This window comes from Panacagrimonas perspica (assembly GCF_004364935.1).
In the GTDB taxonomy this organism is placed as follows: Bacteria; Pseudomonadota; Gammaproteobacteria; order Nevskiales; family Nevskiaceae; genus Panacagrimonas; species Panacagrimonas perspica.
Window position 1 is genome coordinate 115343 of sequence record NZ_SOBT01000013.1, and the last position, 57448, is coordinate 172790.

The window sequence follows — 57448 nt, forward strand, 5'->3', positions numbered from 1 at the left end:
CGACCCAACTGGGGGGTCGTAAGCTCATGGTCGTAATGTTGTTGGGGGAGAGCTAACCCCTTGGCGCGCTTCACAAATCAGGCGCTCAGACGGGATTCGGCCCCTTGTCTGAAGCGCCTTTTTTGTGCCCCAAAATCAGTGGGCTTAGCTCATATTCATCGCTCCTCCCTCGCTGAAGGTGTGTCAGAACCGGGGCTGATCGGTACCGGCCAACGGAATCGGCCCGGGGGTGAGTGCTATAGAGTAATCACACGTCAATATTACGCAAGTAGCTGATATCGTTGCGAATTGGCAAAAAGCACAATAGGGCGCAGGCTGGCGCTGCGGCTGGACACGTGGTGAGGCGGGGCGCGTGGTCCGTATGAACTTTCGATGTGCGATGCCTAGAACCTTCGTGAAGTCACCAGAGGTGGATCGATGTGAAGCGGGCGGACCTTGAGGAGAGCGTATTGACGAAGGCTTTCGAGGTCTTCGAGAGCAGCGAGATCGCTCAAGGCTGGATGACGGCTCCTTGCCGTGCGCTCGGCGGTGCCACCCCGCGGTCGCTTTTGCTAGACGACAGGGGGTTTCAACTCGTCATGCGAGAGCTTCACGCGATAGAGCATGGTCTTCCCATCTAGAAACAGCGGCTGAATAGCCCACTCTGCGGAGCAATATGCGATCTACGCCCGGTCGTGGAACGTTCAGACAAGCGGGCGCCGGTTCCTCTCCACTCTGTGGATCGCAGCACCGCGGCGAGGTGCGGCAAGAGGCTCGCTTGAGGTGGTCCCCGCAATGACTTCGAATCCCCGACTGGATCTCGCCCGTGGTACATGCGAGCGGGCGTTTAAGCTGTCGTCTAAGTCGCTTGGAACGCACGCATGAGCCAGGCTGGTGCCGTGGACGCTTCGGTCGAAGATGTCGCCAATGAAATCGCAGAGTTCTTCCGGAATGCGAAGAGCCCCGTCCTGTTTACCGGCGCGGGTGTATCCGTACGAGCAGGGTTGCCTACCTGGAAGGACCTTGTAGAGAAGCTATCAGAGGGCATTCGCTCAAAGGACCAACTCACTGCCCAACAGATGCGCAACTGCGTCAATGAGGGCCGCTACACGTTGGCTGTGGAATACTTCCTCATGTCACCGTCGGTTCTGGAAGGGGAAAAGCGAACGCTTATCCAGCTGCTTCTTTCGGACTATGACGCGACGAAGATTGAGCCCATAGCCGCACTTCCTTTCTCCGCGTGCATTACGACCAATTTCGACCGCAGCATCCATGATGCGATAGCGGCGGTGAGAAAGAAGGCTCCGAAAGACTTTCGTTACGGTGATGCTTCTTTCAAAGAAGCAATCTGGGTACAAGATCTGTTTGTCGCGCGGATTCACGGTGCAGTCGAGGCACCTGGCTCAATCGTTCTGTCGCAATCAGCATTCGCGGAGCTCAAGAAAAACGAGACGTATGAGGATCTGCTCCGAGGCTGCTTTACACAAAGAAACGTTCTCTTTGTCGGATTCTCATTCTACGATCCTGCGATCAAAGAGGTCTTCGAGGAAATCGACGCGAGATTTGGACCGGCTTCGCCTGGAAGGCACGTGGCCCTGCTGCCTGACGATGCTTCGTCGGATTTCATTTCTAAGGCGAACCGCCTCAACATTAAGATTGTTAAGTACAGCAGCAAGGATCGTCACAGCGAGCTGTGGGCGTCGATTGCCAGAGTCCCGAAGCTCATGGTCCCTACAAACTTGCAGTCTGTTACGGTTCGCGTGCCTGCACCATTTGATGCTGCGAAGCGCTACTTGGCGGCTTGCTATGCCAGGGTTCAGACCAGTGATACGACGATTGCCCTAAGAACAACCGTAACGGAAGGGGTTGTATCGGCCCTTCTGCAGGAGGCGGCGCCCAAAGCATTAACACGACCGGAAATCCTTGAAGGCATTCGTCGCGTTCTTGGCATTAAAGGTCGCCCGGCGGAGACGCTGGTAGACGGAGCCCTACAGGCGCTCAGGGACGATGGACTTTGCCGACGTCACAAAGGTGAGGCCCAAGCAGGCAGTAAATTCGCCTGGATTGAGGCGCCCAGCTCATCCTCTATGGCAGACGCGCTTGGCCTCCTCACGCAGAGCGCATTAAACCGGGCCTACCTACAGGAAGGCTGGACCATCCCGAATCCCATCGCGGAGAAGGTCTCCGCTCTATTTAGCTATCTCGTTGTGCGTCGCGGTTGGGATCTGGGTGCCGCATTCGCAGCGGGAAAGCCTCCGGAGAATGTTGCAATCGAGCCTTTGATACTCGATTCGGGGATAGCGTTCGCTGCCTACGACCTTGAGCGCTTAGACAGGATTCTGACGGCCATGTTTCAACGTCCGACAGAAGAGGAAGCTCGGATTTTAGGAGAATTGGGGCGAGTGAGTTTTGCCGTAGAGCTCGCATTTCAATCTCCGGGATCTGCTCTCCTTCACAAAGCTGTCTTACCCACCCGCATTTATTTTGATGCCAGCGTCCTCATGCCGGCGATCGTGGATGGACATCCCTTCCACAGCGTTTACTCAGACTCATTGAAGCGTCTCAAGCAAGCGTCAGCGTCGGCGGCCACCCAGTTACATCTCAAGGTGAGCAAGGTATATCTCAATGAGATTATCAGTCATCGAAACATCGCAGAAGCATATTGTCGCCAGGTCGGCGATGAGTTCCTTCAAACAGCGCAGTTCGACGCAATGTACAACGGCGCGACGAACGTAAACGTGTTTGTGGGCGGTTACGCAAATTGGGCGCACATCAACGGCGACCTGTCGTTCGACAAGTACCTCGCTCGGGTAGCGCCCTACAAAACTGAGATTGCTCTGCGAAAGTGGTTAGAGAAGAATGGCTACGAGGTGGTCGAACCAGTACGGGGCGCTCGTTACGCCCAGATATACGGTTTGCTCGAGCGCGATAACGCCTCTCGATTGGTGAGGGGAAAAGATCCGATTCTTCTCCAACACGACGCGTTACAGCTCTCCCTTTTGGACGCAGACATGACGAGCCTCGAGAGGTCGATCTTTGTGACGGCAGATCGGCATTTGCGCGACGTCATTGCGGGGTCCAACAGTACCGCTCATCTCACCGAGGTTATGGTTAGCCATGTGGGTCTGGTGCAGATGATCGAGTTGCTTCTCGGCGGCGTCCGAGATGACGCTGGACTCGCTGAATTGTTGTGGAGCACGAGAATATCTAGTCAGGCAATGGCAATGCACTCATTCCTTGTCGCCCGCGGGCTGCAGCAATACGACGATGGAATAGCTATGACTCTTTCCGGGGTGGTGGAAAAATTCGCAGACCGCGCTGACAGGGAATTGAAACGCGACGGCCTCGATCTTGGCGCGGAAGAGCCGACGAAGCGCGCGAACGCGTTCAAGAAGCTCGGAGCCCTGGAAAAAAATTACATGCGCGGGATGCGGGAGGCCGTCGAGAAACTCAAGAAGCAGCAGGCTCGATAGATTGCGGAGGTGCCTTTCTACCTGCGTGCTCACGCGAGCCGCTGGGCCAGCGCCTGGATTTGGTTGGCTCTGGTGGCGACCGACCAAGCGCTTGCGGCAGACGGGCGGATGGAGCTCGGTGTTCATGACCTTAGCGCAGAGGCGAGTACGTGAGGTCATCCGAGTTCACGACTATCCTGCCGTGACTGCATCGAGAAAGTGTTTATAAATCAAAGAGCGGAGTTCACGACTTTAATTGCTCGGAACACCGTACCTCCTGACTCTTGATCAGCTGCAAAATACCGCCCCGCGGAGCGTCAAATTCTCGCCCCGATCGCTACGTAAATCACCGCTGGCGAGTTCCGCTGCACGCGCCTGGCGTCGTGGCGCGATGGCCGTGCGAAGGTCGTTGCGATTCGGGGTGGCGAGCAATAGAGTCTGACCATCAAGCGTCTGGTTGGGAGCCGCGGTCTGACGTCCGCGGATGCCGGACGTCACCGGGGGCACCGAATGAAATCTGATGTGAGCCTTTGCGCTCCAGCGTCCGTGCGGCGCTCCTTCGCCTTTGCGGCGGCCCTGCTGCTGACGGCCTGCGGAGGGCATGGCGGCGACAACGACTCGACGCCGACCAACGTCTCTCCCGCGCCGCAGGTGGCGACATCGCCGCTGCATCGGCTCGAGCTGGATGCGACTCCGCCCGATACCGCGCAGCAAGGGCGTTCATCCAAATACACGATCACCCTCGAGGGCTACGCGCCATGAAGAAGCCGCTGCGTTCGGTGCACACGGACAGCACGTTCCGCCGGTCCGCCAAGGGCATGCTGCAGGCGCTGGTCGGCATCAGCTTCGGTCTCGGCGCCGCATCGGCCGTGGCCGCAGTGCCGCTGACGGTCCAGGAGACCGGCAGGCTGTTCGATTCGCGGAACAAGCCGCTGGAAGGCCAGCACACGCTGACGTTCAAGCTCTACGGGGACGCCGCGGCGGGGACGGCGCTGCTCACCGAGACTTACGCGCTCACGTTCGCCGACGGCTATTTCTCGGTACAGCTGGGCAGCCAGTCGCCGAACCTCGTCAGCGTCCTGCGCGACAACGCGCAGGTGTTCCTCGGCGTGACGGTCGACAGCGACGTCGAGCTGGCGCCGCGCTTCCGCGTGAACTCGGTCCCGTACGCGATCCTCGCCTCGGACGTGGTGGGGACGATCCATCCGACGTCGGTGAGCGTCAACGGTTCTACCGTGATCGACGCGCAAGGACGCTGGGTCGGCAGTTCGGTCGGACTGATCGGACCGACGGGCGCCGCGGGCGCGGCCGGTGCCACCGGCGCCACAGGCCCTCAAGGGCCGGCCGGCGCAGCCGGGCCGCAGGGCGTCGCGGGCCCCATGGGCCTGCAAGGTGCCCAGGGTGCCCAGGGTCCTCAGGGGCTCCGGGGCGCCACCGGGCCTGTCGGTCCCACTGGCGCCACCGGCGCGATCGGACCCACCGGCACAGCGGGGACGCTTGGAGGCACCGGCGCGACGGGTGCGACCGGCGCCACCGGCGCGACCGGGCCTATCGGCGCGACGGGCCCCACCGGTCCGACGGGGGCGACGGGCAGCACGGGCGCGACCGGCGCTTCGGGTCTCAATTTCCAGGGTGCATATAACAACGCCGCGTCCTATGACGTCGGCGATGTGGTGGCGTTCGACAACGCTGCTTTCGTCAACATCTTCGCCAGCACCGCCATGTCGCCGGTGAACATGACGTTCTGGTCCGTGCTGGTCCCGGCCGGCGCGACGGGTGCAACGGGTGCCACCGGTGCCACGGGCCCTGCCGGTGCCAGTGGACCGACCGGGCCCACCGGACCCGCGGGTGAGATCGGTCCGACCGGTCCGACCGGGGCTACCGGTGGCGATGGTCCCATCGGTCCCAGCGGCGCTCCGGGTGCTATCGGTGGACCGGGCCCTGCGGGCGTCGCCGGGCCCGTCGGCCCGACGGGTCCAACGGGTGCAACCGGCGCGGCGGGCCTCAGCGCCATCATCCCGTTTGCGTCGGGTACGCCGATCACGACGACGACCTTGCTCGGGGGCCTGGTTGGGCAAGTCGGCCTGGTCGGCTTCGGCAGCAACGCCAGCACCACCCTCGGCCCCGGCGGAACCGTCGATCTGACGGGATCTGGCGGCACCGCGCTGAACTATGCCTTCACGGTTCCCCGTGCCGCCACGATTACCGGGATCTCCGCCTATTTCAGCACCTCGGCTGCGCAAAACCTGATCGGTTCGACGATAAGCGTGAGCGCCCAGCTCTACAGCTCCACGACGCCGGACAACACGTTCACTCCGGTACCCGGCACGCAGGTGAATCTGGGTCCTGCGCTGACCGGCATCGTTTCGATCGGAAGCGTCTCGTATGGCAACGTCACAGGCCTTTCGGTCCCCGTGACGGCGCAAACCCGTCTGCTGCTGGTCTTCAGCAGTACGGCGGCGGGCGTGACGCTGCTCAACACCGTCCCCGGATACGCCAGCGCGGGCGTGTCGCTCAACTGATGTCACGGCACAGCGGAAACACGACGGGGCGGCTCATCGCATCGCCCCGTCCACACGATCCCCTCGAGGGTTACACGCCATGAGCAGGAATCCACGGTCGATGCAATCGGGCACCAGGTTCCGCCGTTCGAGTGCGGGCGTGTTCCGGGCGTTCGTCGGAATCGCCTTCGGCCTGGGCGCCATCTCGGTCGCCGATGCCGGCGTGCCCCTCGTGATCGACGAGCGCGGCCGTGTCGTCGACGATTCGACGGGCAAGCCCCTGAGCGGCGCCCACACGCTGACGTTCAAGCTGTACGCGACGCCCACTGCCGGCACGGCGCTGCTCACGGAAGCCTATCCGCTCACGTTTCAGGATGGATCGTTCGCGGTGCCCCTTGGCAGCCAGTCGCAGAATCTGGTCGACATCCTGCGCGGCAATGCGCAGGTGTGGCTGGGGGTGGCGGTCGACGCCGATGCGGAGGTCGAACCTCGCTTCCTGCTGGGCTCCGTGCCTTACGCGATCCTCGCGTCCGACGTGCAGGGGGCGATTCATCCCGGTTCGATCGTCGTTGGCGGCACGACGATCATCGACGCGACCGGAAAATGGGTCGGTCTGCCCACCACGCTGACGGGGCCCACCGGTGCAGCGGGAAGTGCGGGCGCCACCGGCGCGATGGGTCCGCCCGGCGTTGCGGGTCCGATCGGACCCCCGGGCAACGGCGGCGAACCGGGTCCCCCGGGCGACATCGCCGGCGTGCAAGGCCCGATGGGGCTCGTCGGTGCGCAGGGCCCTGCGGGCGCGACGGGCGTTCGTGGCCCGACCGGTCCTGCGGGCGCTTCCGGCATCGGGGGCACCGTGGGTGCGACCGGCGCCACGGGTGCAACGGGAGTGACGGGTGCCACCGGCGCCACCGGCGCAACGGGCTCCCTGGGCCCCACCGGTCCCTCGGGGGCAACCGGGGTCGCCGGCCTGGCGTTCCGCGGTCCCTGGAGCGGGTCGGAAAACTACTCGTTCGGCGACGTGGTCACGTTCAACGGCGCGAGCTACATCCACAGCGTTTTTTTCCTTGTTGGCCCCACCCTGCAGCCTGATGTGGACCTTCTCTGGTCGATGCTCTCTGGCGTCGGGGCGACCGGAGCCACAGGGGCGACCGGTGCGGAGGGGGCAACCGGAATCGCGGGCGCGACGGGCCCGACCGGCGACCCGGGTCCCTCGGGTTCCGCCGGCCCGAACGGTGCAATGGGTTTGCCCGGGTCGCCGGGTCCCGCCGGCACCGCTGGCGCGGCCGGCGTGGCAGGCCCCGCCGGGCCTCCAGGGGCCGCGGGGGCACAGGGTCCCACGGGCGTCGCCGCACCGAGCGGTCCCGGTGCCCTGATTCCCTTCTCATCGGGCCAGCCGGTCGTCATGACCACCAACGCCAGTGGGCAGCAGGGCACCGTCAGTTCGATCGGGTTCGGCTCTAACGCAACGGGTCTTGTCCCGACGGCTGGGACGATCGATCTCACCGGAGCGTCGGGAAGCCAGATCAACGAGGCGTTCTCGGTGCCGGTGGCCGCGACGATCACGTCGATCTCGGCTTACTTCTCGACCACGGAGGCGCTGGCGCTGATCGGCAGCACGATCACCGTGACGGCGCAGGTCTGGACGTCGACGGCTCCCAATAACCTCTTCACGCCGGTTCCCGGCGCCGTGGTGACCTTGGCGCCTGGACTCACCGGCCTTGTTTCGCTCGGCAGTATCAGCAGCGGCATCACGACCGGTCTGTCGATCCCCGTAGCGGCCAACACGCGGGTGATGGTGGTGTTCGGTAGCACCATGACGGGACTGACGTCGGCCAACACGATCAGCGGATACGCGAGCTCCGGCGTCACGTTCAAATAGAGGGACGGGCGCCGGCCGCCGGGCGTTTCCGGTGGTGGGCGCCTCGCTGACGAATCGCCTCCTCCCGCCCACGGGAGGAGGGGAGCGGTCTCACGTGGGATCGGGTTCCGTTGGCAGGCCCAGGGCCTTCTGCGCGAACCGCAGATTCTCGAGCACTCGCGGCCGCTGAACCTGCGGCAGGCGTGGATCCCTCAGCAGATCGGTACTGACGCGCCTGCAGTCCTCGAAGTCGCCGGTCCAGTAGCTCGCGATCGAGAATTCGTCCCTGCAGCGCCACTCGTAGAACGACCGATCGAGGAACAGCAGATCCTCCGGCACGGCCAGCTCCATGCCCCGCCGCGCGAACAGCCGTGCCGCGGCGTAGCGCTTCTGTTCGCGACAGTAACGTGCCAGCTGACCGAGGGTCTCGGCCCGGCACGGCCGGCTTTCGAAGGCCAGCAGATACCGGTCGATGATCGCCGCCGGATCCTGCTGCAATTGCTCGGACAGTAGCGCCGCCGAATACCGCGAGTACCAGACCTCCTCGTTCCAGCCGCCCTGTCCGGCCCGGCTCTCGTACGCCGACAGCGCCTTCTCGGGCTGCCCCGAATCGCGGTAGCTCTGGGCCAGATAGAACTGGTAGCGCGTGTTGCCCGGCTCGTCGCGCAGGCCCTGTTCCAGGACCCGGGCATCGTTCGCGTACTTCACCTTCACATCCTGCTGGCTGCGGCCGCCATCGGTGTACACGAGCACGCGCGGTCCGAGGAGGAACGGCTTGTCCACCGCCTCGCCGCACTCGAGATACTCGTGGAGCACGCCGACATAGCGCCAGGGCAGCGCATCGCGCACCAGGCAGACGCGCCCGTAGTTGATGCCGCTGAACGCAACGTCGAGCGCATAGGCCTTCTGCGTCAGATTCGGCCGGCGGTATGCAGGCGGAAGCTCGAGCACCTCGTCGGCGTCGATCATGAACAGGTAATCGGCACGACCGTGCGCCAGCGCGATGGCCTCGCTGCGGTTGTGGCCGAAGTCCTTCCAGGGTCGCTCGAACAACTCGCCCGGCACGCCGTGCATGAACTCGCGGATGACGTCCTGCGTGCCGTCCGTGGAGCCGGTGTCGACGATCACCCAGTGATCGATGAATGGGCGCACCGAGGACAGGCAACGCCGGATGACGTGCGCCTCGTTCCTGACGATCATGTTGAGGCAGACCGTGCTCATGGATATCCCTCGGAAGACGGCATGAATTCTCGCGCGAACCCAGCAGATTCACGATGCCCGGAGCTGCTGGCCGCAGTGATCATGTGCGGGTTCGTGTCCGTGCCGGCATCGTCATGAACAGCCATTAGTCTGCATTGTTTTTCGCGCATTCTGATGTGACCGGCTTGTTCGTGGATCGCCTCCGGCATGGATGGACGCTCCGAAACTACAATCAGCAATCCGGCGCGTGGACGGCTCATCAACTCTTGAGGCTCATCGCCGGGTTGGCTTCAGCGAGTGCGTCACCCAAGTTCACTTCCTTGATGGGTCAGAACAGCCATGCGCCGAACCCGAAACGCCAAGATCGTCGCCACCCTCGGCCCCGCCAGCACCGACCGCGCGACGATCGAAGCCTTGTTCAGGGCCGGGGCCGATGTCTTCCGGCTCAACTTCAGTCACGGCACGCACGAGGACCATCGGGCCCGCTACCAGATCATCCGCGATCTCGAGCGCGACCTCGGTCGACCCATCGGCGTGCTGCTGGACCTGCAGGGTCCGAAGCTCAGGATCGGGACCTTCGCTCAAGGCCCCATCCAGCTGCTGAAGGATGATCCATTCCGATTCGACCTGGACCGCGCGACGGCGGGTACGCAGCAGCGCGTCGCGCTGCCGCATCCGGAAATCTTCGCGGCGCTGCAACCGGGCGCCAACCTGCTGCTCGACGATGGACGGATTCGGGTGCGCGTCATCCGCTGCGGGCCGGACTTCGCCGAAACCACCGTGGTCGTCGGCGGCATCCTGTCGGATCGAAAAGGCGTCAACGTTCCCGACGTCGTGGTGCCGGTCTCCGCGCTCACTCCGAAGGACCGCGCGGACCTGGCGTTCGGCCTGACGCTGGGCGTCGACTGGATCGCGCTGTCGTTCGTACAGCGGGCCGAGGACATCGCCGAGCTACGTGCGCTGGTCGGCGACAAGATCGCCATCGTCGCCAAGCTGGAAAAACCGGCTGCCGTTCACGCGCTGGAGGACATCGTCGAGGCGTCCGATGCGGTGATGGTGGCGCGCGGCGATCTGGGCGTGGAGATGCCGGCCGAGAAAGTGCCCGGCATCCAGAAGCGGATCATCCGCAGCTGCCGGCAGCACGGAAAGCCGGTGATCATCGCCACGCAGATGCTCGAATCGATGGTGACCTCGCCGGTTCCCACGCGGGCCGAGGCCTCGGACGTGGCCAACGCCATCTACGACGGCGCCGATGCCGTGATGCTCTCCGCCGAGTCCGCGTCCGGTCGATACCCGCTGGAAGCGGTCAGCGTCATGAACCGCGTCATCGAGGAGACCGAAGCGGATCCCACGCATCGCAAGATGCTGGAAGACTCGCTCACACCACCGCCGGCGGACTTCGCGGGCGGCATTGCCATCGCGATGCGCCAGATCGCGGCCTTGCTCGACCCGGTGGCCATCGTGGCGTACACGAACTCCGGCTACAGCGCGTTCGTGATGTCGCGCGAACGGCCCGAGGCGCCGATCCTGGGGCTCACGCCGCAGCTGGCGACAGCTCGCCGGCTGGCGTTGGCCTGGGGCGTCCACTCCGCGCTCTCGCCGCAGGTGGCCAACGTCGGCGAGATGACGTCGTTCGCTTGCCAGGCGGTCATGGAGGAGGGGTTCGGCGTGCGAGGCGACACGGTGGTGGTCATCGCCGGGTTGCCGTTGGCGCAGTCGGGCACGACGAACCTGCTGAGGATCGCGCACATCGTTTGAGGGCGAGGGTATCGAGGGTTGCGACACCATCAGCAGCTTGCCGCAGGCGAAGTCTTTTTCCGGTTCCGGCTCGCGAGTGGTGCAAGGGCAAAATTGTCGACGGGCAGTCGATCGCGTTCATTCGAGTTCACTGCCCTGATGGGTCATGACCTGCCTGCCGATGTTCGGACCGTTTGACGCGAAAGATTCTGGCCGATGCGAGGCCGGATCCATTCCCTCGAACGTCGATCGCAAAGATCGGGTCCACGACACGCCGTTCATCACTCGCTCGCATCGCGGCGCCTTGCTCTGCTCGAAACGCGCTCTGCCGACTCTGCTCGTCGACTTCGCGATATCCGGATCCGCAAGACATCTGCGATCGCACGGCAGCGGAGAACGTGCGAGCGCTCCTGCGCGCAGCAGCGCGGCGCCTGGATCGTGCGACGCGCAGCCATCGGCCATCGCTCGACGAACCACATTCGGCCGCGAGATCAGGCCGCCGGATTCGACGTCCGCTGCGGGATGTTCGGTGGTGACGTCTCGAATCACGTGATCTCCAAGCTCGCGGGTTGTCAACGGGCGCGTCGTTGGCTGGAGACCGTCGTGGCTTGGTGTAACCTGCGGAGGAACGTGCTGCTGCGACCGGCTTTCGCATCGAAGACGACGTGCGTAGCGGTCAAATGTGAATGTGGAACTCATGTCCCTGTTCTTCCTTCTGCTGCTCCCATTCCTCGTCGGCTTGGTCATGGCAGTCATGCCGACGCGCGCGCGAACCTCGCTCGCGGGTGGTGCGTCGCTGATCTCGGCCGGGCTGACGGCGTGGCTCATCACCTTGTATCCGCTCGTCCGCGACGGCCAGGTGATTCGCCAGACGGTCTCGTGGATTCCGTCGATCGGTCTCGACCTGATCCTGCGTCTCGACGGGTTTGCGTGGATGTTCAGCGTGCTGATCACCGGCATCGGCGCGCTGGTGGCCTTGTACGCGCGCTATTACATGTCGCCGGCGGATCCCGTGTCGCGCTTCTACGCGCTGTTCCTGCTCTTCATGAGCGCCATGCTCGGCGTGGTGACGTCCGGGAATCTGATCCAGCTGGTGGTGTTCTGGGAACTCACCAGCCTGATCTCGTTCCTGCTGATCGGCTACTGGCACCACCGCGTCGACGCGCAGCGCGGTGCCCGCATGGCGTTGATCGTGACGGGCGCTGGTGGCCTTGCGCTTCTTGGCGGCGTGATCGTTCTTGGCCACATCGTCGGCAGTTTCGATCTCGACGTGGTGCTCGGCTCCGGGGACCGGGTCCGTGCACACCCGCTCTACGCCCCGGTGCTGATCCTGGTCGTGCTCGGTGCACTGACCAAGAGCGCCCAGTTTCCGTTTCATTTCTGGTTGTCCCGCGCGATGGCGGCGCCGACACCGGTGTCCGCCTTTCTGCATTCGGCGACGATGGTCAAGGCGGGCGTCTTTCTGCTCGCGCGGCTATGGAGCGTGCTGTCAGGTACCGAACTGTGGTTCTGGGTGGTCGGCGGCGCGGGTGCCGCGACGCTGCTGCTCGGGTCCTATATCGCGATGTTCCAGCACGATCTGAAACGCGTGCTCGCCTACTCGACGATGAGTCACCTGGGTCTGATCACGCTGCTGCTGGGACTCAACAGTCCGCTGGCAGCGGTCGCCGGCGTCTTCCACATCATGAATCATGCGGCGTTCAAAGCCTCGCTGTTCATGGCCGCCGGCATCGTCGACCACGAAACCGGAACGCGCGACATCCGTCGCCTGACGGGGCTGTGGAGCCGCATGCCCTACACCGGCGCGCTGGCCCTCGTTGCCAGCGCGGCCATGGCCGGAGTTCCCTTGTTGAACGGCTTTCTGTCGAAGGAGATGTTCTTCGCTGAAACCGTGTTCATGACTTCGCAGCCCTGGGTGGAGCGTGGACTTCCGGTGCTGGCCACGCTCGCTGCAATCTTTGCCGTCGTGTACTCGCTGCGCTTCGGATACGGGATTTTCTTCGGGTCACCGGCGACCGACCTGCCGCGTGAACCCGAGGAGGCGCCGCGCTGGATGCGGGCCCCAATCGAGCTGCTGGTGCTGTGCTGCCTGATCGTGGGAATGGCCCCGTCGGTCTCCATCGGCCCGGCGCTCGCAGTCGCGGCGCTTCCCGTCGTTGGCGGGGTGCTGCCGGAATACAGCCTCGCGGTCTGGCACGGCTTCACCGCTCCCCTCTACATGAGCCTGATCGCGATCACGGTCGGGATCGCCGCCTACGTTCGCATCCGCCGGCATCAGCGCCGCGGGCATCTGCAAAATGCGCCGGTCATCGAGCGCTTCAATGCCCGGCGCCTGTTCGACCTCGGGCTTCTGTGGCTCACGCTATGGGCTCGCCGGATCCTCAAGGTGCTGAGCCCGGCGCGGCTTCAGCCGCAGATGTTTGCGATCATTGCGATCGCGCTCCTGCTCGCCTTGCTGGCGGCGCGCGACCTGCCGCTGGCGTGGGGCGAGCGGGAACAATTGCCGGCGTCCGCTGCTTTCGTGCTGCTGTGGGCCATCGGAATGGCGTGCGCGATCGGAGCCGCGATGATGGCGAAGTTTCATCGCCTGGTTGCCATCACGCTGATGGGTGGCGCGGGCCTGGTCACCTGTCTGACCTTTGCGTGGTTCTCGGCACCCGACCTGGCGCTGACGCAGATCTCGGTCGAGGTGGTCACCACGACGCTGTTCCTTCTGGGGCTGCGCTGGCTCCCCGTCCGGCTCGAAGAACTGGGTGTCGTGGCGAGCGCAAGGACACGGCTGCGGCGTGCGCGTGACCTGCTGCTGGCCATCGCGGCCGGAACCGGGCTCGCGACCTTGTCGTACGCGATGCTGACGCGTTCGGCACCGCAGAGCATCTCGCCGTTTTTCCTGGAACGAGCGCTTCCCGAAGGCGGCGGCACCAACGCCGTCAACGTCATGCTGGTCGACTTCCGTGCGCTGGACACGCTGGGGGAGATCACCGTGCTCGGCGCAGTGGCGCTCACCGTCTATGCGCTGCTGCGACGTTTCCGTCCCGCCGCGGAAAGCATGTTGGCCCCCCGTCAGCAGCGCGCCGTGCCCGCGGACGTGGGCACCGACCTCGTCGGGCCGACGACGGTAGAGGGCGTCGCGCGCGGATACATGGGCGTGCCAACGGTCATCGCGCGGCTGCTGCTGCCGGTCATGCTGGTCGTGGCCGCGCACCTGTTCCTGCGGGGCCACAACCAGCCGGGTGGCGGATTCGTCGCCGGCCTCGTCATCGCCATCGCGATGATCACCCAGTACATCGTCTCCGGAAGCCGCTTCGTCGAAGGGCGTACGCGGCTTCTGCCCGGACGCTGGGTCGCGTGGGGGCTGCTGCTGGCGACGTGCACGGGTCTGGGTGCCATCACGCTGGGTTACCCCCTTCTGACGAGCCACACCGCGCACTTCGCGGTCCCCCTGCTGGGCGACGTGCACTTTCCGACGGCGACGTTCTTCGACCTCGGCGTCCTGTTCGTCGTCGTGGGCGCAACGTTGCTGATGCTGACGGCCATCGCCCATCAATCGCTGCGTGCACACCGGCAGCCCTCCGTCGTCGCCGCGCCGGTGGCCCACGTGGAGGCGCCCTGAATGGAAGTCTTGCTCGCTCTGGTGATTGGTGTGATGGCGGGAGCGGCCGTGTGGCTGGTGCTGCGTCCTCGTACGTTCCAGGTGATCATGGGCCTGACGCTGCTGTCGTACGCCGTGAACCTGTTCATCTTCAGCGTCGGCAGCATCTTCATCGACAAGCCGCCGATCGTGACGCCGGGTCTTGCGCCGAATCTCGAGAGCTATACGGATCCGATGGCGCAGTCGCTGGTGCTCACTGCGATTGTCATCGGCTTCGCGACCACCGCGCTCTTTCTGGTCGTGCTGCTGGCGTTGCGGGGTCTGAGCGGAACGGATCACGTCGACGGCCGCGAGGAGTCATGACGCTGCTGCTGCCGCACCTGATCGTTGCGCCCGTGGTCCTGCCGCTGCTGACGGCGGCGGTGCTTCTGCTGCTCGGGGAACGGCGCAGGCGCCTCCAGTCGATCCTCAGCGTCGTGGCGACGGTGACCGGCCTGCTCGTGGCCGTGGCGATCCTGATTCGCGTCGACGCGGGCGGCGGCAGGGCGGCCATCGACGTCTATCTGGCTTCGAACTGGGAAGCGCCCTTCGGAATCGTCCTGGTCGCGGACCGCCTGTCCGCGCTGATGCTGGTGCTCGTCGGTTGCGTCAGCGTTGGCGCCGCGCTCTATGCGGAGGGAGGCTGGGGCAGAGTCGGCGTGTACTTTCATCCGCTGTTCCAGCTGCAGCTGATGGGGCTCAATGGCGCCTTCCTCACCGGCGACCTGTTCAATCTCTTCGTGTTCTTCGAGGTGTTGCTGGCGGCCTCGTACGGTCTTCAGCTGCACGGATCGGGATGGCCGCGGGTACGCTCGGGCCTGCAGTACATCGCGGTGAACCTGCTGGCCTCTTCGCTGTTCCTGATCGGGCTGGCGGTGCTCTACGGTGTCATGGGCACCCTCTCGATGGCCGACATCGCCAGCAAGACCGGCGGCATCCCGGCGCACGATCTGGGGCTGTTCTACGCGGGCTCGGCCATCCTCGCCGTGGCTTTCCTGGTGAAGGCCGCGATCTGGCCTTTGAACGCCTGGCTGGTGCCGGCGTATGCCGCCACCAGCGCCCCCGTCGCTGCCCTGTTTGCGCTGATGACCAAGGTCGGCATCTACGCCATCTTGCGGTTGTGGTCGCTGTTCTTCCCGGCCGCGATCGCCGCGCCAACCCATTTCGGCGCGTCGGCGCTTCTGGTGGGAGGGTTGGCCACGATCGCGTTCGGCACGGTGGGGCTCCTGGCGTCCATCCGGATCTCCCGTATCGCCGGCTTCTCCATCATCGTTTCATCGGGAACGCTTCTGACGGCGTTTGCGTTGCGCTCTGCGCTGGTCACGGGTGCTGCCTTGTACTACGTGCTGAGCGCGACGCTGGCGGTGAGTGCCATCTTCCTGATCGCCGAACTGGCCCGACGCGGCGATACCGCCCCTCGAGCATCGTCGCTGGACGCCGAAGACGCTGCGAGCGAGGACACCAATCTCGATGACGAGGAAGCGCCGCTGATCGGCCGCGCGTTCCGTCTGTCACTGGCGTTGATGGGCCTCGGGTTCATCTGCTGCGCGGTGCTGATCGCCGGGTTGCCGCCGCTGTCCGGATTCATCGCGAAGGTCGCCCTGCTGTCGGCCATCGTCACCGCAGGAGCCGGGCCCATCGCGACGCCGATGTCGGGCCTCTCCGCCACCGCGTGGACCTTTGTCGCGATGCTGCTGCTCTCGGGGCTCGTCGCGATGGTGTCGCTCGCCAGGGCCGGCGTCCGCCATTTCTGGTCCGCCGGCGGCTCCACGGTTCCGCAGGTCAAAGTACCCGAGGCGCTCTCGCTGTTCTTGCTCCTCTTCGCGTGCGGCCTGCTCACCGTCTACGCCGAGCCGGTCCTGCGCTACACGCGGTCCACCGCTGCCGAGCTGTACACGCCGGCGACCTATGTCGACACCGTGCTCGCGACCCGGGCTCGACCGGCCCCCGCGCGGTCGGCATCGGCAGAGCTGTCGGAGCCTCCATGAACGTTCTCAGGAAGATCGTCCCCGCGCCGCTGATGTCCCTCACGCTGCTGCTGTTGTGGGTTGCGTTGGCGCGATCCACGAGCCCCGGCCAGATCCTCATCGGCCTCGTGCTTGCATTCGGTGTGCCTCCGCTCACCACCGGGCTGCGACTCAAAAACGTGCGGCTGCGGGCGCCCCTGGTATTGATGCGCTTCGTGCTGACCGTGGCGGTCGATGTCGTCACGTCGAATGCGGAAATCGCCTGGGGCATCGTCGCCGGACGATGGCGGCAACCGCGACCGGCTTTCGTGACGGTGCCGCTCGAACTGCGTGATCCTGCCGGGCTCGCTGCGCTGGCCGTGGTGACGACCATCGTCCCCGGGACGGTGTGGACGGAGCTCGCGCTCGACCGCAGCGCGCTGTTGCTGCATGTGTGGGACGTAGGCGACGAGAGCGCCTTCGTCGCGCGGTTCAAGCATCGCTATGAACGGCCGTTGAGGGAGATCTTCGAATGAGCACGCTGGTCACCGGCGCCATCACCTTTGCACTGGGTTGCTATGCCCTTGCGTCGATCCTGGTCATCGTCAGGCTCGTGCGGGGCCCGAGCGCGCAGGACCGGGTGTCCGCGCTGGATCTGCTCTACTTTCACGCGATGCTCGTCATGCTGGTCCTGAGCATCGGTCACCGGAACGACGTGTATTTCGAAGCTGCCCTGCTGATCGCTCTGTTCGGGTTCGTGAGCTCGGCAGCCTTGGCCAAGTTCGTCCTGCGCGGAGAGGTGATCGAATGAATGAAATGCCCGGGTGGGAACAGATCGCAGCGGCGGGCCTGCTCATCGCCAGCGGGATCCTGGTCGTGATCTCCTCCATCGGCGTTCTGCGCTTGCCCGACTTCTTCCGCCGCATGCATCCGCCGGCACTGGCCTACACGTTGGGAAGCTGGACGGTCACGCTGGCGGCCATGCTGACGACGGAAACCGGTCCGGTCGCCCATCTGCTGCTGATTCCCCTGCTGCTCGCGATCACCGTCCCCGTGACCACGGTGCTTCTGGCCCGCGTGGCTCTGTTTCGCCGGCGTGCCGCCCGGTCAGGCGACACGCCGCCTCCGGTGACGGCACCTGCCGTCACGTTGAACGAGCAGCCGATGGCGGAACGATGAGGACGTCGCATTTGGTGGCCCTCAACAAGTCGCCGGAGACCGTTCCGAACAGCATGTAGGCCGCGCCCGAGTAGCCGCGGGTACCCACGACGAGCAGATCGGCCTCGATCGTTTTCACGTGCTCCTCGACGACGCTGCGCGGCGGACCGGGGCGGACGCCGACCCTGCCGACGCCGCCTTCTTCCGGGCGCGTCTCGGCCTTGGCCAAGGCCGCTCCAAACACGCCACTGATGTCGTGCAGAGCCTTGGCACGCAGCAGTTCCTTGCGTTCCTCGGTCTCGCGTTCGTTGAGATGCTTGTAGATCCGGCTCTCGTAGAGATCGTCGAAAGCATGGATCACGTCCAGCGGCGGGCGACGAGCCGGAAGAACACGAAGCGCGAGGCGAACGATGTCCTCGGCCACCGGATCCAGATCGAGAGCCAGCGTCGGGCGTCGATACTCGGCTCGCGGAGCAAGCCGGACGGCCAGGACCGGTACCCGCGCCTGCCGGATGACCCGCTCTGCCGTCGATCCGAGGATGGCGTCGCGCAGCGGTCGTCCGCGGCCGCGACCCATCACGATCAGATCCGATTTCGACTGCAGCGCCTGCTTCGCGATGTCCTTGGCAGCGGTGCCGATCTTGACGATCGACGCGATCTTCACGTTTCCACGAAGCCGTTCGCGCCAATGCTCCGCTTCCCTGGAAAGCAATTTCACCGCTTCACGTTCTGCATACATCCGCTCGCGGGGCATGAGTCCGGAGGGCACGACGTGCAGAAGGGTCACCTGGGCAGCGTGTGCCAGGGGCAGCAGCGCAACCCGGCCGATGACGCGGTCGGAATCGGGCGTGAGGTCCAGTGCAACGAGGACCGATTGCAACGGGCTGCTTCGGGATGACGCCGGATGTGCTTTGAAGAACGGAACCACTTTTTCGGATCTGCTCATTTCGAGCCTCGGGAGTTGTCACGCGAACGTGAGCCCCCGATTTATCTTCGGTGACTCCCGTACGTCATGCGCTGTGGGGCCATGCCGTTCGTGCGCTTCACTTCGACCCGCGTCCTGGTCATCAGGCCGGCAGGAGGCAAGTGCAAGTCGAAGACGACAGGGCAAAAAGGAACGTCGACATCTGGCGTGCCCGCACGCGATGTCGCTGAAGCGGCGAGCACTCCGGGTTGACGCGCGATGGGACGTCGAGGGTTCTTCAATCGCCCCTCGACGTGTTCGCGGTTCGAGCAGGAATCGGCGGCTGCTTGGTCGTGCGCAGAACCGTCAATGTCCCGGCTTGCTCTCCGCCCACGGTCCACGGCATCACTTGGCCCTCGGAAAGACCGATCAACGCGGCGCCGATCGGCGTGAGCACGGACACTCTTTGCTTCGCGAGGTCGGCCTCGCCGGGCAGGACGAGCTTGACGGTTCGAATGCTGCCGTCATCCATGTTCCGGTAGGTGACCCAGCTTCCGAGCGTGACGACGGTTTCAGGGACTTCCTGGCTCGGCCGCACTTCCGCCCGGTCGATCTCCTCGATGAGCAGGTCGGTCACCTCGGGCGCACTCTGAAGTCCCATGCGCAGGGCGCCCTGCAGGGAGTTGAGCTGGTCCGCATCGATGATCAGAGGCGGGCGCGGCGTGGAACGGTGTCCTGGGTACATATCACTCTCCAAAAAAAGCAGGCATGCAGGGAAACGGCGCCCGATAGGTGTCGAGCCGCCGTGAGCAGGAAATGACGCGTCGTGATCAGGCAGGGCGTGCCTGCAGACCAGCCGATATGCTGAGAATCGCTTGGTATTTACAGCTCAGGAGGCCCAAGGCTCGGATGCGCGGGCGCGCACGGCTTGGGCTCAGATTCGTTCGAGAACGGTCCCTGCGTGGAGCAGTGGGCGCGAGTGGAGAAGGAGCGAAATCATGATGGGATGGTCGGCCACGCAGCGTCCCTCGTCAAATCGCCAGCGAAATGCGCTGCGGGGATGAAGAGAAGATGGGTCCTCACCGGCGCCATTCAAGCTGCATCTGGAAAGACAGACCCTGACGGCGTGTCGTCCTGGGCCGTTTTTTCACCGCATGCGTACGTTCCGAACGTCCGTTGCGATTGCATCGTCGGCGAAGGGTTGGGTCGGGCGCTTCTCGTCGCGTTGCCAGGTGTCGTGAATAATCCGATCGGGTCGTCCTTGCGTGAGCGACGCAGCGGGATCACGTCGCTCGAAACATCGTGAAAGTCGTTTCATGCCGCTCCACCCCATGCGCCAGCGAACGTCTCCGCTGTGCACGGGTTGCGTGAATCGGAAGCCGCCGATTGGCGGCAGGGAAATCGATCCAGGCCAGCGCCTGTTCGGATCGGCGCGCCTGAACAGGCGTTGCGGGCCATCGGCCCGTCCATCGGCCCGATCCCTACTTTTGCCGCCGAACGATTTCATGCCGGCGGTGGCTGGCTAGGATGTGCTGACGCCCGATTCAACATTCATCGCCATGCACGCCTTCCGCCCATCCCGCCCCTTCCGTTTCGTCCGCCGCCTTCTGCTGGTCGGGATGGCGGCCTCGATGGCCGCCTGCGGCGGCGGAGGTGGAGGCGGAGGAGGAAGTTCCGGATCCTCGCTGGACCTGAGCCTGTCGCCCCGCTCGGTGAGTACCGAGTTCCTGGAAGGCGACGCAGAACCCCTGCATGCCACCGCCACCGTGTCGGTCGACAGCGATTTCTCCCAGGTCCCCGTCGTCGTCGTGACCGATCGCGGTGCGACCGCGGTGCTGGAGTCGGTGCAGGTGTCCAGCACCGACGTGTCCACCTACGACGTCAACTTCCTGCTGCGGAATGATCTGCCCGCGGGGCGGTATCAATCGTCATTTCAGGTTCGCATCTGTTCGAGCGCGAGCTGCAACAAGGTGTTTGCGAGCGAAACCGTGTCGTATGTCGTGCAGGTCAACAGCACCACGCACCTGACGGCGCTGGCGCCGTTGGCAGGGGCAGCCGATTGGACCGCCGTGGACGGTGACGCGGGCGAGGCGAGCTATGTGCCGGTCACGCTCGATCCCGCCAACTTCAGTCTCAGATGGCGACTCGACATCCCCGACTTCGACCCGAATTCGGGCAACACCTGGAATCCGCCGCTCGAATCGGTGCTGAGTGCAGACGGTGCGGTGTTCTTTCGTACATCGCAGGCGTCAACGGTCCCCGCATCGCTGCTGGCGGTGAACGAGGCCGACGGCAGCGTGCGCTGGACGCACCGCGCCACGATGGAACTCAATCGGCCCGTGATCGCCGGCGACGTCGTCTACACCGTGATGTTTCCCAACTACCTGCATGCGATCCGCGGACTCGACATTGCGACCGGCAGCGTTGTCGCGGACATCCCGAACACGCGGGGCCAATCCGCGGCGCTGACCGCTGTCGACGGGCGATTGGTGTATCGCGGCTCGGTGGATATCTACAACAACACTGGGTTGATCTCGCTGGATCTCGCCACGCAGCAGATCGATTGGGTCAACTGGTTCCAGGCGCCGGTCGTCGCTTCCGGGAACACGGTGTACACGTTCACGCCCGAGTCCGTTGCGACCGCGCCGCTGGGCGGTGGCCTGTTCGCCTTGGACGCATCGACCGGAGACACCACGCTCGCGATCGCCGATATGGGGATGGAAGCGGTCTCGCCGATCGCAACGAGTCTGCGCACGGTGATCGTCCCGGGAGCTGTGGGTGAGGTCCTCGGAGAGGATCCCGACCACGTCGCGATGTTCGACACCGTCGCGGGAATCCGGCGCTGGTCCATTCCCTCGGTCGCCCTCATCGGCGCCGGAGAAGGCGTGACGTACGTGATGCGCGGCGCGCAGATCGACGCCCTCTCGAATGCAAATGGCGCCACGCAATGGAGCTGGGCGCCGCCCGAGGCCCCGTGGACGCTCATCGACGCGGTCTTCACGCGCAACATCGCGTTCATCAGCACCCTGCAAAAGGTCTATGCCGTCGACATGGCCACGAGGGCCGTCGTGTGGACCTATCCGCGTGCCGGTGCACTGTCCATTTCGAAGAATGGCGTGCTGTTCATCATGCGCGGCGTGAAGAACGACTTCGATCGATCGGAAGGCGTGCTCGTTGCCGTCAACCTGCACTGAGGAGGATCGCGCGACCCGCATGTCGGGGTGGCACCGGTGCATGTGCACGCGCGTTCGTCTCGACCCGATGAGCCAGTGCCGGTTCCACGACATCCCGGACGTTTTTTTGCGCATCTTCCGGCCGAGGATGCAGATGAGGAGATCATGATCAAAACGATATCGTCGCTCCTGATTCTGTTGTTGCTGACCGCGTGCAGTTCAGCGCCCAAGATTCAGCCGGCCGCGGAGCCTCCGCCGGTGTGGACCGGACCGATGCGGGACTATCGGCCCGTCACGGAAAGAGAAAGCACCATCTTCAGCACGCTGATCACGCGAGCGGGATACGGCATCTACCGCACCGGCGAGGACAAGATGTCGCCGACCGGGATGTACCTGCTTCGACGAAAGGCGCAGCAGAAACTGGGAGCCGATGGAAAGAAGCCGCTGGCGATCACGGTCCATCACCTCGTGGTTTACGTCAACGCAAAGACCCAGCTTCGAAAGACCACCATGGGCGGCGTGGTCGCAGGAGCGGTCGGTGGCGCGGTCGTCGCCCAATCGATGGATAAGATGACGGTCAATCTGAGCCAGTCGGTGATCGACTCGACGAAGTTCACTTACGTTGAGAACGAGTATGAGCGCGCGTTCTACACGGAAGAGGAGAATCTGAATCGCGCGACCGTCTATGTGATCTACATCGAAGCGGACATCAACGGAAAGCGGACGTTTACGAAGACGATGGCGTCGGCAAAGGAGCCGTTCCCGGTTGTCATCGAAGCGTCTGTCGACTATTTCCTGTCGCATTACTGATGGAGGGGAAGAAGCCGCCGGTTTGAAGCGGGGCGCGGACGTCGCACCGCGCTCTTGGGAAGTACCGTCGTAGCGGCGGTCGTAGCTTTCGCCGGCGTGCCGCTCCGCCGCTATCCGTCCAGTGGACTTTTCACCCCGCGTCCTCCGCGATTCAGGACGTGCGTGTAGATCATCGTCGTGCTCACGTCTTCGTGCCCCAGCAGTTCCTGCACGGTCCGAATGTCATAACCGCCTTCGAGCAAGTGTGTCGCGAACGAGTGTCGAAACACATGCGGCGACACCGGTTTCGCTATCCGGGCTCTTTGAGCCGCGAGCCGCACCTGGCGCTGGATTTCCTTCTCGTCGATGTGATGGCGCCGCCTGACGCCTGATCGAGGGTCGGCGGAAAATCCCTGTGCGACGAACACGTATTGCCAGGACCATTCCCTCGACGCGTTCGGGAACTTCACTGAAAGGGCGTCGGGCATCCAGACCTCGGCGCGGCCGTCCTTGCGGTCCTGATCGAACAACGTACGACGAAGCGCCAGGTGTGCGCGCAGTGGACCTGACAAGGATTGCGGCAGCATCGTCACTCGATCCTTGCCTCCCTTGCCGTTGCGAACGGTGACCTGCTGCATTGCAAAGTCGACATCCTTGACGCGCAAGCGGGCGCATTCCATCAAGCGCATTCCCGTCCCGTACAACAGCTTTCCCACCAGCTCGAAACGCGTGTCGAGGTGTTCGAGGACGGCGATGACCTCCGGACGCGTCAGCACGGTGGGGAGGTGACGTGGCTGTTTGGCCCTGACGACGTCCTGCATCCAGGGCAGATCGATCTGCAGCACCTCCCGGTACAAGAACAGCATGGCCGCGAGCGCCTGGTTCTGCGTGCTCGCCGACACGCTACGCTCCACGGCCAGAGACGTCAGAAACGCTTCGACTTCGGCCCCGCCCATGTCGCGTGGGTGCCGCTTGTTGTGAAAGAGAATGAAGCGTTTAATCCAGTTCGTGTAAGCGGTCTCGGTTCTGAGGCTGTAGTGACGCGTGCGGATCCGGTCCCTGACCATGTCGAGCAGTCGCGGGGCAGGGGCGTCGGGTCCACTTTGAGAGGGCCGTCGATTTGATCCGTTCATTGCGCCATAACGCGAGCGAGGATTCGGGATCGGTATACCGGTCAGATCCTTGCGCTGGCCAGATGTGCGTTAGCACGCTTGAGTTCGGGTTATGGCGCACGGTCCGTTACCTAAGAAGGCGTTGGGCGTCAAAGCGAAAGCAATTGAAGTGAGCACCAAACTGGAGCGCACAATGCAAGCGTCAGATCGCTCGTATAGCGAGTTTGAGGGTTCATCCACTTGGCAAGTTGTCTCTGAGGCGTTAGCTGCGCTAGAGAAAAACAAAGACCTTCAATTACAAACTGAACGCCGCCTTGTCGTGGGCTATATCTGCAAGCAGTTGGCGGCAAACCAACTCGTAGCTAAGAGTGGCGTCGCCCAACAAGGCGCTCCAGCCGACCCACTTGCCTCCGCTTCGCTACGGCAAGCGGTCGGCTGAGCTAGGGCGTTGGGCATGGAAAAGCAAAAGACACCTCTAGAGCACGCTGCAGGCAAACTCATCTCTTCGCTGCAGAAAGAGTGGGGAGCCGAAGCGGGAGAGCCGGGTGCGGACATCAGCGAGGAGGCAATGCACAAATGTCACAGCCTGCTGCACGGAGCCAAGAACGGGTCACTGCAGTCCGTTCTTCGGGGTGCCTCCGTCACGGACTTCATAGGCAGAGCGTGGGTGCGTGCACACCCGCGAGTCCTTCCTGCCATCAGAGCATTCGAGGAGCAGGTAGCAATTAGCGCGGGAGCCCAACCAGCGGTTGAAGCCGACGGTCATGCCCCCGGGCAGTAAGTCAGGCTGTAGGCGTACGCTGTGGCATGACCGCGGCTTAACCTGAGCGTTGGACGCTATGAAGGCTGTAGTGTTCATTTTGATCCTGCTATCCGCTCCGCAGGCGTACTCTGAAGACCCGCTCTTCAAGCCGATGCCCCAGACCGCCGAGGAGTGCGAGATGAAAAGCGGAGCGTGGCGACTGTCATCGGGCTCAAAGCCCTGGTTCTATTGCGCGGATGCTAAGACGACGGACGGTGGGAAGGAGTGCACAGATACCGCTCAATGTCAGGGTCTCTGCGTCCCGACAGAGGCGGCCAGCATTGATGGCGTGGAGCGAGGCCACTGCTCACAAGCTCTAGCTCCGCCTGAATGCGGCGAGTACGTGTCTAATGGCCACGTCGCCGAGTACTGCATGTGTGAGTGACGCGTCCAACCAACGGTTCAAGCCGACGTCCACGCCTCCGGGCAGTTGTTCGGCCGGACAGTGCGGTTTTGGCGTGGCCGCGGCTTAACCTGAGCGTTAGCGGCATGAGAAACATCGCTCCGTACCTTCTCTTGCTGCTTTGCACTGTCGGTGCCGCAGCGCCAACTCCCGATGTTGTGCCCGGCTTAATTGATCCGCCGGATCCTCCTTACACGGTCGAAGCGTTACGCGCATGGCATGGAGCTCTTGGCCGTTGGCGTTTGCACTATCCCGCAGAGCAAGAGGTGATGCTCCGCGAGTCGGGTCCAGCTCAGCTCCTCATTTGCTCTGGCGGCGGCATGCGAAACGGAGACTTCGTTCTCTTTCAGAGCTTGGGGAACAGTTGGCGTCCCATTGGAGAAGTCAGCCAATCGCATCATCCTGTTCGAGTCCTGCCCGAAACACATGACGGCTGGCACGATTTCGAGACGTTCAGCCCACTTTGGGGGAGCGGAGGAAACGAGGTCTATGTGGCTCATTATCGCTGGACCGGTAGTTCCTATGAGATGCACTCTGACTCCGAGGGGAAGTTCTGTGATTACGAGCAATTCAAAACCTCTGCAGAGTTTGCGCAGTCATGCCGCTAACCAGCTGATGCAGCCGAGGTCTCTGCCGCCCGTGACCTTTCCTTCTCACGGTTCGGCCGGTGTGTGCGGCAGAGCACCGGCTGATCGCAGGCGTTAGGCATCAAGGAGATCTCATGCACTGCTTCAACCATCCGGACCGCATGGCCGTTGGAAGCTGCAAAGGTTGCTGCAAGGGTCTTTGCGTGGAGTGCGCTACGGATCTAGGCCACGGACTCGCATGCAAGGATCGGCACGAGAGCATGGTGGAGAGCTAGAACACCATCATCACCCGCAACGCCACCGCCTACGATCCCACTAGATACACGGCACTGAGCACGGCTACTAGAAGGCCTCCCATCATCGCAATGCCTAGGATGCGATCACGGGTGGCGTTCGGAAAGTAAGCATCGTTGGCGAAGCCGGACCAGGACGACACGTCGTCATTAGCCCCATGTTCGTCGACTCCATTAACTCCCCGCGAATAGATGCCGCAATGGGAAGCGCTCTGCCCGTCTGGGACAAAGACGTACTGCTGTCCCCAGGGGTCTATCGGAAGCGCGTTATCTCTCATGTAGGGGCCCCTCCAACGTACCTCTCCAGCCGGTGCGGTCCAAAGAATGCTCGGCCATTCGGCCAGTGTGGGGCATCTGCCGATGTCTGAACGCAGACTCCGCGTGGCTTGGCCGAATGCCTGAACGTCCATCGCGGCTTGGTGCACTCTGTATGAACTGGCACCGGCTTCATGCGCAAGGAGGCAGGCGCAAGCAAGTAGGAGAACTTCTCTCATGCCGCCCAACGCCGAGGTTAAGCCGCGGCCACGCCACAACCAGGCCTATCCGAACAACCAACCGCCCTGGGGCGTGGCCGTCGGCTTGAACCGTTGGTTGGGCCCAGCACCCTAGCGAATCTTTGCTCCGAGCTTGCCGGCATGAAGGACCTCCCACTCCGAAGGCGCGAATCCTAGGGCACTCCAGCGCTCGAAGTAGAACTCTCCTAGCTCCGCGCCCGCTTCAAAGGTGAGGTGAATATCTGCCTCATGACAGAAGCGGAACTCAACACCTAATTCTTTGAGTGTGATGAATAGGTCGTCCGCGCCAACACGACCCCAGCCCTGAGACTCGACGCGCTCTACCTCTTGGACGAGATCGGCTAGAGGAATACTCACGTGGTCCCACTCACTGCCTGGGTAGTAGTCGTTGCCCCAAGCAAAGCCGAACAGGGCTCCACAAACTTTCTGCCCGCGTTCCTGAAAGTGACGCGCGAAGAATGAGAGTTCCGCCCTTACGAGGTCCGCCCCGATTGCCGACGTGACGATCTCACGGTTCATGCTGTTGAGGCCCAACGCCTAGCTTCAGCCGCGACCACGCCACTGCCCGCACCATCCGAACAAGCAGATGCCCGGAGGCGTGGTCGTCGGCTTGAAGCGCTGGTTAGATCCGGTCTTAGCTGTCTGCATCTGGCACCTGCTGCTGAGTTTCTTGCTCGCCCTCGTATCCAGGGACTAGAACTCCGAGGTACTGATGAATGTCGGAGGCTGCATCAGAAGCGTGGCCTCTGCTGCAGCCCAGTCATGGTCGGAGCGGCGCCCAGGACACTTTGGTCAAAGAGGGCATCGGATCCCTCACCGAACATTTGGCCCGCCAAGTCGGACCTCGGGTCCGCACCGGCCATCGCGTGACGGAGATCATCCACGACGATTCTGGTGTCACCCTTCGGACTACGGAAGGCGAGGTGCGAGCGTCAAAAGTGATCCTCACCGTGCCGCCGCCCATGGCCAAGCGCATCCGGTTCGATCCGCCACTTCCGGCCGAGACCGCCGAATTGCAGAACACCACCCACATGGGCTCGGTCTTCAAGGCGATTGCCGTCTACGAAACACCGTTCTGGCGAGATCAAGCTGGCGGGGAATTCATCGTCCTCGACGACCCGGGCCGCGCTGTCTTCGACAGCGGCTCACCGGACGGGCCTGGGCACTTGGTCATCCTTGTCGGCGGTCCAACCGCACGGGCACTCGACTCTCTTGAGCCTGCGGCGCGCCGGAAAATTCTTCTAAACGACCTCGTTCCGCACCTCGGCCGGGAGGTCCTCGAGCCGGCGAGCTGGCATGAGAAGTCATGGCACCTCGACGAGAATGCCGGCGGTGGTTACCTGGCCCTGACCCGCCCCGGTTCGCCTGCCGAATTGCCGTTCCCTCACGCGCCCATCGGCAATATCCACTGGGCCGGCACCGAGACGGCTCATGACCACCCCGGTTATCTGGACGGAGCCATCGAAGCGGGGCTGCGGGCGGCAGTGGAAATCAACACCTCGCGCGGGTGTTAGCCGTGGCCAAACCAGCCGACCGCTTTGCCTTCGCTTCGCTGCGGCAAACGGCGGCTGAGCTTAGGCGTTGGGCCTAAACGAATGCCTTTGCTCGACCACACTGCTATCTCCCTCCGGGTGTTCGGTGATGACCTCATTCCTGACGAGGTAACCGCGTTGCTGCGTTGCGAACCGACCGAGTCGTGGCGCAAGGGAGACGTTCAAAGCATCCGGGCGGGGCACACCCGAGCGCGCACCTGCGGTGCTTGGTTCCTGAAGGTCCCGGCAACAGAGCCAGAAGATTTCAATGGCCAGGTTGCGCGTCTCTTTTCTCTCGCCACCGATGATCTCTATGCGTGGGAAAGCTTGTGCGCTCGGTATGAGGTTGACCTCTTCTGCGGGTGGTTCATGGGCACAAGCAATGACGGGGTCTCTGTTTCCGTACCAACATTGCGGACGCTCGCCGAGCGAGGAGTTGAACTTTCATTGGATATATACGACGCCATAAAGGAAGGGTCCCCGGCCCAACAAGCTGTTCAAGCCGACGGCCCCGCCTTCGGCGGGTCTACCCCTTAACGCTGGCGTTGGGTGTCATGAAGAAAAGTCCCGCAGGTGTCGAGAACCGCGAGCTGATGATCCGAGTCGTGGTGAGGAACGCTCCCCCCGGAGTGAAATTCGCGATGCAGCGAGGAAAGTCGGACCTGCTCGAGCCTAGTAGCTGCATGGACACAGAGTTGGTGTTTGATGTGCCGGTCCGAGTCGCTTCGAGGGCCGGGAGTAAGGTGCCGAGCATCCTGGGTCCCTATGCGCAAGGTCCGGCGTCGGATCGTTTTCTCTACCTGAATTCGGGAACGATGGCGGGGCAAGCGGAGACCGGCTGGACTCGGCGGGCAAAGATCAAGACGGCCGCCATCTCCTGGGCATTGGTCGACGAGGCCCTGGCGCAAGACAATGCGGCTCTTCTCGTGGAAATCCACGGCTGTGCTAGAGACGGCGGCCCTTGCTGTGGAACGATCCCACCCCTAGATGGGGGCTGGAAAGTCCTGGTCATGGCCCGGTAATCGCCGCACATGCCGCCCAACCAGCTGTTCCGGCCGACGTCCATGCCTCCGCTTTGCTGCGGCATGGCCGCGGCTGAACGCGGGCGGTAGGGCTCAAAAGAGCGTGCATGCATGCGAACCCTTTTAGCTCTGCTCGTGATTGCCATAGCAGGCGAGGCTTTTTCGCACGGCGGCGGTTTAGATAAGAACGGCTGCCACACGAATCGTAAGACGGGCGACTATCACTGCCACCGCGGCGGACCGGCAGCTGCACTTATCCAGTCCGAGCCGTCTGAGAGAGCTTCATCTTCTAGGCCCCAGCCGGCCGGCGCCTTCAGGAACTGTGACGCGGCTCGCGCGGCAGGAGCTGCACCCATCAGTCGCGGCGAACCTGGCTATGGCTCGCATCTCGACCGCGACAATGACGGCATTGCCTGTGAGCCGTACCGAGGGCGCAGGTAGCCATGGCTGTGGCCCAACTGGGTCCCGGCACATCAGTAGTCAGTTCAGTGGCAAGCTCATGGCCACGTGCAAAGTTATCCGAGGTCACCTTGACTGACGCAAGCCCTAACCAGCGGTTCAAGTCGACCACCACGCCCCAGGCGTTGTGCCCGCTTAGAGCGCATGCCGTGCACGGCTGCGGCTTAACCTAGGCGTTGAGCAACAAATGGCTAGAGCACTTCGCATCGCCTTTGTTCTTCTTCTCGTAGTGGCCTGTTCATCTCAGACCGAGCAACAGCGAATTGAAGATTACGTTGCCTTGATAGAAGCATCTGAGAGCGGCCAACCAGCTATGGTCGAAGCGCTCCTCACCCGTGGTACGCCCGTAGACGCCGTAGAACCAGGTGGTCCTGAGCTGGTCGGGTCCGCATGGGCGCCGTACGCCGAGCGACCGTCACCGCTGTTTGTCGCCGCAGCTAACGGGCATCTGCAAATCGTGAAGTCCTTGCTCAGGCACGGCCCCTGGCTTGATTGGCGCTGCTGCGATAGCTTCACGCCGCTGGGTACGGCTGCAGCGAACGGGCATCGAGAAATTGTCGAGGCATTGCTCGCAGCGGGAGCCGACCCCTCTCTTGCAACCGCGGGCGGAAAGACACCGCTAGAGGCCGCACGTGCGAATGGGCACGAGGAGATCGCACTCGTGCTTGAGAGAGCCATGGGCCAGAGGAAGTGACCTTGTCGCCCAACCCGCTTATGCAGCCGAGGTCTCTGCCGCCGGGAAGTACCAGCCCAATCTGCAAGAGCAGTCGTGGCGGCAGAGTTCCGGCTGATCGCGGGCGTCAGGCGACAACCTCGGCAGAAATTCTTCTCACGGAGGCAGCCCTCATGAGCACAAAACCGTTCGTTGTCGGACCGGACCAACGGCCATCTGCGCTCAGTGTCATGGGGGCGAAGATAACGCCCCTCGCACCCGAGGCGGCAATGAGCGACCTGCAGGTCACCTATCAGACTGGCGAAGAGGGAGTCGGCCCGCCGCCGCATAGCCACAACTGGGATGAATCATTTTTCATCACGAAGGGCGAGGTCTTGTTCACCTGTGATGGCAGTACGTCGAAGTGCAATGCAGGCACGTTCGTTCACGTGCTCGGAGGAACGGTTCACGCGTTCAGCTTTGGCCCCGGTGGAGGCGAAATTCTCGAGATCACGGGCAAGGGCAGCAACGCGATTCGGATGTTCACCGACATTAGTCAGGAATCCGCTCGCGTCCGCTGAGTATCAAGGCCCGGGCCACGTCGTCGCCCAACAACGCGCCCCGGCAGCCGTTGTCCCGGAGAATCAAGGACGCGAAATCTCGCATTCAGCCCCGGCTACTGGGCCTGGATCGGAATCGACCACAGGAAATTGGTCCGGACCTGTCCGGCTCCCATCGCGGGGTCGCTCGACGCCAGTGGCGTTCCACGTAGCACCGACGCGAAATCGACCGGCGGATAACTTGCGCGGACGTGACAGGCCATGCAGTTGCTCACCACGCCGGAACCCATGCCGGCATCGGGGAAGCGGGCCTCGAGCCATGGATTGAATGCGATGGCCGGTGTTCCGTCGCGCTCCGTGGGCTGATTGAAATCCAGGGTCTCGCTCATCAGGTACTGATTCCAGGGCGCAGGAAGCGCCTTGGGACGGCCGCTGGAAAAGGGCCCGGTGTCCGGACGATCGTGCCACCAGAACGTGGCCCAGACCCAGTCGTCGATCTCGCGTGTCGCCAGATGCAGCGCGACCAGAAGCAGGTAGTCGCCTGCCTGCAGCGGTCTGCCGAGGGCGAGTTGTGCCGCACGCAAGGCCGCAGGATCCTGCATGACGCGCCGCGCGGTGTCGTCGTCGAGCTCGACGCGAACGAAGGCATCCAGTCCGACCACTTCGTTCGTGGTGATCCGGCGCCCCATGAATTCCAGGTCCGCCGATGTGGCGGTCGTGCGTCGGCGTTCGGGGGCCACGCCGATCACGCGCGACCACGTCGAATAGTCGTTGCCTTCCACGCGGGGATCGTTGGCGTCCGCATCCCAGACGGGCAGTGCGGTCACACCGTGCGCGGCCACCGGCCACCAGCCCGTCTTCAGCGCGATCGCGGAAGCGGGAAGTGCAGGGATGGTGCGCGCCTGTCGAAACTCCGGATCGCTTGCGCCGGACTCTGCGAGTCCGCGCAGCGCATCAGCATCGAACAGTCGATGTTCCCGGATGTGCTGATATGCCGATGCGTTGAAGTGCACGTAGGTGATCAGCGGTGCGCCGGGAACGCCTTGGTGACCGGGAGCAGCAGGCGAGCGGAACTTGGCGGGGTGGGTGAAGGGCGGCATCACGCCTGCGGATGCTTCCGGCTCGAAGGTTTCCGCTTCCGAAAACCATCCCTCGAAGAACGGCCAGGTCCTGCCCGCCGTGTCGGACGCCAGCGTATCGAACAGGGTCCATGCATGGTGTCGCGCGGCCTGCCGGTCGCCCGAGGCGCGGATGGATTCCAGGCGCGCGCGCTGTTCGGCGACGACTGCGTGCTCCTGTGGCTTCAGCGTTGTCTGGCCCGCTGCGGTCGCGATGGACGATGTCCCCATCATGATCAGCAACAACGGCGCCGCCCTTAGGGCCAGGCCCGCGGATCCGTTGCGATAGACCTCATCAGGCGGCACGGCGCAGGACGCAATCGGCCTGGATGGGGCTGATCGTCGTCGACAGCGGCGGGCGCTTGATCAGTTGAACCTGGACGTAGTCGATCTTGGTGCACTGAAGCTGGATCTGCTTCGGATCGATCTCCATCGGGATGTAGCGGATCCGGTAGCGGCCCATGAAATTCGTCACGGCCACGAAACTGGTGTTTCCCGCGTCCAGCGTGACCGTCACGCCCGCGACGTACTGGCCATTCTCGTCGCGCACCGAGCCGAAATACATGACGCCCGAGCGCACCGGATCCCTCAGGGTTTCGGCATCCGGTGGCACGAACTCGTAGCCGCCCGCACCCAGTGTCGCGCTCCACGCCAGCGTGAGCGCTGCGAGCAGCCGGCCCCGCTCACGACGATGCGAAGCCCCGGTCGGGCGAGCGGCGAATCTCACAGGAAGAAACTCCGCATGAAGAAGACGTAGGCCGCTGCGCAACCGATGGGAAAGACCCACAGCCAGGACGCGAGTGGTCGGTCCAGCCAGCGGTGCGGGATCAGCACCGCGCAGATGCAGGCGGCGAGCGTGGCGGTGGCAAGAATTCCGTACCACATCATCCCCGGTCCGCTGGTGGCGGGTTGCTGCGCGATATGGAATTCCTTGACCAGGGGGTAGTACGCGAACAGGTGGAGATCGAATTGGAATGCCAGCGCATAGGTCACGCAGAACGCGGCCGAGAACACCACCGGCGAAAAGCGGATCTTCATGCCAGGCCCCGGAGGTTGTTGAGCACGTGGCCGACGAGGAAGTCCCACCAGACCGTGAACGCCAGGAAGATCGTGACGACGATGCAGGAACGCCGATGGCCGGGGGTGGTGGCTTCGGACGACCACAGGTACCAGTACAGCGGCAGCGTTCCAAGCCCGATGCCGCCGAAATGCTCCTTGAGTTCGAACAGCCCGACCATCGCGCGCAGATTGAGTTCTTCGAGAGGGATGCGTACGTCGAGCCGATAATCCGGATAGATCAGGCCGCCGCTGAGCACCACGACGGCGTACAACAGCGGCACGGCATTGGCGAACGTCAGCGCGCGGACGCGACGATAGCGATGCAGGAACCGGTTGGGATCGGCCGGTGCCCAGGTGCGGAGCGCTACCGCCTGGTGCGTGACCGCACCGAGCAGCGCGACCGCGAGAAGTCCGTGACCGATCAGCAACAGAAGGGTCATGGCTGACTCCCGATGCGAGTCGTGATCACGAACCTGCGTGGCCGATGCACGGGCCGATGGAGCGACCGGATGGGTCACCTCCCGAATCCGCATCGGGCGGATTCCGCCTCCCTGCAGTGAAAACGCCTGGTCCTTCCACGTCGATCCGGTCCCATGTCCAACGGTTCACATGCGCGTGATCCTAGGTCGCGGTACCGTCACAGGCCATCCCTCGATCAGGAGCCGCCGGGTATCCGGGTGAGTGGTCGCTTTTCGCGGCACGTTCCCCCTGGAAGCTTGAACGGCGGCCGTGTGCGAGGGCCGGGAATGCCGATCCTCGAGAACAATCTGCGCAGGTCTTGTTGGCTCGTCGACCGAATCCGGGCGGGATCGGCCGCCACGTCCCGACCTCCTCCTTTGCATTTCGCACGTGCGGCCGTAGCACTTCTTTACACACCGCCCCGGATATTTTGCCCGGACCGGCCCGTACCATATGGCCTCGCATCGTGACCCTTCGATGGCAGCGCCAATCCAGATGATGAAACAGCTCAGTCGCCGTTCCGCGCAGCGGGGGCGAACCGGAATCCGTAGCGTCGTTGTCGTGGCAGTGATCATCGTGGCGCTGGCGGCTCTGGCCTGGGGGCTGACGCAGCGGAGCAAGACGCAGACGACGCCAGGCGCGATGGGCGGTGGTCCGCCGGGGGCGGGAGCGCCGGGTGGCGGCGGGGGCCGCGGTCGTGGTGGCATGCCGACGACGGTCGGCACGGCGAAGGTCGTGCAGCAGGACATTCCCGTGATTCTCGAGGCCCTGGGGACGGTGACGCCGTCGGAGACGGTCACGGTGCGGCCGCAGGTCGCCGGCGTGATCACGGACATCCGCTTCGTCGAAGGCCAGATGGTGACCCAGGGGCAGGTGCTGGCGGTGATCGACCAGCGACCGTTCCAGGTGACGCTCGACCAGGCGCGCGGGCAGTTGCAGCGTGACGAGGCGGAGCTCCAGAACGCGCAGCTCCAGCTGGAGCGCTTCCGCACGCTGGGCACGCTGGATTCGATCGCGCAGCAGGACATCGACACGCAGGCCGCCAGCGTCAAGCAGCTGCTGGGAACGGTCGTGGCGGATCGCGCCGCGGTTGCCGCGGCGCAGCTCGACATGGACTACAGCGAGGTGAAGACGCCGATCGCCGGAAGAGTGGGCCTGCGCGTCGTCGACGCCGGCAACTACATCGGCGCCGGCGATGCGAGCGGCATCGCCGTGGTGACGCGGGTGTCGCCGACCGATGTCGTGTTCACCGTCCCCCAGGACCGCGTCGGCGAGATCCAGAAACGTGTGGCGTCCGGGGAGGCGCCGAAGATCCCGGCCATCGCGCTCGACCGCAGCCGCCAGGTGACGCTCGCAGAAGGCACGTTCTCCACGCTCGACAACCTCGTGAGCACCGACACCGGCACGGTGCGCGCCAAGGCGCGTTTCGCCAACGCCGACGGCGCGCTGTTTCCGAGCCAGTTCGTCAACGTGCGGCTGACGTTGCGGGTCATCGAGGGCGCCAGCGTGGTGCCGGTTTCGGCCGTGCGCAACGGCGCCGACGGCGACTTCGTGTGGCTGCTGCAGGACGACGACACCGCTACGGCACGCAAAGTCCAGCGCGGGCCATCGTCCGGCGATCTCGTGCAGATCGTGAAGGGGCTCGAGCCCGGCCAGACCGTGATCACCGACGGCGGCGATCGTCTCAAGGAAGGCGGCAAGGTGACGCTGCCGGGCGAGAAGCGTGGTGAGGCGGCTGCAGGCGACGCACCCAAAGGCAGGACGCACGGCGAGAGGGGCAAGCGGACACCGAAGGACGGCGCCGCCGTTCCTGCGCCGCCGCAGTAGTCGTCGGCATGAACCCGTCCCGTCTCTTCATCGAGCGGCCCGTCGCCACGGCGCTGCTGATGGCGGCGATCGTGCTGAGCGGGCTCGTCGGCTTTCGCCTGATGCCGCTGTCGGCGTTGCCGGAGGTGGACTACCCGACCATCCAGGTGTCGACGCTGTATCCGGGCGCCAGCCCCGAGGTCATGAGCCAGACGGTGACGGCGCCGCTCGAGCGCCAGCTCGGCCAGATGACCGGGCTGGATCGCATGAGCTCGGTGAGCACGGCCGGCGCCTCGATCATCACGCTGCAGTTCGGCCTGAGTTCGGCGCTCGACACCGCGGAGCAGGAAGTGCAGGCCGCGATCAATGGCGCCAACTCGCTGCTGCCGGCGGATCTTCCGGCGCCGCCGGTCTACGCCAAGATCAACCCCGCCGATGCGCCGGTGCTGAGCCTGGCGCTGACGTCCGACACGCTGCCGCTCACCGAGATCCGCAACCTCGCCGACACGCGCCTGTCGCTGAAGATCAGCCAGGTGTCGGGCGTCGGACTCGTCACCTTGTCTGGCGGCCAGCGCCCGGCCATCCGCATCCAGGCCGACACGCAGCAGCTCGCCTCGTTCGGCATCACGTTGCAGACCTTGCAGAGCGCCATCGACGCGGCCAACGCCAACAGCGCCAAGGGCAGCTTCGACGGGCCGAGCCGCAGTTACGCGATCAACGCCAACGATCAGCTCGTGACGGTCGAGGACTACGAGCGCGTCATCGTGTCGTACAGCAACGGCGCGCCGGTGCGCTTGAGCGATGTCGCGCAGGTGGTGCAGGCGGCGGAGAACGTGCAGCTGGGGGCCTGGGCGGGCCGCACGCCGGCCATCATCCTGGACGTGAAGCGCCAGCCCGGCGCCAACGTCATCAAGACGGTGGACGCCATCAAGGCGCGGCTGGTGGACCTGCAGGGCACGCTGCCGCCGACGGTGAATGTCCAGGTGCTCACCGATCGCACGACCGGCATCCGCGCGTCGGTGCAGCACGTGCAGATCGAGCTGCTGCTGTCGGTGGTGCTGGTGGTGCTGGTGATCTTCTTCTTCCTGCACAGCCCGCAGGCGACGCTGATCGCGAGCCTGTCGGTGCCGATCTCGCTGATCGGCGCCTGCGGAACGATGTACCTGCTCGGTTTTTCGCTGAACAACCTGTCGCTGATGGCGCTCACGATCGCCACCGGCTTCGTCGTCGACGACGCGATCGTCGTCATCGAGAACATCGCGCGACATCTGGAGAAAGGCGAGAAGCCGTTCGCCGCGGCGCTCAAGGGCGCACGCGAGATCGGATTCACGATCATCTCGCTGACCGTCTCGCTGGTGGCGGTGCTCATCCCGCTGCTGTTCATGGGCGACGTCGTCGGACGGCTGTTCCGCGAATTCGCGATCTCGCTGGCGGTCACCATCCTGATCTCCGCCGTCGTGTCGCTGACGCTGGTGCCGATGCTGGCAGCGCGCTGGCTCAAGCCGGAGTCGATGCATCCGTCGAAGGGCATCGGTGCGCGCGTGCAGCAGGGGTTCGATCGCATCGTGCGGCGCTACGACGGCTGGCTCACGTGGGTGCTGAATCACCAGCGCGCGACGTTGCTGGTGGCGCTCGCGACGCTGGCGGTCACCGTGCTGCTCTACATCGCGATTCCCAAGGGCCTGTTCCCGACGCAGGACACCGGTCAGCTGCAGGCGCGCATCCAGGCGACCGAAGGGATCTCCTACGCGAAGATGGCCGAGCTGCAGCAGGCGGTGGCGCGCGTGGTGCTCGACGATCCCGCGGTCGACAACCTCAGTTCCTTCGTCGGCGTCGACGGCTCGAACAACGCGATGCTCCACACCGGCCGCATGCTCATCAACATGGGCGACGAGCGCGGCGGATCGCAGGCCGAGGTGATGGCGCGGCTGACGGACGCGGTCGAGCGCAACGTGGCCGGCGTGCGCCTGTTCCTGCAGCCCACGCAGGACCTGACGATCGACGCCGAGACCGGCCCGACGCAGTACCGCGCCTCGCTCGAGGGCGCGGACACGGCGGTGGTCGCGGACTGGGCGACGCAGCTCACCGCCGCGCTGGAATCCGAACCCGCGGTGCGCAACCCCGTGACCGATGCCGGCGCCAAGGCCTGGGCGGCGATGGTGAACGTCGACCGCGACACCGCCTCGCGGCTGTCGATCAGCGCCTCGGACGTCGACAACGCGCTGTACAGCGCGTTCGGCCAGCGCATCATCTCGACGATCTTCACCGACACCAATCAATACCGCGTGATCCTCGAAGCGCGGCCGGACCTGCTGACCGATCCGGAGTCGCTCGGCCTGCTGAACCTGCAATCGGGCAACGGGCCGACGCCGCTGTCCGCGTTCGCGACGATCACCCCGCAACGCTCGCCGCTGCAGGTCACGCACGTGGCGCAGTACCCGGCCACGACGATCAATTTCGATACCGCACCGGGCGTGGCGCTGGGCCGCGCCGTCGACGCGATCCGCGCGAAGGCCGTCGAGATCGGCCTGCCGGCCAGCGTGAGCCTGACGTTCCTGGGCGCCGCGAGCGCCTACGAGAACGCGCTGTCGAGCCAGCTGTGGCTGATCCTGGCCGCGATCATCTGCGTCTACATCGTGCTGGGCGTGCTGTACGAAAGTTACGTGCACCCGCTGACGATCCTCTCGACGTTGCCGTCCGCCGGCGTCGGCGCGCTGCTGATGCTGATCATCACCGGCAGCGACCTGGGCGTGATCGGGATCATCGGCATCATCCTGCTGATCGGCATCGTCAAGAAGAACGCGATCATGATGATCGACTTCGCGATCGCGGCCGAACGTGAAGAGGGCATGGCGCCGCGCGACGCGATCCACCAGGCGGCGCTGCTGCGCTTCCGGCCGATCCTGATGACGACCCTGGCCGCGCTGTTCGCCGCCGTGCCGCTGATGCTCGGCTTCGGCGAAGGCTCCGAACTGCGACGTCCGCTGGGCATCGCGATCTTCGGCGGATTGGTCGTGAGCCAGGCGCTGACCTTGTTCACGACGCCGGTGATCTATCTGGCGTTCGACCGGCTCGGACGGCGCTTCGGCGGCACGCGTCCGCCATCGCCGCTGACGGAGAACGCATCGGGGGCCAGCGGCGCATGAATCTGTCGGCGCCCTTCGTCCGTCGTCCGATCGCCACCGTGCTGCTGACGGCGGGCGTCGCGCTGGCCGGCATCGGCGCGTTCTTCAGCCTGCCGGTGGCGCCGCTGCCGCAGGTGGATTACCCGACGATCTCGGTCAACGCCTCGCTGTCCGGCGCCAGTCCCGCGACGATGGCGACCAGCGTCGCCACGCCGCTCGAGCGACGTCTGGGCGCGATCTCGGACGTCAACGAGATCACGTCGCAGAGTTCCAGCGGCACGACGCGCATCAACCTGCAGTTCGCGCTGACGCGCAACATCGACAGCGCGGCGCGCGAGGTGCAGGCGGCGATCAACGCCGCGCGCGTGGACCTTCCCGCCACGCTGCGCAGCAACCCCACCTACAACAAGTCGAATCCGTCGCAGGCGCCCGTGATGGTGCTGGCGCTGACGTCGGACACGATGGCGACCGGCAAGATGTACGAGGCCGTCACCAACGTCCTGCAGCAGAAGCTCGCGCAGGTGCCGGGTGTGGGCGAGGTGGAAATCGGCGGCGGCTCCTTGCCCGGCGTGCGCATCGACGTCATCCCGTTTTCGCTCAATCGCTACGGCCTGTCGCTGGAGGACGTGCGGGCCGCGCTGGAATCGGCCAACGCCAACCGTCCCAAGGGCGCGGTCGGCGACGACGAGCGGCGCTGGCAGCTCTACACCAATGTCCTGGGCCGTGACGCCGACGACTACCGCCGGCTCATCGTCTCGTGGAAGAACGGTGCCGCGATCCGCCTGGGCGACGTCGCCGAGATCCGCGACGGCCCCGCCGACGAGAAGAACATCGGCCTGTTCAACGGCGAGCCCGCGGTGGTGGTCCTGATCCGCACGCAGCCGGGCGCCAACGTGATCCAGACCGTCGACCGCCTGCGCGCGATCCTGCCGCAGCTGCAGGCGCAGCTTCCGCCGGCGGTCCGTCTGCAGGTGGCGTCCGACCGCACGCGCTCGATCCGCACGTCGCTGCACGACGTCGAGTTCACGCTGGTGCTGTCGATCATCCTGGTGGTGCTGGTCGTCAGCGCGTTCCTGCGCAACCTGCGCGCGACGATCATCCCGGCCGTGGCCACCATCGTGTCGCTGCTGGGCACGTTCGGCGTGATGCAGCTGATGGGGTTCTCGCTGAACAACCTGTCGCTGATGGCGCTCACGGTCGCCACCGGCTTCGTCGTGGACGACGCCATCGTCGTGCTCGAGAACACCTCGCGCCATCTGCAGGCGGGGATGAGCCGCGTCCAGGCCGCGCTGCAGGGCGCGCGGGAAGTCGGCTTCACCGTGGTGTCGATGAGCCTGTCGCTGGTCGCCGTGTTCATTCCGTTGTTGTTCATGGCGGGGCAGCAGGGGCGCCTGTTCCTGGAGTTCGCGCTGACCCTGTCGGCGGCGGTGATGATCTCGCTGGTGGTGTCGCTGACGACGACGCCGATGCTGTGCGCGCAGATCCTGCGCCGCGAAGAGCCCGGTGGTCCAAGACCTGGCCGCATCGCGCGGTTCTTCGAGGCCGGCTACGAGTTCCTGCTGCGCAGCTACGAGAAGAGCCTGGACTGGGCGCTCGGTGCGCGGGGCCTGGTGATGGCGCTGCTCGCATTCGTCGTGGCGCTCAACGCCTATCTGCTGATCAACATCCCGAAGGGTTTCTTCCCGCAGCAGGACACCGGCTCGCTGATGGCGGGGTTCCGTACCGACCAGAGCATCTCGTTCCAGGCCCTGTCCGAGAAGCTGCAAGCCATCGTCACCATCGTGCGCGCGGACCCGGCCGTGTCCACCGTCGTCGGCTTCGCCGGCGGCTCGCGCGCCGGCGGCTTCATGTTCGTCGAACTCAAGCCGCTGGCCGAGCGCAAGGAGCCCGGCAGTGCCGCCATCGCGCGCCTGCGGCCCAAGCTGTCGCAGATCTCGGGTGTCAGCGTGTTCCTGAATCCGGTGCAGGACCTGCGCATGGGCGGGCGGTCGAGCAACGCCACTTACCAGTACACGCTCAAGGGCGACAACGGCGGCGAGCTCAAGCAGTGGGCGCAGAAGCTCTCGTCGCGCCTGGAGCAGGAGACGGGCCTCACCGACATCAGCACCGATCAGCAGGAGAACGGCGTCGAGACGTTCGTGACGATCGACCGCGACACCGCATCGCGCTTCGGCATCACGCCGCGCGACGTCGACAACGCGCTCTACAACGCTTTCGGCCAGCGCACCGCGTCGACGATCTACGAGGACATCAACCAGTACAGCGTGGTGCTCGCGGTGGCGCGCCGATTCCGCGAGGGCCCGGACGCGCTGAACGATGTCTACGTGCCCGCGGGCAGCGCGTCGACCGGCGGCACCACGAGCGGCGACGCAGCAGCCAGCGGTGATGCTGCGACCCGTACCGATTCCACCGGTAGCCCCGCCAGCGTCGCCAATCCCGCGCTGCGCGATCCTTCCACCGGCAGCGCGCTGGCGACCAGCACGCGGAACATGGTGCCGCTGGCGGCGCTGACGACGATCACCGAACGCGCGGCCGCGACGTCGATCAGCCACCAGGACGCGACCCTGGCGACGACGGTGTCGTTCAACCTCGCCGAGGGAACGTCGCTGTCCGACGCGCGCGGCATCGTCCGGCAGGCCGAAGCCGACATCGGCATGCCGACGTCGATCGGCGGCAGCTTCGAGGGCCTGGCCAAGACGTTCGAGGAATCGCAGAAGCAGCAGCCCTTGCTGATCCTCGCGGCGATCGTGGTCGTCTACATCCTGCTCGGCGTGCTGTACGAAAGTTACGCGCACCCGGTGACGGTGCTGTCGACGCTGCCGTCCGCGGGGGTCGGCGCCGTGCTCGCGCTGATGCTGCTGAAGATGGAGTTCTCGCTGATCGCCTTGATCGGCCTGTTCCTGCTGATCGGCATCGTCAAGAAGAACGCCATTCTCATCATCGATTTCGCGCTCGACGCCGAACGCTCGCGCGGCCTGTCCGCCGTCGAAGCCGTGCGCGAGGCCAGCCTGCTGCGATTCCGTCCGATCCTGATGACGACGCTGGCCGCCGCGCTGGGCGCGCTGCCGCTGGCGCTGGGCTACGGCGAAGGTTCGGAACTACGCCAGCCGCTCGGCGTCACGATCATCGGAGGCCTCATCGCCTCCCAGCTGCTCACTCTTCTCACCACGCCGGTCGTGTACGTGTACATGGACAAGCTGCGACGCAAGAACCCCGACGAGCGCCTGCTGGCCCGTCACGCCGAGGCGACGGCATGAAGAACAATGTCGTCGCGAATGCGGTAGCGGCACTCGGCGTGACCCTGCTGATCGCCGGCTGCGCCGTCGGGCCGGACTACCGCCGTCCCGAGGTCGCGGCCGCCGCGCAGTTCAAGGAAGCGCCGGAAGGCTGGGTCGCCGCCACGCCCGCCGACGCGGTGGATCGCGGCCGTTGGTGGCGCTTGTTCCAGGACGCGCAGCTCGATGCCCTGGCGGAGAAGGTGCTGGTCGACAACCAGAACATCGTCGCCGCGCAGGCGGCCTACCAGCAGGCCCGCTCGCTGGTTCGCGAGCAGCGCGCCGGATTGTTCCCGGTGGTGTCGCTCGACGTCGGCGCGTCGCGCTCGCGCAACAGCGGTGGCAGCAACAACGGCGATGGCGGTGGCAGCCAGGGGACGCGCAACAGTTTCCAGGCCAGCATCGGCGCGGATTGGGAGCCCGACGTGTGGGGCCGGCTGCGCCGTGCCACCACGGCAGCGGATGCCAACGCGCAAGCCAGCGCCGCGGATCTGGCGAACGCCCGGCTCTCGGCACAGGGCGAGCTGGTGCTCAATTACCTGTCGCTGCGCGAGACCGACGAGGAGATCGGGCTGCTGGAGCGCACGCTGCAAGGCTACGAGCGATCGCTGCAGATTGCGACCAACCGCTACAAGGTCGGCGTTGCGCCCCGCAGCGACCTGCTCAGTGCGCAGACCCAGGTCTACAACGCGACGGCGGATCTCGAAGGCCTGATGCTTCAGCGTGACCAGCTCGAGCACGCCATCGCGGTGCTGACCGGCCGTGCGCCTGCTGATTTCGACCTGCAGCCGGCGGGCTGGAACGCGGTGGTCCCCGAAGTCCCCGCGATGGTGCCGTCGACGTTGTTGCTGCGCCGGCCCGACATTGCATCGGCCGAGCGCCGCCTGGCGGCCGCCAACGAGCAGATCGGCATCCAGACCGCGGGATATTTCCCGAACTTCGGCCTGAGCGCGTCGTACGGCAAGACGACGTCGAAGCTCAGCGATCTGTTCAGCACCTCGTCGATGGTGTGGTCGATCGGCGTGTCGGCGGCACAGACGCTGTTCGACGCTGGCGCCACCGGCGCGCGCGTGGAGCAGGCGCAGGGCGCGTACGACGAGGCGGTGGCCAACTATCGCCAGGTCGCGCTCACGGCGTTCCAGAACGTGGAGGACCAGTTGAGCGCGCAGCGCGTGCTGGCGCGTCAGCACACGCTGCGCGAACAGGCGTCGACCGCGGCCGATCAGAACGAACAGGTCGTGCTCAACCAGTACAAGGCCGGGCAGGTGAGTTTCACCGAGGTGGTCGTGGCCCAGGCGTCTGCGCTGTCGGCGCGACGCGCGCTGGTGCAGGCCGCGCTCGATCGGCAGACCACCGCGGTGGCGCTGATCCAGGCTTTGGGTGGAGGTTGGGACGGCAACGCGGAGCCCTGATCGGGCAGGACTCCGCGTGTTGTACGAGGCGCCCGTTTGATCGGATAGGCTCTGCAAGTCCGAGCCTGCCGTCCGTGCATCAGGTCGAGACGCGTAGATCGACGTACACCCCCTTATCGAGGAAAAGCCATGTACTACCCGGTGATTTCGCAGTGCACGCAGGCGCTGAAGAGCCTCAGGACCTTCCTCGACAAGGCCGAGCAGCATGCCGCCGCCCGGAAGTTCGACGTCGGCATCCTGATGGGCAGCCGGCTCGCACCCGACATGCTCGATTTCATCTACCAGGTGCAGAGCGCCTGCGACTACGTGAAGGGCGCGGCGGCCTGGCTATCGGGGCAGGCGGTGCCCAGGCACGAAGACAACGAGAAGACGATCGACGAGCTGCGCGCCCGCATCGACAAGACGATCGCCTTCGTGCAGAGCGTCCCGGAGTCGCAGTACGCCGGCGCTGCGGAGCGCCAGGTCCGTTTCTCGTGGGCGCCGGGGAAGATCATCGCGGGCGACGACTACCTGCTGCAGATGACCATCCCCAACACCTATTTCCACATCTCGATGGCCTACGCGATCCTGCGCAGCAACGGCGTGGATCTCGGCAAGATGGATTTTCTGGGGCCGATCAATCTGGTTGCTGGATAAGGTCGCTCCGGCGCCCCGGCTCGCGTGGCAGCAGATGCCGATGCAGGATGCGAGGGCTCCTTGCGCGAGGCCTGCGCATCGCGCGACCGAGCATCCGAGGGCGTGGCCCCGTCGTGCTGACAGGCTCCAGGCCTCGCGTCACCCGTTGAGCGAACCGCTCATGCCGGCAGCGGCGATGCCGGATCGACGTCAGGACCCTCGTTCACTTCCGCGTCGCGCTTGCGCTGTTTCTTTGCCTTGACGTCCACCTTGCGTGCCGCGGCCGCTTCCTTGCGTGTCGGCGTCGCGATGTTCGTCAGCTTGTGATGCAGACGTTCGCGGCCTTCCTGCAGCGTCCGGCGCAGTTCGTCTTTCGTGCGGACGACCACCTTCTTGATGTCGTGCCCTGCGCCCAGCAGGACGTCCTTGGCGCAGTGCAGGGTCTGCGTGCCGGACTGCACCAGGTCCTGTCCGTGACTCAGGACGAGGGTCACCTTGCTGCGGCCTGCGGCGACGTTTTCTTTTGCGGATTCGATGATCGATGTCGGATTCATGGTCGGGATTCGTGGGATGAGAGTGGATCGAATGCAGGACGTTCGTGGACTGTGGACGCCCGAGCGACCGATGTGAGGGGCCGCTCGCAGCAAGCGGAGCACAAGGCGCGCCCGGCGAATGCTTATTCGAAATCAGGGCGTCCGTCGCGCGATCTCCGGGATCGTCCCTTGCAGTCGCCATCCTTCCCGCCGCAGGAGAAGCGCATGGCCCGCTATGGAAAGACTGCCGCCACGAAGGTGAAGAAGGCCTTGGAGGAGCGGAAGAAAGGCACGCTGAAAAGTGGCCGCTCGGGAAAGACAGTCCGCAGCCGGAAGCAGGCGATCGCCATCGGTCTGTCGGAGGCCCGGCGTGCGGGGGGCAAGGTGCCGAAGAAGAAAGCCCCGGCCAGGAACTCTCCGGCGCGGAAGGCGGGCCGGAAGGCGACGAGCAAGACATCGTCAGCTCGCAAGAGCCCCCGAGCGTCGGCCGCGAAGAGAGCCGGTCGAAAGTCCGCGACCGCCAGGAAGGCGACGAAGACGCGGGGCCGCGCGAAGACGAAGCGAGCGGCGCGCAAGTAAGGCGGCTCGACGACGTTCGTGGCTGTTGGTCGTTCCGCACGCGGTCCCTGTATCGTCGGGTTTCTGCGCCGGCGGATTTCTGCGCCGCCTCTGCGATGGAGAAAGATCGTCGTGAACCAAGCACCTCAAGCACGCAAGGGCCGGTCGCTGGCCAGCCCCTCGGGCCTTCGGGCGGACGTCACGACGGCCGGCTCGATTCGCCGGCTCCACTGCCGGGACGTCACGCTCTCCCTGTTCGTCGGCAACGAGCTGGAGGATGGCGCCAGCAACATCTACCTGCGCCGCCGCGGAGCGAGCCCCGAAGCGACGCCTCTGCTCGGGCCCTCCAGCCCCACGCGCGTCGAGCGAAGCGGTCGCGAGAACGCGCTGCTCGGGGGTGGAGAGTGGCAAGGGATCCGCTACCAGATCTCGTTGATCCTGTCCGAGAGTGCGAGCGCCTGGTTCTGGCACGTCGCGCTCGAAAACTGCACCGCCACCGCAGAAGAATTCGATCTCACGTACGTGCAGGACGTCGCGCTCGCCTCGTACGGCGCAGTCCGCCTGAACGAGTTCTATGTGAGCCAGTACCTCGACCACGCGCCGTTGCTGCATGCGCGGTTCGGGCGGCTGGTGGCCACGCGCCAGAACCAGGCGGTCGATGGCCGCCATCCCTGGACCTTGATCGGCTCGCTGCGGTCGGGCGCCGCGTTCGCTACCGACGCGCTGCAGTTCCACGGCTTCGCTTCACGACAGCGAGCCCCGCTGCCGGGACTCGCGGGCGAACTTCCGGGTCGACGCCTGCAACACGAGCACGCCATGGTCGTCATCCGCGATGCACCGATCGCGCTGGCAGCGGGCGCTCGCATCGACAGCGGGTTCTTCGGCGGGTACTGGGAGCATCATCCCGAGGCCACATCGGATGCCGATGCCCAGCGGGCCGACGATCTGCTGCGGCTTCCGGAAGCCCGGCCGATGGCGCTTGCCGCTGGCAATGCGGTGGAAGAGGCCTCACCGCGATCGCTGTTTTCTTCGGCGCCGTTGTTGCGCTGCCAGCGATTGGATCGGCCTGCGCTGCGCGCCCTGTTTCCCGCGCCGTGGCGGCATGAAGAGACCGACAACGAGGATCGGCTGCTCTCGTTCTTCCACGCGGCCGATCGGCACGTGGTCCTGCAGGAAAAGGAGTGGGCGACGCTGCGGCCGCACGGGCATGTCCTTCGCACCGGCCGGCATCTGACGCCCGACGAATCCGCATTGACGTCGACGGCCTGGATGGCCGGCGTCTTCCACTCGATGACCACGCAGGGTCATGTGAGCATCAACCGTTTCCTGTCCACCGTACACAGCTATTTGAGCCTGTTCCGGTCTCACGGGCAGCGCGTGTTCGTGGAGATCGACGGCGCGTGGCAGCTGCTCGATGTTCCGTCCGCGTTCGAGATGTCGCCGACCGGCTGCCGCTGGATCTATCGGCACGCAGGCGGCGAGATCCACGTGCGTTCCGAGGCGCACAGCGATCCGCACGCCGTCACGGTCGGCGTCGAGATCGTCCGCGGACCCGCATCGCGGATCCTGGTGTCGCATCACGTCGCGCTCAATGGCGACGACGGCAGCACGCAAGCTCCGGCCCTGTGGAGAGCGGACGGACGCGACATCGTTCTCACGGCGATCGCGGATTCCGATGTGGGCCGCCGCTTTCCGGATGGATGTTTCCGGCTCTCGCCGCTCGACGGGACGAGCGTGGAGCAGGTAGGCGGTGACGAGCTCTTGTTCGACGATGGCGTGTCACGCAGCGAACCCTTCGTCTGCCTGGTGACGGCGCCGGCCACGACATTCGGCTTTCGCGTTCGCGGTCATCTGGTCGCCGAGGATGGCGACGAGGTGCTGAAGACAGCCGACCACGAGCCCCTGATCCCGCGGTTCTCGCTCGAGGCCGAGGGAGCCGGGACGAAGGACGAGCAGGTCAAGCGGCTCGGTGATATCGCGACGTGGTTCACCCACAACGCCTTCGTCCATTACCTGTCGCCTCGCGGCCTGGAGCAGTATTCCGGCGGCGGCTGGGGTACGCGCGACGTCTGCCAGGGTCCGGTGGAACTGCTGCTCGCTCTGGATCGCGTTGCACCGATCCGCGATCTGCTGCTGCGCGTCATGGCGACGCAGAACGCCGACGGCGACTGGCCGCAGTGGTTCATGTTCTTCGAGCGCGAACGGAACATCCGCCCGGGCGATTCCCACGGCGACATCGTGTTCTGGCCGCTGCTCGCGCTCGGCCAGTATCTGGTCGCCTCCGGCGACGGCGGCCTGCTGGACGAGTCCGTGGCGTTTTTCCAGCAAGGAGAGCGCGGCACGGTGTGGGATCACGTGCAGCGCGCGATGAAGGTGATCGACCAGCGTGTCATCGCCGGCACGCGCCTGGCTGCGTACGGACACGGCGACTGGAACGATTCGCTCCAGCCCGCCGATCCCGTCATGCGCGAACGCCTGTGCAGTGCGTGGACCGTCACGCTGCACGTGCAGATGCTGACGACGCTGGCGCAAGGATTGCGCGCGGTGGGTCGTCACGAGCAGGCCGCTGCGCTGGAGGCGCAGATCGACGGCGTGCGCGCCGACTTTCAGCGGCACCTGGTCGTGGATGGCGTCCTCACTGGATACGCGCTGTTCCAGGACGACGACGCTCCACGCTTGCTGCTTCACCCTCGCGACGAGAGCACCGGCGTTCGCTACAGCGCGCTCGCGATGGTGCACGCCATCCTCGAGGATCTGCTGACGCCCGAGCAGGCGAAAACCCACCTGCGCCTGCTGGAATCGGAACTCAGCGGGCCGGACGGACTGCGGCTGTTCGATCGGCCGATGCGCTATCACGGCGGTCCGCAGCGCCTGTTCCAGCGCGCCGAGACCGCGACGTACTTCGGGCGCGAGATCGGCCTGATGTACATGCATGCGCACCTGCGCTACGCCCAGGCGCTTGCCCGCGTCGGCGACGCCGAGCGCTTCTTCCAGGCGTTGTGCCAGGCCACGCCCATCGGCATCCGGTCGGTCGTGCCGGGCGCGACTTTGCGTCAGGCCAACTGTTACTACTCGAGCTCCGATGCGACGTTCGAGGATCGCGACCAGGCGAGTGCCGAGTACGACCGCGTGCGAAATGGGACGATTCCGTTCGACGGCGGCTGGCGCGTCTACTCGAGCGGGGCCGGTATCGCGCTGGGCCTGATCGTGCGCCGGTTCCTTGGACTGAGCGTCGAATGGAACCGTCTCAGCCTCGATCCGGTGATGCCGCCGGCCCTCGACGGACTGCGGGTCCAGACCTCGTTGCTGGGCCGGCCGGTCAGCGTGATCTATTCGGTGCGCGGGACGGGCTCCGGAGTGAACGGCGTGGTGCTGAACACGCGCGCCGTCGCATTCACGACTGGCGCGAATCCCTATCGGCGCGGAGCGGCCATTCTGGATCGCGGAGCCATCATCGGGCTGCTCGAACAGGAGAACGTTCTGGAAATCGACGTCGGCTGAGATCGGCTCCGCGCGCCGGGACCCACGCTCGGCCCTGCTACCAGACCAGTGGCAGTCGCGTGATCTTCGATACCGTGCCGCCGCAGACGGTGACATCCGCGCCCTTTTCGAGCGTGAAGTCGGGGATGTGCTTCAGCCATTCCTGCAGACCGATGACCAGCTCGTTGCGTCCGAGCAATGCGCCCGGGCAGCGATGAGGCCCGTGGCCGAAGGTCAGGATCTTGTGGACCGGCCGGTTCCAGTCCACGTCGAGCGGCCGCTCGTAGATGGACGGATCGAGATTGAAGAACTGCGAGGCGATGGCGACCATGTCGCCTTCCTTGAAGACGGTTCCTTCGATCTCGAAGTCCCCGCGCGCCTGCCGCGCCATCGTCACCACCGGGAAGCGCCGGATCAGTTCGAGCGAGGCCGCCGGAATCAGCTCCGGCTTCTCCACCAGCGCGCGTCGATGTTCCGGGTTCTGTGCCAGGAACAGCATCACGAAGCTGAAGAGCGAAGAGACGGTATCCAGGCCTGCCATCAGGATATGGATGGCCGCGTTCAGCGCTTCGGCTTCGGTGATGGGCCGGCCCGCGATGTCGGCATTGGCCGCCCGGCTCAGCAGGTCTTCACCGTCTTTTCCGCGGCGCTCGTTCAGATAGGGCTCGAGATAAGCCGCGAGGCCATTCATGGCCGCGACGCGCTTGTCGGGATCCGGGTCGCGCGTCGACGCCTCGGCGAGGCCGCCCAGCTTTTCGCGATCGGTGGTGGGCAGCGCGACCAGTTCGAGAAAGACCGAGAGCGGCAGCACATCGCCCATCTGCGAGATGAATTCGCAGCCGCGCGCCGGCGCCAAGGTGGAGGCGAGCTCCGCGGCGAGACTTCGCACCGACTCGCTGCGTCCGCCGATGATCTTGGGCGTGAGGCCGGCGTTGAGGAAGGCGCGGAACGGCTGGTGCTCCGGAGGGTCGAGCGTCAGCGCGCCCATCGAGACCTGTGCGGGTGCCACCGGGACGAAGAAATAGCGCGAGCTGAAACGCTCGTGATCCCCGTACAGCGCCAGGACGTCCGGCCCGCGCACTGCGACCCAGTGACCGCCGTGATGCGGCGACCACACGAACGGATAGGGCGTTGCGCGCTGGAATTCCACGAACGCCTCGTGGAAGCGATTGGCGTCGCGAGTGGGGTTGTAGACGTCGAAGTCCACGACCAGATGCTCGGGGACGTGACTCGGAATCCGCTCCTTCTCGATTCGCGGTGCGTCGTTCATTCTTGCTCTCTCCTCTCCACGGCTTTGAATCGCCCGCCGTCATGACACGTTTTCCGGCCAGGAGCTGGACAACGCTGCACCTGCGCGGAAGCCTGCCTGACGAACTGTTCGTACGGTAACGCGCCCCTTTGCCGCCGGTGCTGCCCGTCGGAACAGGCCTTCACTGCGAGCCTGTGATGGCCTCACGGCGTGCCCGCCCACGCTACTTGGTCCGATGACTCTCCCGCGACTTGGTACTACCCCTGCATCCCGGGCCGGGTGGACCATCCTCGGACCGCCTTATCCGGTCCGAAGGAGAAAGAACGATGGGTGTCAACGAAACCGCCGCAACGAGTACGCCGGCAACGCACAAGGTCCATGGCGGCACGCAGGATCCGCCGCCGGATCAGTGGATTCCGTTCGAGTGGGAAGAGCCCCGCCTCGGGCGGCAGGTGCACGGCGAGATCGCCGTGATCCGCACCTTCGGGACGTCGGGCACGCTGATGGCCGGGTTCTGGCGCACGGGTCCGACGTCGCCCGGTGGCTCGAAGGATGGTTCTCACAAGATCGTGTATTCGGCACCGCTGGGCGACGAGACGGCCGTCGTCATTGACGGTTCCGCCACGCTCACCGTGAAATCCACCGGCAAGAGGTACGAGGTGGCGCCGGGCAGCATCATCAGCAGCCCGAAGAACCTGGAAGTGACGTGGGAGATCAACGGGCCCAGCTTCAAGAAGTACTGGTGCATCTTCAACGGAACCCATCCCGTGGCGAATCCGCCGCAGGACCTGAAGATCTCCAACATCAACGACAACCCGGCCGAGTGGCAGGAATACCACTTCGAGGAGCCCAAGGAAGGACCGTTGGTGGCGGGTGAGCTGTTCTTCATCCGTGAAGGCGGTTCGACCAGCACGATGCTCAGCGGCATCTGGCGTTCCGGCAAGGGAATTGCAGGCAGTGATGTGGACGCGAAGGGCAAGATGGTGACGCCGTACACCGGCGTGCTCGGCGACGAAACGATTTTGCTGCTCGAAGGCGAAGTCGACGTGATCGAAACCCTGAGCGGCAGGAAGCATTCGTTCCGCGCCGGCGACGTGATCGGCCTGTCATCCGGCATGCACGTCACGTGGATCTCGAAGGGACCGTTCTCGAAGAAGCTCTGGGTCATCACCAAGGATCAACTGCCCAGTTGATCCGCCAGAATCATTCTCGAGGGTAGGGACAGCGCTCTCGACCGGAACCATGCTCCGGTCGAGGGCTTTTCCACATGCGGACTCGTGACGCCCTAGCATAGGAATTGTTGATCCGGAGCTTCTCGCCAAATGGCCAAGGTGCCACGACGGCTTTCGTCGACCTATTCGGTCTGGCTGATCACCCTCGACGGGGTGGGGACGCTGGTCGACCAGCTTGTCCGGGCCTTGCGCGTCGAAATCCTGAAGGGTCAGGTCGGCGCCAGGCTCCCCCCGACGAGGACGCTGGCGAAAGATCTGGGACTGTCGCGCAATACCGTCATCACTGCGTACGGCGAACTGGCCAACGAAGGGCTGGTCATCAGCCATTTCGGAGGCGGATCGTTCATCGGTGGACAGACGTCCGCCCGCGAGCCGGGTACATCGGCGAAGACATCTCCGGTCGCCGTCGGTGCAGCACCCGGCGAACTGCGGCTGACCAAGTTCGCGCGCCGGCTCGAACAACTCGATCCGTCGCCGATCCTCGAGCGGCCGGAACTCAAGTTCGATTTTCGATACGGCCTGCCGGTGCTGGGTGATTTTCCGTTCGGAACCTGGTCCCGCATCGTGGCGCGCCGTGCGAGCTCTTCGGCGGTATCCGTGCTCGGATACGGTGATGCGGCCGGATACCTGCCGCTGCGCGCCGAAATCGCGCAGTACCTGTTGCGCGCCCGCGGCGTTCGTTGCGATCCCGAGCAGATCATCATCACCAACGGATCCCAGCAGGCGCTCGATCTGACCGCACGGATCCTGATCGACCCGGGCGACCGGGTCGTCATCGAGGAGCCGAACTACGAGGGCGCGCGCCAGGCCTTCTCGATGGCGGGCGCAAGAATCGTCGCGGTTCCGGTCGACAAGGACGGCTTACAGGTGAATCGGCTGCCGGCCCGCTCATCGCGCTGTCGTGCTGCCTACGTCACGCCCTCACATCAATTTCCCACGGGCGCCGTGATGTCGGCGCCCCGTCGTCGCGAACTCCTGCAGTGGGCGAATGCCCAGGGCTGCTTCGTCATCGAAGACGACTACGACGGAGAGCTGCGATACGACATCCGCCCCATCGAAGCCATCAAGGGCGGCGACGAGAACGATCAGGTGATCTACGTCGGCACGATGTCGAAGGTTCTGTTTCCGTCCTTGCGGCTCGGCTATCTCGTCAGTCCGCGCCGGCTGGTGAAGAGCTTCATCGCGGCGAAGCACGCCTGCGATCGCCAGACTCCCGCCTTGCTCCAGACCTCGCTGAGCGACTTCATGGCGCAGGGCCACTTCAACCGGCATCTGCTTCGCGCACGACGCCTGTGTGCGCAGCGCCGGACCGCTTTGCTCAAGGCGATAGAAGCGCACCTGGGCGCGTCGGTCACCGTCGAAGGAGCGAACGCCGGTATCCACGTGATGATGTGGCTGGTGGGGCGTCCGTCATCGGATGTCGCGCGCATCGTCGACAAGGCGGCGGAAGCCGGCGTCGGCATCTATCCGATCGCGCCGTACTTCATGCACGCGCCGCGCGTGGCCGGTCTTCTTCTGGGATACGCCTCCATGGAAGAAGAAATGATCGACGAAGGAATAAGCCGTCTGGCGGATGTACTAAAACAATAATCATCAAGTATTGGTACTTTCAAATATCGGGATATTGGTTCTTCCGAAGTTGTCATCGCATCGCCAATCTACTCCTGCGCTCCTGATCGGCAGGAGCGGTCCAGATCCCAAGGCGGAAGAACCAAGGCGATGGCTATCTATCTCAGCATGCAGCGTGTGCGTTTCTCGAGTCCCGACGGATACGAGAAGTTCAAGGTTGTCTTCGCCGACGTGCGAAACCATCTCAAGAAGCACCCCGGGTTTCTGCACCTGACCTGGTGGGACCACCCGGACGATCCGACGTGGTTCAACGAAGTGAGCTTCTGGAGCAGCAAGGAAGCGCTGACCAGCTGGCATATGGACACGTACCACAAGCACGCCAAGGAATGGGCGGCGCGTGGCGCGATCATGGAAGACATCATCACCAACTTCGAGCTCACGAGCACCCGCCTGCTGCGCGTGTGCCCTTGCTGCGGAAACTTCAACGATCGCGCCTTCGATCTCGCGCGCGAGCAGCAGGAGCTGGCGACGCCGTGCCAGAAGTGCGGTTTTCACTTCCCGATGCTGGCCGAGACGCCCAACAGCACGGCGGTTTACCAGGACGCGCCGGGAGCCGTCGGCTCCGCGCTGGAGAGGTGACGGAACGTGCACCTATCCCTGTTTCCAGGACGAGCCCGCTCGCCGCCTCGCGCGTGATCTAGAAACAGCAGGGCGTCGTCCATTTGGGACGAACCGACCCTGTAACCCCGTCGAATGCCGAGCATTCCAAATTGCGGAAGGACCTTTTATGCGCATCAGAAAGTATGACTTCGACTACAGCCGTCGCGTCTTCATGGACAAGGTGGCCAAGGGAGCGGCGGGCGGCGTGCTGGCGCCGCTGTGGCCCACGGTGGCGAATTCGGGAGAGGTGACCAAGGCGTATCCCGACGAGCTTCTCTCGATCGAGATGTACACGAAAGGGAAGATCAAGCCGGGCGACGTCATCACCTCCGCGAACGTGGATGTCGTCAAGGACCTGCTGGATCCGATCTGCTACAAGCAGGTCAAGGAGATGAACCGCAGGATCAAGATCAAGGAATCGATCAAGGACATCAGCAAGATGTTCAACCATCGGTACCTTGAGCTGACGCTCAAGAATGCCGGCCGCGCGAAATTCTCGACCGACGGTAATCTCTGGACGGACGGCAAGGAGGGCGACATCTGGGTCGGCGGCATGCCGTTCCCGGATGCGAAGACGGCGCAGGAAGCCTGCTGCAACATCAGTACGAGCTGGGGCCGGCACGACTATTCGCAGTACGTCATTCCCTGCTGGTCCGTCGGACCGGACGGCGAGCAGGCCTACTTCCACAACCTGATCTGGTTCGAACTGCAGACGACCGGCCGCAACGACGGCGAGATCTTCAAGGGGTTCAAGGACAAGCTTCGCCTCAACACGGCGCTGTTCACCGGGCCCAACGACGTCAAGGGCAGCTCGTTCCTCAGCGTCTGGTATTACGACCAGCGCAAATTTCCCGATCTCTACGGCTACTTCCCGGCGTTCAAGCGCGTGCGGCAATTTCCGACCAACCAGCGTTTCGAGCCGCTGGTTCCGGGCATGGCGCTGCACCTGACCGATGCATGGGGCGCTGGCGATCCGATGCTGACGTGGGGAAATTTCAAGATCGTCGAACGCAGGCCGATGCTGGGTCCCTGTGCGGACAACTGGTACGCCGGCCATCACCCCAACTGGTACGCGCCGTTCCACGGTGGTCCAAAGGGCAAGACGTTCTTCGACAAGACCTTCGAGCTGATTCCGGAATGCATCGTGTGGGATTCCGAGCCCACCGGTTTCGCGCGCGCACCCGTCGGTCGTCGCCGCACCTGGTCGGACGCACGCAACGGCACGATGGTGACGCAGGTGACCTACGACCGGCGCGGCGAGCTCTACAAGCAGATCGAATTCGGCACCGGCCAGATGAAGAACGACGTGACCGAGATCCTCGACGCGGATGGGTATCCGGATTGGTCGTGGCATACCGCGCAGTTCCACGACATCCAGAGCAATCGCATCACGCTGATCCGGCACGCACGCGAAGCCGACGGATACAAGTCGCTCTTCATCGACGACGGAACGGCGTACGACAAGTTCATGACCACGTCGGCGGTTGCCCGTCTGGGCCAGTAAGACAATGAGGCGAAGTGAGGAGAGAGGACGTCCCTCGGCCAGGCCTGCCTCAGGCCTGGCCGATGTGGATGCGATGTGCAGGCCCGGCGAAGCGCGAGCGGGTGGACCGCGATGAAGCTCGATCTCGAAGTCGGACTGTGCACCCGGTGCGGTGTGCTGCTGCCCCCGACGGTCGGCGTGCCACATCCGGACGCTGCGGACGCGATTCCCGTGGCGAAGCTGACGCGGTCCGAGCGTCGCGTCTTTCTTCTGTTGTGCAAAGGCTTTTCCAACAAGCAGATCTCGGATCGATTGGTGGTATCCGGGAACACCGTCCGTTTTCACCTGAAGCAGGTCTACGCAAAGCTCGGAGCCCGCTCCCGTGCACATGCTGTCGCACTCGGAAGCGGCGCCTCGTTGGATGTTCCGGTTCTGGAATGAGCATCGTGGAGCGCACCGGACGGCGCTTTTCGATGACGGGTTTCCTCCTCGTGCGTTTCGGGCACGATTCGCTGGCGGCCGCGAGGCCGCCAGCACTTTTTGATTCATGAGCAAGGGCGCCCACGATCGTGCAGGCGCCCGGCGAAGTGCGGGAGGCGGTGTCTCGAGTCGTGCGCAAGCGCGAGGCCGCGATCTGCCGGGGATCGCAAAGCTCCTGTGCCGTCAGTGGATGTCGACGCTGCAGGAATCAATGCGTGCGTGGGCGCTGCAGCGCGGCTGCGATCTCGTGATCACCGAAGAGCCTCGCCCGCCGGCGGAACGCCGGTCTGTCGTCTGGACACGGAAATGACCGGAGCGGTTTCGCGAACGGCACGAAGGATGAGGGTGCTCCGGGCCCGCGCCGCTTCGCACCGGCGGCTCGAGCGGCGCATGCGGGCTAGGCGGACGGCGACGGGAGCTGCGCGACTTTCGTCCCGATGGCCGAGCCGATTGGTTCGCTTGTTCGTCGCGCACTTGGTACTACTCGACGGAGCGCTCGAGGCGGATGATGAGATCGACGGTGAAGTTTGATTGCGCCACGCGCTTCGCGAGGAAGCTGCTTGGCCCCCTGCGTGCGGAAGGGTCTCGAAGAGATCCGTTCGCGCTGCTTCCACCTGCGGCAAGGCCGCGACCAGCGAGGAGATCGGATCCGTGAACGACGCTCACCCCCAACGCATTGCGAAGTCCTTTGAACTTTTCGTAGGGACTCGAAACGACAATCCCGGGAACTGGGCGCCGTTCGAATGGGACGATCCGGTTCACGGCAAGCAGTCGAAGGGAGATTTCATCGTGATCCGGCCGGAGGGCAGCAGTGGTTCGCTGTCGAGCGGCCTGTGGCGGACGAGCCCGGTTTCAGCGGGCTGTCGCCCGGATGGATCGTGCACCGTCGTCTACTCCGCCCCGTTGGGTGACGAGACGATGCTGATCCTGGAAGGCGAGGCTTTCGTGACGGTAGCCAAGACGGGCAAGAAGCATCACATCAAGGCCGGCACGATCATCAGTCACCCGAAGGGCCTCGATGCGACCTGGGAGATTCCGGGGCCGTTCCTGAAGAAGATGTGGTTGATGTGGGACAGCCCCCAGGTCAACAAGATCAAGCCCGCCGAGGATTTCTACGTGGGCGACATCACCGGCGCACGTGATCGCTGGATCCCGTTCGAATGGAACGAACCCGCGCACGGACCTTCACGGGAAGGCGAGATCCAGATCGTCCGCGACGTCGGAACGACGGGAACGCTGATGTGCGGCCTCTGGCGGACGGGCATGAGCTCGCCGGTACGCCGCGCCGACGGTTCGTCGGAAGTCCGCTACTCGGCGCCGCTGGGCGACGAGACGCTGATCGTGCTCGAAGGCGAGGCCACGCTCACCGTCACGCAGACGGGAAAGGAGTACGCGGTGAAGGCCGGCGACATCATCGGCCACCCGAAGGATCTGGACGTCGTCTGGTCCATCCACACGCCGTTCCTGAAGACATTCTGGATCCTCACCGACGCGACACCGCCGTCGATTTGAGGTCGTCGGGAACGAACCACTCAGCCCGCCGGCTTTCGCAGGATTCCGACGAATCGCGTGCCGGCACCGCCAGGCCCCGCGCCGCGCACGACGACGGGTTCCACGTTGATGTGCTCGGCGAAGTCACGGAATGCCGTATTGTCGTCGATGTCGTCCGACACCAGCAGGCCTCCGGCGCGCAGATGCTTCCAGGCCAGCGGATAGGCCCAGGCGCGACCCTCGTACTGCTTGTCGCTGTCGTAGTGGAACAGGTCCAGTGGCCCGGCCATCGCCTTGATGGCGCGCGGCAGTCCGATGGAATCGGGATAGCGCAGCAGCGCCCACAGCGGCCGGAGTTCTTCGGGAACCACGCAGCCCACGTACTGCTCGTTGCCGCGCCCGGGATAGGGCATGTCGACACTCGTCAGGCGCCCGTTCGTCTCCCTCAGGGCGAGCAGCAGCGCCAGCGAAGAGAACCCGTAGGCGACGCCCGTCTCGACGACACGAGTGGCGCGCACATGAAGCGCGAGATGGTAGAGAAGGTTCGCAAGGCCGGCGCCGCCCATCTTCACGGGGCAGCGCGTCGCGCGATCCAGCGCGCCGTCCCAGATCTGCGGGAACAGCGTCTCCACGGCTTGGGCGTCATGGCCGGTGAGCAGGCGGATCGCCTCGTCGGACGAGATGGCGCGTGCGGCGGCCCATCGCTCGGCAGGACCGCGGTCTTTTCCCAGCGGCCGAGGAAGCAGGTTCAATCCGATGCGGCGACGCATGCGTCGCAGCGCTTCGGGAAGGTAATGCGGACGCGCGAGGAAGAAGAGGAAGCTGCCTTTCACGAATGAGCGGGAGGATCGTCGGCGGGTTTGCGCCCGACTCTAACGCACCGCGAAAGGCTCCCTGCGGGCCGTCGGCGTGACGCTCGCCGTCGTCAGAACCTGCGGCCCAGCGAGAAGCCGATCGCGATCAGCTCGTCGGAGATGTCGATCTCGCCACCGCCGAACGCATCGGGAATGGAATTGCGACCGCGCGCCGATTTCGCCGGCATGTGCGTGGCCATGCCCGAGAACTCCCATCCGTTGCGCACCCACGTGGCGCCCGCGCTGTACTGATAGGTCGCGGTCACGCAGCCGAGGACACCGAACAGCGTCTCGGTGCTGTTGACCACGCGGTTGGCGTAGATGTATCCGGCTCGCAACGCGAGCGCAGGCGTGGCCTGCCACGACACGCCGAGCTTGTACGCCGTCTGGTTGTCGAAATTGAATCCGGGTCCCTGGTCGCTGCCCAGCAGCTCGCCGGTCTCGAACTGCGCTAGGCCGTTCCGGAAGGCGCGCTGCTTGCGGTAGTCGTAGTGCTGCACTTCGACGGCGACGGTCCACAGCGCCACGGGCTTGAGCGTGACGCCGATGCCGTAGATGGACGGCAGTTCCAGCCGCCCGCCTTCGGCGATGAGGCCGCGATAGTCGCGGTGCTTCTGCGTCCAGTTGCGCGTGCGGTAGCCGGCGCCCCAGCTCATCCAGGGCGTCAGTTCGCCGTGCCAGCCCAGCGAGAAGCCGCCGGTGAAGGCGCCGTCCTTGCCCTG

The 57448-nt window shown here is 64.7% G+C and carries 49 protein-coding genes (1 of these 49 only partly in view); 34 read left to right on the forward strand and 15 right to left on the reverse strand.

Going from position 1 to position 57448, the window contains the following annotated elements; all coding sequences use genetic code 11:
* The first annotated feature begins 419 nt into the window (after positions 1 to 419).
* The 5 genes from DFR24_RS25450 to DFR24_RS25225 all read left to right on the forward strand — a co-directional run bounded on the left by DFR24_RS25450 (position 420) and on the right by DFR24_RS25225 (position 7814).
* A complete protein-coding gene (locus tag DFR24_RS25450; RefSeq protein WP_366518977.1) occupies positions 420 to 620 on the forward strand; it encodes an MbcA/ParS/Xre antitoxin family protein in 201 nt (66 codons plus the stop codon).
* Positions 621 to 860: 240 nt separating this feature from the next.
* Complete coding sequence (locus DFR24_RS23745) at positions 861 to 3452, forward strand: SIR2 family protein (RefSeq protein WP_133883958.1); 2592 nt, start codon at positions 861 to 863, stop codon at positions 3450 to 3452.
* A gap of 525 nt (positions 3453 to 3977) precedes the next feature.
* Positions 3978 to 4193, forward strand: coding sequence for a hypothetical protein (locus tag DFR24_RS23750; protein WP_133883959.1), 216 nt, complete (start codon positions 3978 to 3980; stop codon positions 4191 to 4193).
* Positions 4190 to 5953, forward strand: coding sequence for an exosporium glycoprotein BclB-related protein (locus tag DFR24_RS23755; RefSeq protein ID WP_133883960.1), 1764 nt, complete (start codon positions 4190 to 4192; stop codon positions 5951 to 5953). The genes DFR24_RS23750 and DFR24_RS23755 overlap by 4 nt, the downstream gene beginning before the upstream one ends.
* 139 nt (positions 5954 to 6092) lie before the next feature.
* On the forward strand, positions 6093 to 7814 hold the full coding sequence (locus DFR24_RS25225) for an exosporium glycoprotein BclB-related protein (protein WP_133883961.1): 1722 nt from the start codon (positions 6093 to 6095) through the stop codon (positions 7812 to 7814).
* A 90-nt stretch (positions 7815 to 7904) separates the two neighbouring features.
* On the opposite strand, the gene DFR24_RS23765 is transcribed toward DFR24_RS25225, so the two are convergent.
* The gene (locus DFR24_RS23765) at positions 7905 to 9014 is read right to left on the reverse strand and encodes a glycosyltransferase (RefSeq protein WP_210772508.1); all 1110 of its coding nucleotides are present in this window, start codon (positions 9012 to 9014) and stop codon (positions 7905 to 7907) included.
* Between the two features lie 318 nt (positions 9015 to 9332).
* On the opposite strand from DFR24_RS23765, the gene pyk reads away from it, so the two are divergent.
* Positions 9333 to 10751 carry a pyruvate kinase gene (pyk, locus tag DFR24_RS23770; RefSeq protein WP_133883962.1) on the forward strand — a complete coding sequence of 473 codons (1419 nt, stop codon included), beginning with the start codon at positions 9333 to 9335 and terminating at the stop codon, positions 10749 to 10751.
* Between the two features lie 117 nt (positions 10752 to 10868).
* On the opposite strand, the gene DFR24_RS23775 is transcribed toward pyk, so the two are convergent.
* Positions 10869 to 11429: a hypothetical protein gene (locus DFR24_RS23775; RefSeq protein ID WP_133883963.1), complete on the reverse strand. Its 561-nt coding sequence runs from the start codon at positions 11427 to 11429 to the stop codon at positions 10869 to 10871.
* Between DFR24_RS23775 and DFR24_RS23780 the strand changes: the two genes are divergently transcribed.
* The 6 genes from DFR24_RS23780 to DFR24_RS23805 are packed head-to-tail and all read left to right on the forward strand — an operon-like array spanning position 11428 to position 17486.
* A complete protein-coding gene (locus DFR24_RS23780; protein ID WP_133883964.1) occupies positions 11428 to 14343 on the forward strand; it encodes a monovalent cation/H+ antiporter subunit A in 2916 nt (971 codons plus the stop codon). The genes DFR24_RS23775 and DFR24_RS23780 overlap by 2 nt on opposite strands.
* The gene (locus tag DFR24_RS23785; RefSeq protein ID WP_133883965.1) at positions 14344 to 14685 is read left to right on the forward strand and encodes a Na+/H+ antiporter subunit C; all 342 of its coding nucleotides are present in this window, start codon (positions 14344 to 14346) and stop codon (positions 14683 to 14685) included.
* The gene (locus tag DFR24_RS23790; RefSeq protein WP_133883966.1) at positions 14682 to 16349 is read left to right on the forward strand and encodes a monovalent cation/H+ antiporter subunit D; all 1668 of its coding nucleotides are present in this window, start codon (positions 14682 to 14684) and stop codon (positions 16347 to 16349) included. Before DFR24_RS23785 ends, DFR24_RS23790 begins: the two co-directional genes overlap by 4 nt.
* Positions 16346 to 16843, forward strand: a complete 498-nt coding sequence (locus DFR24_RS23795; RefSeq protein WP_133883967.1) for a Na+/H+ antiporter subunit E — start codon at positions 16346 to 16348, stop codon at positions 16841 to 16843. Before DFR24_RS23790 ends, DFR24_RS23795 begins: the two co-directional genes overlap by 4 nt.
* Positions 16840 to 17118: a K+/H+ antiporter subunit F gene (locus DFR24_RS23800; RefSeq protein ID WP_133883968.1), complete on the forward strand. Its 279-nt coding sequence runs from the start codon at positions 16840 to 16842 to the stop codon at positions 17116 to 17118. The genes DFR24_RS23795 and DFR24_RS23800 overlap by 4 nt, the downstream gene beginning before the upstream one ends.
* Positions 17115 to 17486, forward strand: a complete 372-nt coding sequence (locus DFR24_RS23805) for a monovalent cation/H(+) antiporter subunit G (RefSeq protein ID WP_133883969.1) — start codon at positions 17115 to 17117, stop codon at positions 17484 to 17486. Before DFR24_RS23800 ends, DFR24_RS23805 begins: the two co-directional genes overlap by 4 nt.
* On the opposite strand, the gene DFR24_RS23810 is transcribed toward DFR24_RS23805, so the two are convergent.
* Together DFR24_RS23810 and rnk are read right to left on the reverse strand one after the other, a co-directional pair.
* Positions 17452 to 18345 carry a universal stress protein gene (locus tag DFR24_RS23810; RefSeq protein ID WP_162851402.1) on the reverse strand — a complete coding sequence of 298 codons (894 nt, stop codon included), beginning with the start codon at positions 18343 to 18345 and terminating at the stop codon, positions 17452 to 17454. The two genes, DFR24_RS23805 and DFR24_RS23810, sit on opposite strands and share 35 nt — an antisense overlap.
* Positions 18346 to 18667: 322 nt before the next feature.
* Positions 18668 to 19114 carry a nucleoside diphosphate kinase regulator gene (rnk, locus tag DFR24_RS23815; RefSeq protein WP_133883971.1) on the reverse strand — a complete coding sequence of 149 codons (447 nt, stop codon included), beginning with the start codon at positions 19112 to 19114 and terminating at the stop codon, positions 18668 to 18670.
* 886 nt (positions 19115 to 20000) lie between these two features.
* Here rnk and DFR24_RS23820 point away from each other — a divergent pair.
* Complete coding sequence (locus DFR24_RS23820) at positions 20001 to 21563, forward strand: outer membrane protein assembly factor BamB family protein (RefSeq protein WP_162851403.1); 1563 nt, start codon at positions 20001 to 20003, stop codon at positions 21561 to 21563.
* Positions 21564 to 21707: 144 nt separating this feature from the next.
* Positions 21708 to 22352 carry a hypothetical protein gene (locus DFR24_RS23825; protein WP_133883973.1) on the forward strand — a complete coding sequence of 215 codons (645 nt, stop codon included), beginning with the start codon at positions 21708 to 21710 and terminating at the stop codon, positions 22350 to 22352.
* 110 nt (positions 22353 to 22462) lie between these two features.
* On the opposite strand, the gene DFR24_RS23830 is transcribed toward DFR24_RS23825, so the two are convergent.
* Positions 22463 to 23398, reverse strand: coding sequence for an integron integrase (locus DFR24_RS23830; RefSeq protein ID WP_210772506.1), 936 nt, complete (start codon positions 23396 to 23398; stop codon positions 22463 to 22465).
* A gap of 214 nt (positions 23399 to 23612) precedes the next feature.
* On the opposite strand from DFR24_RS23830, the gene DFR24_RS23835 reads away from it, so the two are divergent.
* Positions 23613 to 23882: a hypothetical protein gene (locus DFR24_RS23835; protein ID WP_133883975.1), complete on the forward strand. Its 270-nt coding sequence runs from the start codon at positions 23613 to 23615 to the stop codon at positions 23880 to 23882.
* 1657 nt (positions 23883 to 25539) lie between these two features.
* Here the strand turns inward: DFR24_RS23835 and DFR24_RS25455 are convergent.
* Positions 25540 to 26022, reverse strand: coding sequence for a type II secretion system protein GspG (locus DFR24_RS25455; RefSeq protein ID WP_133883976.1), 483 nt, complete (start codon positions 26020 to 26022; stop codon positions 25540 to 25542).
* A gap of 111 nt (positions 26023 to 26133) precedes the next feature.
* A complete protein-coding gene (locus DFR24_RS23845; protein ID WP_136249382.1) occupies positions 26134 to 26562 on the reverse strand; it encodes a hypothetical protein in 429 nt (142 codons plus the stop codon).
* A gap of 197 nt (positions 26563 to 26759) precedes the next feature.
* On the opposite strand from DFR24_RS23845, the gene DFR24_RS23850 reads away from it, so the two are divergent.
* The 6 genes from DFR24_RS23850 (at position 26760) to DFR24_RS24600 (ending at position 30289) form a co-directional block, all read left to right on the forward strand.
* Positions 26760 to 27557, forward strand: a complete 798-nt coding sequence (locus DFR24_RS23850) for a flavin monoamine oxidase family protein (RefSeq protein ID WP_133883978.1) — start codon at positions 26760 to 26762, stop codon at positions 27555 to 27557.
* 81 nt (positions 27558 to 27638) lie between these two features.
* Positions 27639 to 28112, forward strand: coding sequence for a DUF4279 domain-containing protein (locus tag DFR24_RS25460; RefSeq protein WP_133883979.1), 474 nt, complete (start codon positions 27639 to 27641; stop codon positions 28110 to 28112).
* A gap of 56 nt (positions 28113 to 28168) precedes the next feature.
* On the forward strand, positions 28169 to 28597 hold the full coding sequence (locus DFR24_RS25465) for a DUF5990 family protein (RefSeq protein ID WP_366518978.1): 429 nt from the start codon (positions 28169 to 28171) through the stop codon (positions 28595 to 28597).
* A 111-nt stretch (positions 28598 to 28708) separates the two neighbouring features.
* Positions 28709 to 29038, forward strand: a complete 330-nt coding sequence (locus tag DFR24_RS25470) for an excalibur calcium-binding domain-containing protein (RefSeq protein ID WP_133883980.1) — start codon at positions 28709 to 28711, stop codon at positions 29036 to 29038.
* A 205-nt stretch (positions 29039 to 29243) separates the two neighbouring features.
* Positions 29244 to 29750 carry an ankyrin repeat domain-containing protein gene (locus DFR24_RS25475; RefSeq protein WP_133883981.1) on the forward strand — a complete coding sequence of 169 codons (507 nt, stop codon included), beginning with the start codon at positions 29244 to 29246 and terminating at the stop codon, positions 29748 to 29750.
* Between the two features lie 248 nt (positions 29751 to 29998).
* Positions 29999 to 30289 carry a cupin domain-containing protein gene (locus tag DFR24_RS24600; RefSeq protein WP_162851404.1) on the forward strand — a complete coding sequence of 97 codons (291 nt, stop codon included), beginning with the start codon at positions 29999 to 30001 and terminating at the stop codon, positions 30287 to 30289.
* A gap of 95 nt (positions 30290 to 30384) precedes the next feature.
* Here DFR24_RS24600 and DFR24_RS23875 read toward each other — a convergent pair whose 3' ends face one another.
* From DFR24_RS23875 to DFR24_RS23890, 4 genes are read right to left on the reverse strand one after another with little or no spacing between them, the layout of a single operon-like run.
* Positions 30385 to 31692 carry a hypothetical protein gene (locus DFR24_RS23875; RefSeq protein ID WP_133883983.1) on the reverse strand — a complete coding sequence of 436 codons (1308 nt, stop codon included), beginning with the start codon at positions 31690 to 31692 and terminating at the stop codon, positions 30385 to 30387.
* Positions 31682 to 32113 (reverse strand): carboxypeptidase-like regulatory domain-containing protein, encoded by a 432-nt coding sequence (locus tag DFR24_RS23880; RefSeq protein WP_133883984.1) that lies wholly within the window; start codon positions 32111 to 32113, stop codon positions 31682 to 31684. The genes DFR24_RS23875 and DFR24_RS23880 overlap by 11 nt, the downstream gene beginning before the upstream one ends.
* Positions 32110 to 32424 carry a hypothetical protein gene (locus DFR24_RS23885; RefSeq protein WP_133883985.1) on the reverse strand — a complete coding sequence of 105 codons (315 nt, stop codon included), beginning with the start codon at positions 32422 to 32424 and terminating at the stop codon, positions 32110 to 32112. The genes DFR24_RS23880 and DFR24_RS23885 overlap by 4 nt, the downstream gene beginning before the upstream one ends.
* On the reverse strand, positions 32421 to 32885 hold the full coding sequence (locus DFR24_RS23890; protein WP_133883986.1) for a hypothetical protein: 465 nt from the start codon (positions 32883 to 32885) through the stop codon (positions 32421 to 32423). The genes DFR24_RS23885 and DFR24_RS23890 overlap by 4 nt, the downstream gene beginning before the upstream one ends.
* Before the next feature lie 580 nt (positions 32886 to 33465).
* On the opposite strand from DFR24_RS23890, the gene DFR24_RS23895 reads away from it, so the two are divergent.
* The 5 genes from DFR24_RS23895 to DFR24_RS23915 all read left to right on the forward strand — a co-directional run bounded on the left by DFR24_RS23895 (position 33466) and on the right by DFR24_RS23915 (position 43158).
* On the forward strand, positions 33466 to 34731 hold the full coding sequence (locus DFR24_RS23895) for an efflux RND transporter periplasmic adaptor subunit (RefSeq protein WP_246051787.1): 1266 nt from the start codon (positions 33466 to 33468) through the stop codon (positions 34729 to 34731).
* 8 nt (positions 34732 to 34739) lie between these two features.
* Positions 34740 to 37856 (forward strand): efflux RND transporter permease subunit, encoded by a 3117-nt coding sequence (locus DFR24_RS23900; protein ID WP_133883987.1) that lies wholly within the window; start codon positions 34740 to 34742, stop codon positions 37854 to 37856.
* Positions 37853 to 41092: an efflux RND transporter permease subunit gene (locus tag DFR24_RS23905; RefSeq protein ID WP_133883988.1), complete on the forward strand. Its 3240-nt coding sequence runs from the start codon at positions 37853 to 37855 to the stop codon at positions 41090 to 41092. Before DFR24_RS23900 ends, DFR24_RS23905 begins: the two co-directional genes overlap by 4 nt.
* The gene (locus DFR24_RS23910) at positions 41089 to 42522 is read left to right on the forward strand and encodes an efflux transporter outer membrane subunit (protein WP_133883989.1); all 1434 of its coding nucleotides are present in this window, start codon (positions 41089 to 41091) and stop codon (positions 42520 to 42522) included. The genes DFR24_RS23905 and DFR24_RS23910 overlap by 4 nt, the downstream gene beginning before the upstream one ends.
* 129 nt (positions 42523 to 42651) lie before the next feature.
* Positions 42652 to 43158 carry a DUF1993 domain-containing protein gene (locus DFR24_RS23915; protein ID WP_133883990.1) on the forward strand — a complete coding sequence of 169 codons (507 nt, stop codon included), beginning with the start codon at positions 42652 to 42654 and terminating at the stop codon, positions 43156 to 43158.
* 158 nt (positions 43159 to 43316) lie between these two features.
* Here the strand turns inward: DFR24_RS23915 and DFR24_RS23920 are convergent, their stop codons facing one another.
* Positions 43317 to 43691: a hypothetical protein gene (locus DFR24_RS23920; RefSeq protein WP_133883991.1), complete on the reverse strand. Its 375-nt coding sequence runs from the start codon at positions 43689 to 43691 to the stop codon at positions 43317 to 43319.
* A 204-nt stretch (positions 43692 to 43895) separates the two neighbouring features.
* On the opposite strand from DFR24_RS23920, the gene DFR24_RS25080 reads away from it, so the two are divergent.
* Both DFR24_RS25080 and DFR24_RS23930 read left to right on the forward strand, forming a co-directional pair.
* Positions 43896 to 44249, forward strand: a complete 354-nt coding sequence (locus tag DFR24_RS25080) for a DUF6496 domain-containing protein (protein ID WP_133883992.1) — start codon at positions 43896 to 43898, stop codon at positions 44247 to 44249.
* A gap of 111 nt (positions 44250 to 44360) precedes the next feature.
* Positions 44361 to 47729 carry a GH36-type glycosyl hydrolase domain-containing protein gene (locus DFR24_RS23930; RefSeq protein WP_210772651.1) on the forward strand — a complete coding sequence of 1123 codons (3369 nt, stop codon included), beginning with the start codon at positions 44361 to 44363 and terminating at the stop codon, positions 47727 to 47729.
* 37 nt (positions 47730 to 47766) lie between these two features.
* Here DFR24_RS23930 and DFR24_RS23935 read toward each other — a convergent pair whose 3' ends face one another.
* A complete protein-coding gene (locus tag DFR24_RS23935; RefSeq protein ID WP_133883993.1) occupies positions 47767 to 48978 on the reverse strand; it encodes a cytochrome P450 in 1212 nt (403 codons plus the stop codon).
* A 305-nt stretch (positions 48979 to 49283) separates the two neighbouring features.
* Between DFR24_RS23935 and DFR24_RS23940 the strand changes: the two genes are divergently transcribed.
* From DFR24_RS23940 to DFR24_RS23965, 6 genes are all read left to right on the forward strand, one after another.
* Positions 49284 to 50150, forward strand: coding sequence for a cupin domain-containing protein (locus DFR24_RS23940; RefSeq protein ID WP_133883994.1), 867 nt, complete (start codon positions 49284 to 49286; stop codon positions 50148 to 50150).
* Between the two features lie 129 nt (positions 50151 to 50279).
* On the forward strand, positions 50280 to 51779 hold the full coding sequence (gene pdxR / locus DFR24_RS23945; protein WP_133883995.1) for a MocR-like pyridoxine biosynthesis transcription factor PdxR: 1500 nt from the start codon (positions 50280 to 50282) through the stop codon (positions 51777 to 51779).
* Between the two features lie 129 nt (positions 51780 to 51908).
* On the forward strand, positions 51909 to 52397 hold the full coding sequence (locus tag DFR24_RS23950; RefSeq protein WP_133883996.1) for an antibiotic biosynthesis monooxygenase family protein: 489 nt from the start codon (positions 51909 to 51911) through the stop codon (positions 52395 to 52397).
* Positions 52398 to 52545: 148 nt separating this feature from the next.
* On the forward strand, positions 52546 to 53922 hold the full coding sequence (locus DFR24_RS23955; RefSeq protein WP_133883997.1) for a DUF1329 domain-containing protein: 1377 nt from the start codon (positions 52546 to 52548) through the stop codon (positions 53920 to 53922).
* Between the two features lie 111 nt (positions 53923 to 54033).
* Positions 54034 to 54342, forward strand: a complete 309-nt coding sequence (locus tag DFR24_RS23960) for a helix-turn-helix domain-containing protein (RefSeq protein WP_133883998.1) — start codon at positions 54034 to 54036, stop codon at positions 54340 to 54342.
* A 690-nt stretch (positions 54343 to 55032) separates the two neighbouring features.
* Positions 55033 to 55893, forward strand: a complete 861-nt coding sequence (locus DFR24_RS23965; protein WP_210772650.1) for a cupin domain-containing protein — start codon at positions 55033 to 55035, stop codon at positions 55891 to 55893.
* A 20-nt stretch (positions 55894 to 55913) separates the two neighbouring features.
* Here DFR24_RS23965 and DFR24_RS23970 read toward each other — a convergent pair whose 3' ends face one another.
* Positions 55914 to 56705 carry a class I SAM-dependent methyltransferase gene (locus tag DFR24_RS23970; protein ID WP_133883999.1) on the reverse strand — a complete coding sequence of 264 codons (792 nt, stop codon included), beginning with the start codon at positions 56703 to 56705 and terminating at the stop codon, positions 55914 to 55916.
* A gap of 92 nt (positions 56706 to 56797) precedes the next feature.
* Positions 56798 to 57448, reverse strand: the 3' portion of a protein-coding gene (locus DFR24_RS23975; protein ID WP_133884000.1) for an OmpP1/FadL family transporter. Its footprint extends 609 nt past the window's final position; only the last 651 of its 1260 coding nucleotides appear in the window; the start codon falls outside the window, past its right edge; its stop codon occupies positions 56798 to 56800.

Excerpts from the sequence above, each read along its gene's own strand:
- DFR24_RS23745 (WP_133883958.1), top strand. The coding sequence starts at position 861 with ATGAGCCAGGCTGGTGCCGTGGACGCTTCGGTCGAAGATGTCGCCAAT.
- DFR24_RS23755 (WP_133883960.1), top strand. The coding sequence starts at position 4,190 with ATGAAGAAGCCGCTGCGTTCGGTGCACACGGACAGCACGTTCCGCCGG.
- DFR24_RS23765 (WP_210772508.1), bottom strand. The coding sequence starts at position 9,014 with ATGAGCACGGTCTGCCTCAACATGATCGTCAGGAACGAGGCGCACGTC.
- pyk (WP_133883962.1), top strand. The coding sequence starts at position 9,333 with ATGCGCCGAACCCGAAACGCCAAGATCGTCGCCACCCTCGGCCCCGCC.
- DFR24_RS23780 (WP_133883964.1), top strand. The coding sequence starts at position 11,428 with ATGTCCCTGTTCTTCCTTCTGCTGCTCCCATTCCTCGTCGGCTTGGTC.
- DFR24_RS23775 (WP_133883963.1), bottom strand. The coding sequence starts at position 11,429 with ATGAGTTCCACATTCACATTTGACCGCTACGCACGTCGTCTTCGATGC.
- DFR24_RS23785 (WP_133883965.1), top strand. The coding sequence starts at position 14,344 with ATGGAAGTCTTGCTCGCTCTGGTGATTGGTGTGATGGCGGGAGCGGCC.
- DFR24_RS23790 (WP_133883966.1), top strand. The coding sequence starts at position 14,682 with ATGACGCTGCTGCTGCCGCACCTGATCGTTGCGCCCGTGGTCCTGCCG.
- DFR24_RS23795 (WP_133883967.1), top strand. The coding sequence starts at position 16,346 with ATGAACGTTCTCAGGAAGATCGTCCCCGCGCCGCTGATGTCCCTCACG.
- DFR24_RS23800 (WP_133883968.1), top strand. The coding sequence starts at position 16,840 with ATGAGCACGCTGGTCACCGGCGCCATCACCTTTGCACTGGGTTGCTAT.
- DFR24_RS23805 (WP_133883969.1), top strand. The coding sequence starts at position 17,115 with ATGAATGAAATGCCCGGGTGGGAACAGATCGCAGCGGCGGGCCTGCTC.
- rnk (WP_133883971.1), bottom strand. The coding sequence starts at position 19,114 with ATGTACCCAGGACACCGTTCCACGCCGCGCCCGCCTCTGATCATCGAT.
- DFR24_RS23820 (WP_162851403.1), top strand. The coding sequence starts at position 20,001 with ATGGCCGCCTGCGGCGGCGGAGGTGGAGGCGGAGGAGGAAGTTCCGGA.
- DFR24_RS23825 (WP_133883973.1), top strand. The coding sequence starts at position 21,708 with ATGATCAAAACGATATCGTCGCTCCTGATTCTGTTGTTGCTGACCGCG.
- DFR24_RS23830 (WP_210772506.1), bottom strand. The coding sequence starts at position 23,398 with ATGGTCAGGGACCGGATCCGCACGCGTCACTACAGCCTCAGAACCGAG.
- DFR24_RS25455 (WP_133883976.1), bottom strand. The coding sequence starts at position 26,022 with ATGAGAGAAGTTCTCCTACTTGCTTGCGCCTGCCTCCTTGCGCATGAA.
- DFR24_RS23845 (WP_136249382.1), bottom strand. The coding sequence starts at position 26,562 with ATGAACCGTGAGATCGTCACGTCGGCAATCGGGGCGGACCTCGTAAGG.
- DFR24_RS23850 (WP_133883978.1), top strand. The coding sequence starts at position 26,760 with ATGTCGGAGGCTGCATCAGAAGCGTGGCCTCTGCTGCAGCCCAGTCAT.
- DFR24_RS25460 (WP_133883979.1), top strand. The coding sequence starts at position 27,639 with ATGCCTTTGCTCGACCACACTGCTATCTCCCTCCGGGTGTTCGGTGAT.
- DFR24_RS25465 (WP_366518978.1), top strand. The coding sequence starts at position 28,169 with ATGATCCGAGTCGTGGTGAGGAACGCTCCCCCCGGAGTGAAATTCGCG.
- DFR24_RS25470 (WP_133883980.1), top strand. The coding sequence starts at position 28,709 with ATGCGAACCCTTTTAGCTCTGCTCGTGATTGCCATAGCAGGCGAGGCT.
- DFR24_RS25475 (WP_133883981.1), top strand. The coding sequence starts at position 29,244 with ATGGCTAGAGCACTTCGCATCGCCTTTGTTCTTCTTCTCGTAGTGGCC.
- DFR24_RS24600 (WP_162851404.1), top strand. The coding sequence starts at position 29,999 with ATGAGCGACCTGCAGGTCACCTATCAGACTGGCGAAGAGGGAGTCGGC.
- DFR24_RS23885 (WP_133883985.1), bottom strand. The coding sequence starts at position 32,424 with ATGAAGATCCGCTTTTCGCCGGTGGTGTTCTCGGCCGCGTTCTGCGTG.
- DFR24_RS23890 (WP_133883986.1), bottom strand. The coding sequence starts at position 32,885 with ATGACCCTTCTGTTGCTGATCGGTCACGGACTTCTCGCGGTCGCGCTG.
- DFR24_RS23900 (WP_133883987.1), top strand. The coding sequence starts at position 34,740 with ATGAACCCGTCCCGTCTCTTCATCGAGCGGCCCGTCGCCACGGCGCTG.
- DFR24_RS23905 (WP_133883988.1), top strand. The coding sequence starts at position 37,853 with ATGAATCTGTCGGCGCCCTTCGTCCGTCGTCCGATCGCCACCGTGCTG.
- DFR24_RS23910 (WP_133883989.1), top strand. The coding sequence starts at position 41,089 with ATGAAGAACAATGTCGTCGCGAATGCGGTAGCGGCACTCGGCGTGACC.
- DFR24_RS23915 (WP_133883990.1), top strand. The coding sequence starts at position 42,652 with ATGTACTACCCGGTGATTTCGCAGTGCACGCAGGCGCTGAAGAGCCTC.
- DFR24_RS23920 (WP_133883991.1), bottom strand. The coding sequence starts at position 43,691 with ATGAATCCGACATCGATCATCGAATCCGCAAAAGAAAACGTCGCCGCA.
- DFR24_RS25080 (WP_133883992.1), top strand. The coding sequence starts at position 43,896 with ATGGCCCGCTATGGAAAGACTGCCGCCACGAAGGTGAAGAAGGCCTTG.
- DFR24_RS23935 (WP_133883993.1), bottom strand. The coding sequence starts at position 48,978 with ATGAACGACGCACCGCGAATCGAGAAGGAGCGGATTCCGAGTCACGTC.
- DFR24_RS23940 (WP_133883994.1), top strand. The coding sequence starts at position 49,284 with ATGGGTGTCAACGAAACCGCCGCAACGAGTACGCCGGCAACGCACAAG.
- pdxR (WP_133883995.1), top strand. The coding sequence starts at position 50,280 with ATGGCCAAGGTGCCACGACGGCTTTCGTCGACCTATTCGGTCTGGCTG.
- DFR24_RS23950 (WP_133883996.1), top strand. The coding sequence starts at position 51,909 with ATGGCTATCTATCTCAGCATGCAGCGTGTGCGTTTCTCGAGTCCCGAC.
- DFR24_RS23955 (WP_133883997.1), top strand. The coding sequence starts at position 52,546 with ATGCGCATCAGAAAGTATGACTTCGACTACAGCCGTCGCGTCTTCATG.
- DFR24_RS23960 (WP_133883998.1), top strand. The coding sequence starts at position 54,034 with ATGAAGCTCGATCTCGAAGTCGGACTGTGCACCCGGTGCGGTGTGCTG.